The organism is Aeromonas sp. BIGb0405 (genome assembly GCF_024807335.1).
In the GTDB taxonomy this organism is placed as follows: Bacteria; Pseudomonadota; Gammaproteobacteria; order Enterobacterales; family Aeromonadaceae; genus Aeromonas; species Aeromonas rivuli.
Window position 1 is genome coordinate 113,089 of sequence record NZ_JANUEP010000005.1, and the last position, 57,671, is coordinate 170,759.

A 57,671-nucleotide genomic window follows, 5' to 3' on the forward strand; every position below is an offset into this window, starting at 1 on the left:
CCATCCGTTTGCCACCCGGATGCAGAAGGAGTCATTGTTGTCTTCCCTCTCCATCCCTTGCTATGCTCTGCGCCCTTTTAGTGCGCCGGAGCCCGGATTTGTCTCTCCCTATCGATATGCTTGTCTGGGCCCTGCTGGCTGCCAGCACAGGGCTCACCCTGGCCCGGCGGTGGCACGCGAGCGCTCTGCTGCTCGTACTTTGTCTGTTGGCCGCCCTGCTGATGGGGCGACTCAGCCCCCTCGCCCTCAGTCTGGTCGTGATGGGACTCGCCCTGGCGGGCAACCTGCATCGTCTGCCCGCCTCCTGTCGCCCCGCCGCCCGGGGGCTGGTGCTGCTCTGGGCATTGGCACTCATGCTCCACCAGCTCCCCGGCTTCGACAATTTGAAGATGCTGGACAAGGTGCAGGCGGGGCCGGCCAGCGTCCCCTTTAGCCTCTATCTGAATCTGGACAAGCCCCTGGCCCTGTTCGGCCTGCTGCTCGCCTGGCGAGATCTGCTGGGGCCGGGGGGCCTGATACGCTGGCGGCCGCTGCTCCTGCTCACCCTTCCCCTCGCGGGCTTGCTATTGGTGGCCTGGGGAGTGGGCGCCCTCAAACCCGAGGTAGGCCTGCCCAGCTGGTGGTGGCTGTTTGCCCTCAATAATCTGCTGCTCACTTGCGTCTCGGAAGAGGCGCTGTTTCGCGGCTGCCTGCAACAGCGGCTGAGTGAGCGCTTCACCCCCTTGACGGGCTTGCTGATCGCAAGCGGGCTCTTTGGCATGGCCCATCTGGCTGGCGGCCCGCTGCTGGTCGGCTTCGCCGCCCTGGCCGGGCTCTGCTATGGCTTGGCGTTTAACTGGAGTGGTCGCCTGAGCATCGCCATCGCAGTCCACTTTCTGTTCAACTTCGCCCACCTGGCCCTCTTTACCTACCCCCTGGCCAGTCGCTAAGCCATGAAAAAAGGGCCCCAACCGGCCCTATTCACCCCCTCCACTCCCTCAGGCCAGCGGGTAGCTGGCCGCCAGACCATTTTCACAATGCCAGTTGGCCCACAGCTTGCCATCGCTGCCCATCTGCAGGGTGGCGAAGTTGCGAGTGCGCAGGTAGACGGGGGCGCCGAACGGCTTGATAAGCTCGGTGCGGATCAGCCGACTCTCGTCGAGGTACTCGGGGTCGTCATTGGTCATGGCGAGGATCCCCATCCACTGGAACTGGGTCGGACAGGGATGCACTATGCCGGAGGAGACCAGTTGATGCACATTCATCACCCCCTTGCCCACCCGCCTGTCCTGGATGACCCCGAGACAACCCACGTGCACATCCCCGGACAGGATCAGGGTTCTGGAAGCCCCCTTGTCGGCCTTGCGCCGCTGCTGGGCGTTGTCCAGCAGTCGCATGATGAGGCGGGCCCGCTCCCCCTCGTGGGCCTTGGCGCGCCAGTGATCCTTGAGATCGTCGGTCAGTTCCTCCTCCCAGGGGGTGGCATCCAGCGCCGCCTCGGTGAAGGAGAAGTCCCGATAGACCACCGGCACCCCCGCCATCACCAGCAGGTGCCCCTCGCTGCAGGCGGCCAGGGCGCTATTGACCTGATCCCACTGCCCCCGGCTCATCACCTGGGTTTGAGTGCGGGTTGCCCTGTTGTCCAGCGCCAGGATCTGATAGCCCCTAAAGGTCAGACGCCAGGAGTGGTGACTCAGGGCCGCCGGATCCAGCAAGGAGCCATTGGCGCCGGAGCGCAGCTGGAACAGCCGGAAATACTTGGCGGCGGCGGCATAGATGGCGCGATAGACCTCGCAGCCCTGCAAGTCGGCGGGGTAGCTGCCCCAGCCATCGAAGATGTCGTGATCGTCCCACATCATGGCGCTCGGCACCCGGGCCAGCATGCGCGCCACCTCGGGGCGGCCCCACTGCTTGCAGTAGAGCTCGCAATAGAAGCGGTCGAGCTGCTCCTCCATGGTGCGGGTCGCCTTGCGTTTGACCTTCTCGGCCAGGTTCAGCTCGTTCCAGGCTTTCAGGGTCGGCACCTGGGTCCAGAGAGAGTCGGCATAGACCTGATCGCCGCCCATCAGCAGCAGGGAGAAGGGGTGCGCCTGATGTTCGGCGGCAAGCTTGTCCCACATGGCGTAGGGCTGGGGGGTGGAGGTGAGCAGCTTGAAGTCGGAGAAACCGTTGCAGGAGGCATAGCCAATCAGCACCTGATCTTTCAGGCCCGGCAGATGAAACTGCCATTGGCTGGCCCCGGCCAGATCCTGGGCGGGCACCCCATCCAGCAGGATCTCGTAGCCTATGGTGCTGGTCTTGGCCTTGGCGGGGGCCGACCAGAGCGCTCGCCAGAAGCCGCCTTTGGGAGTATCCGCCTGCTTGCTGGCGGCCAGCAGCTTGCCATTGACCCTGACGTCAGCCCCCTTGCACTCCGCCCCCGCCAGAAAACAGATGCTGTATTGTGTGTCGGATTCGAGCCCCAGCAAGGGGCCCATTACCAAAGTCGTCATCGCTTATCCCTCCATGATTTCACCCATGCAGCATAGCGAAACAGACCCCTTTTCATACTGACCAGCTGGGCCGCCCCACCTCAGACGGCGAAGGGGGCGCTCACGCCTTGCCCTTGAACTGCTTGACGCTACGTTTGTTGGCGGTGCGCCGATTCGCCTGCTTATCGCGGGGGGCGCGCTTGCCCTCCCCGCTCGCGGGCTGGTCGGTGACCGGGAAGCCTTCAAGCTCGGCCAGCGCCAGCTCACGACCGGTCAGGGTGCGGATGGCGGCGAGGGTCTCGGTCTCGCCGTGACAGACCAGGGAGATGGCGAGCCCCTTGCGCCCGGCGCGGGCGGTGCGGCCGATGCGATGCACATAGACGGGGGCGCTGGCGGGCAGGTCCAGGTTGATCACCACCGGCAGCGCCTCCACATGGATGCCGCGCGCCATCAGATCCGTGGCCACCAGCACCCGCACCTTGCCCGCCTTGAAATCGGCAAGCGCCTGCTCGCGCGCCCCTTGCTCCTTCTCCCCATGCAGGGCCGCCACAGCTATACCCGCCTTGGCGAGCTTTCTGGCCACGGCGTCGGCATCATCCCGCGCGCTGATAAACACCAGCACCTGAGGCCAATCCTGCTCTTTCAGCAAGCCGATCAGCGCCGGCACCTTGCCGCTCTTGTTGACCAGATAGAGCCGCTCCTCGATATCCTCCACCAGGCCGTTGCGCGGGTTCGCCTCGATGCGTACCGGCTCGCGCAGCAGACCGCTCGCCAGGCTCTCCAGCTCGGTTGGCAAGGTGGCGGAGAACAGCAGATTCTGACGCTCGGCGGGCATGGCATTCAGCAACCACTGGATATCGGGCCAGAAACCCATCTCCAGCAGGCGATCCGCCTCATCCAGCACCAGACATTGCAGGCTGCTCAATCCCAGCAGCCGCTGGGCCAGCAAGTCCCGCAGCCGCCCCGGGGTCGCCACCAGCAGTTGGGGCCCCAGGGCCAGCTCGGCCTGTTGCTGCTCCTGGGCCACCCCGCCACACAGGGTCAGGAGACGCAGCCCCAACGCCTCGGCACCGCCCTGCAACGCGGCGCTCACCTGGCTCGCCAGCTCCCGGGTCGGCACCAGCACCAGCCCCTGTACCCGGTCGCAGGTCGAGTCCAGCCCCTGCAACAGCGGCAGGCCGAATGCCAGGGTCTTGCCGCTGCCGGTCTGGGCCAGGGCCAGCAGATCTTGTCCCGCCAATGCCAGCGGAATGGCTAGTTGCTGGATGCGGGTCGGGGTGTGCAGTTCGGCAGGCAAGGCGGCCAGCAGGGCGGGATCGAGGTGGAGTTCGTCAAAGGTCATGGGGCTACGCGGCAGGAAGAAGTGGGAGGCGAAGTCTAGCCAGAGTGACCCCATAAGTAAAAGGATGGTGCCGACTCCGGCGCCGCCAGGGATCCTGGGGGCTGGATAACGACACGGGGACGAACTCCCCGCGCCAGAAATAAAAACGGCCTGCGCCTGTGTTGAAACAGGGCAGGCCGTCGGGCAATCAGTGTGCTTACGAGATTACAGCACGGCCAGGGCGGCGGCGTAGTTCGGCTCGTCGGCGACTTCGGCTACCAGCTCGCTGTGCAGCACCTTGTTCTGCTCGTCCAGCACCACGATGGCACGGGCAGCCAGGCCCACCAGCGGACCGGAGGAGAAGGCCACGCCGTAGTCTTGCAGGAAGGAGACACCACGCAGGGTGGAGAGGTTGACGACCTTGTCCAGGCCTTCGGCGCCGCAGAAGCGAGCCTGGGCGAACGGCAGATCGGCGGAGATGCACAGCACCACGGCGTTGTTCAGGGAGCTGGCCTGCTCGTTGAACTTGCGCACGGAGGTGGCGCAGGTCGGGGTATCGACGCTCGGGAAGATGTTCAGGATCTTGCGCTGACCGGCGAAGGTCGCCAGGGTCGCATCGGACAGATCGCCAGCAACCAGGGAGAAGGGCTTGGCCTGCTCACCGGCAGCGGGGAATTGGCCGGAAACGGAGACTGGGTTGCCTTGCAGGGTGACGGTATTGCTCATTTTTTGAGTCCTTGATGATTGAGGGGGGATCCAGGGTCCCAGTATAGGCCCAGCGGCGGGGGACAAACACCCGCCAACCACAGGGATATAAATCTGGGTAGGCCAACCACCCCTCCGCCGATAAAAGGGGAAAAGGGGCTTGACCTTGGACTTAACACCAAGGTTTACACTGGGCTCAGACATAAGGGATCCCGCAGGGGCGGGATCCACTCAAGAGGGACTCATCATGAGCAAATCCTGCTGCAGCCATTCCCATGCCGCCCCCATCAAGGCCATCGGCAAGGCTGCACCCCATCAACACGAACACGGGCACGACAGCCACTGCTGCGACAATGCGGCCCCGGTCAGCTGCAGCGCCAGTACGCCCTCCCATGCCCATCAGGAGCAGGAGGTAAACGAATCACCGGGGGATGAAGAGCCCCCTAGAGGAAGTTGCCAGAGTCAGGGTTGCTGTGACTCGCAGCCAGCTCATGACCATAGCGACCATGCTGGTCATGATCATCAGTCGGTCGCCGACAGCCCCGAGCCCCTGGCTTCGCCGACTCAGAACAGCCGTCGCCATAGCTGGCAGGTGCTGGGGATGGACTGCCCCAGCTGCGCCCGCAAGATAGAGACCGCCGTCAGCCGGGTCGAGGGCGTGCAGCAAGCCCGGGTGCTGTTTGCCACCGAGAAGCTGGTGGTGGATCTCGCCCCCGGCCTCTCCCCCGACCCCGTCACCGCCGCCGTGCGGCAAGCTGGCTTCCGACTCAAGGGTGAGGCCAGAGCCAAGGTCGCCGCCGGCCAGCCGCGTGGCCCTCTGCTGACAGCATTGGGCAACTTGTTCAGCAAATATGGGCAACCCCTCTCCCTGGTCGCCCTGATGTTGGTGGCGGCCCTGCTGCCCCAGGCCGTGGGTCAGCCACTGTTCATCCTGGCCACCCTATGGGGGCTCTGGCCCGTCGCCCGCAAGGCCTGGGCATTGACCAGGAGCGGCTCTCCCTTCGCCATCGAGACCCTGATGACGGTGGCGGCGCTCGGCGCCCTCTTCCTCGGCGAGACCGCCGAGGCGGCCATGGTACTGCTGCTGTTCATGCTGGGGGAACACCTGGAGGCCTATGCCGCCGGTCGTGCCCGCGCCGGGGTCACCGCCCTGATGGCGCTGGTACCCGATCAGGCGCTGCGCATTCGTACCACCGCAGAAGGTGAAATACGGGAAGAGGTGGCCGCCGACGCGCTGCGTCCCGGTGACATCATCGAAATCGCCCCCGGCGCCCGCCTGCCCGCCGATGCCCGCCTGCTCGACCCCCTCGGCGCCTTTGACGAGAGCGCCCTGACCGGTGAATCCATTCCGATAGAGCGCCGCCAGGGGGACAAGGTGCCCGCCGGCAGTCTGGCGGCGGATCGGGTGCTGCGCCTCGAGGTAGTCTCAGAGCCCGGCAACAACGCCATCGACCGCATCTTGCACCTCATCGAGGAGGCCGAGAGCCAGCGCGCCCCTATCGAGCGTTTCATCGACCGCTTCAGCCGCTGGTACACCCCGGCCATGATGCTGGTCGCCCTGCTGGTGGTGATAGTGCCGCCCCTCGCCTTCGGCCAGAGCTGGGACGAGTGGATCTACCGCGGGTTGGCGCTGCTGCTCATCGGCTGCCCCTGCGCCCTGGTGATCTCCACCCCGGCGGCGGTCACCTCGGCCCTGGCGGCGGCGACCCGGCAAGGGGCGCTGATCAAGGGGGGCGCGGCACTGGAGCGACTGGCCCATGTCGATACCATCGCCTTCGACAAGACTGGCACCCTGACCCTGGGCAAGCCCCGGCTGACCGAGCTTGTCAGCCTCAATGGCCAAGCCGAGACAGAGTTGCTGGCCCTGGCCGCCGCCATCGAGCAGGGCTCCCATCACCCCCTGGCCCGCGCCGTGGTGGCTGCCGCCAGCGAGCAGGGGCTGACCCTGGCCAACGCCCAGGATCTGCGCGCCCTCCCCGGCATGGGGGTGGAGGGGCACATCGACGGCGCCCTCTGGCAGCTGCTGGCCCCGAGCCGGATCCCCGATCTCAGCGAGGCCATCAGCCAGCAGATCACCCGCCTGGAGGCGCAAGGCAAGACGGTGGTCGTCCTCAGTCAGTCAGATGCAGTGCCGGTTGCCCTGCTGGCGCTGCGGGACCAGATCCGACCAGACGCCGCGGCGGCTCTGCGTGAGCTGAGGGAGCTTGGGCTGCAAAGCATCATGCTGACCGGGGACAACCCGCGCGCCGCCGAGGCCATCGCCACCGAGCTCGCCATGGAGTGGCGCGCCAGCCTGTTGCCCGAGGGCAAGGTGGAGGAGATCGCCAAGCTGGCCGAGCACCGCAAGGTGGCCATGATCGGGGATGGGATCAACGACGCCCCCGCCATGAAGCGGGCCAGCATCGGCATCGCCATGGGGGGCGGCACCGACGTGGCGCTGGAGACCGCCGATGCGGCCCTGACCCACAACCAGCTCGGCGGCCTCGCCGCCATGATCCGGCTGTCGCGCTCGGCGCTCGCCAACATCCACCAGAACATCGCCCTGGCGCTGGGGCTCAAGGCCATCTTCCTGGTCACCAGCCTGCTCGGCATCACCGGGCTCTGGATAGCGGTGCTGGCCGATACCGGCGCCACCGCCCTGGTCACCGCCAACGCCCTGCGCCTGCTGCGCAAGCGCTAAGCAGCAATATCACCGGCCACGGCACTGCCCCGCAGATGCCGGACATGAAAAAGCCAGCCCGAGGGCTGGCTTTTATTTTCTGAGGTGGCAGGGCGCTACCGCCCTGCCCCCAGCTCATGGCACCTTGGCCTACCCCTTCTTGCCCAGCGGCAGACCCGCCCCCTGGGCACCGGCTTGCGGTTTGACGAAGACGGCGGCGGACCAGGCCCCCAGGGTGAGCTGACCGCTGCCAGCAGCCGCGCCATTGGCGATGCTGTTGCTACCGCGATGCTTGCCACTCAACACCATGCCGGACAGATCGATGGGTTGATCCTTGCCGTCACGCAAATCGCCGATGCTCTGGCTGGTGTTGGTGGCGTTGATCATCACCACCAGACCGTCGATGGCAGGATCGAGATCCGCCCCGGCACCCGCACCGTCATCCACCGACATCACGATGAGACCGGGGATCTGATCCGGCCCTGTGTTGCGAAAATCGACCCGCTTGATCACCTCGGCCCCGCTGCCAAGACGCAGCAGACGGGAGGATTGACGCAGCTCGGCCAGCTCCTGGTAGAAGCTCACCATCTGCTGCATCTCGGCCGAGCCCTGCGTGGCGTGCTGGCCGAGCACCTGCTCGATCAGCGCGTAGTTGGCCTCGTCCTTGTCCTTGCGCGGCAAGCCCTTGTCGAAGTTGTTGTCGCCCAGGGTGTAATCGACTCGGTTGTACCAGTCACCGGAGTCGTAGCTGTCGCGCTCCATGGACTTGGAACGCAACAGTTCGCTGCCAGCGTGGGTGAAGGGAATGCCCTGCCCCAGCATAGCGGTCGCCAGCGACACCCCCTGCATCCGTACCAGATCGGCACCTTGTGGCGCCTTGTAGACCAGGTTGTCGAACAGGGATTGGTTGTCATGCTTGGAGACGTAGTTCTGAACTTCGGTCGGATCCTGGGCATAACCCGCAGCCTGACCGTTGTAGTCGATCTCCGCCCCCTTCTTCACCACGCCATCCTTGTCGGTCAGCACGAACTCCTTGAGGTTGCCCGCCATGCCCAGACGCACCAGATCGGACTGATGCAGGGCGGTGGCAAGCTCAACCCCGTCCAGCTCGTTGGCAGCCACGAAGGCGCCATTGCCGAAGCCCTGGGCTTTGCGAATGCCTTCACCGCCGTCGAACGGGCTGCCGCCGCGCACCGCGTCCCGCAACCGGTCGGAGAAGGAGCCGATACCGGTCCCGGCCAGGTGTTGCTGGGTGGCCTGCACGAAGCGCTTGTCGTTCTCCACCTCGCCGAAGTTCCAGCCCTCGCCGTAGAAGTACATCTCGGGGTTGACCTTCTTCACCTCCGCCAGGGCCTGCACCATCTGATCCTTGGGATGGTGACCCATCAGGTCGAAGCGGAAGGCATCGATCTTGTAGTCCCGCGCCCAGGTCACCAGAGAGTCGTCGATCAGCTTGGCGAACATGGCGTGTTCCGGCGCCGTGTTGGAGCAGCAGGTGGAATTCTCCACCGAGCCGGTCTCGGGATTGAGGCGCTGGTAGTACCAGGGCACTATCTTGTCGAGCACGGATTTCGAGCCCAGCCCCGCCTCGTTGGTGTGGTTGTAGACCACGTCCATCACCACGTTCATGCCGATGTTCTGCTTGATGGCCTGCACCATCTCGCGGAACTCCTTGATCCGGGTCGAGCCCTCGGCGTTGGTGGCGTAGGAGCCTTCCGGGGTGGTGTAGTGGTAGGGGTCATAACCCCAGTTGAAGGAGTCCACCCCGCGCAGATAACCGTAAAGCTCCTGCACTACAGGATTCTCCTTGCTGTCGCTCATCTGCAGATCGCCAAGCACCGCCGCTATGGTCTGGCCGCCGCCGCAGTGGCTGGCAAACCTGGAGTTTTGCACCTCAGGGTTGACCTGACACAGCTTGCTGAAGTCATCCTGGAGGTTGGCGACCTTGGCCGGATCTTCGTCAATGGTGGCGATGTCGAACACCGGCAGCAGGTGCAGGTGGCTGACGCCGCTCTTGGCCAGGGACTTGAGGTGGGTGACGGGGACGCTGTCGCTGTCGGTCAGGCCGAGGAACTTGCCGCGGTGCTCGGCCGGAGTGGAGTCGTCGTTGCCGGTCAAGTCCCGGACATGGGCCTCATAGATGACGATGTCGGCCGGATTGGCCTGGCTGTGGGGGGCCTTCAGGCTATCCCAACCCACGGGTTTGAGGGCCGGATCGTCGAGATCCACCACCTGACTGAACTCGGAGTTCATGGCCAGGCTCAGGGAGTAGGGGTCGGTCACCTGATAGGATTCCAGCTTGCGGCTGACCGGATGATAGACCTCGATGGCATAGCGGTAGAACTTGCCTACCAGCTCGCTGCCACCCTGCAGGCTCCAGCTGCCGCTCGCCTCATCCAGCGTCATGGCGCGTTCGCCCAGAGGCTGGTGCTGCTCATCGAACAGCGCCAGCTTGACCGACTTGGCGGTCGGCGCCCAGAGCCGGAAGCTGACGTTGCCACCCTCAACCACGGCGCCGTAGGCCAGCTTGGTGGCGGCCTCGGCATAGACAGCATCCAGGGCGCCAGCGCTCTGTACCAGGGTCGCCGCTTGCAAGATCCCCTCCTGGTCGGTACCAATTGCCACCAACTCCCCCTTGAGCAAGGGTTTGAGGTCCTTACCGGCAGGCAAAGCGAACGCGGCGGCGTCCTTGAGGTGCGGATACTTGGCCTGCTGCGAGGCCGAGAGGCTGGTCGGGGTCAGCTTGAGGTAGGGGAAGTCAAACACCCCCTCGCCATTGGCGGTGATGGTGCCTGACTCTGTGTAGTAGAGACGCACATGGGGTTTGTCCTTGCCCCCTTGCCAGATCAGGGTATTGCCATCGATCAGATGGGCACTGGCCCCCGCCACCCCGAAGGCGGCGTTGAACGCCTCGGCCCGGCTGCCATAGACATCCCCCTTGCCTGCCAGGATGGCGACGGTGCGATCCGGGTGATCCTGGAAGATCACCTTCATGTCGCTGCCCGTCAGGTTGCCGAGGGAACCATCCCGGGCGATAAAGTTGATGCAGCCTTCCAGCTTGTCGAGGGGCACCACCCAGGCCGGGCCGACGCTGTCGGCACTGGCTGGCGTCTTGCTCCCATCATCCCAGCTCGCATTCAGGCCGCTGGCGGCGGTGGCGCTGCAGGCATCGTTGTTCCACAGGTGCAGGCTGTAACTGGCGAAGGGGCCATCCACCCCGCGCGCCGCGGCAGACTGGGTGTCTACCAGGGCGATCACCGCCTCATTCGGTCCCGCTACCAGCAACTCCTTGGGAGGATCCATCTTGGGCAGCCGGGCGACCGGATCGGTGCCACTACCACTGTCGTTATCGGAGCCGCTGCCATTGCAGCCGGACAATAGGGTCAACAGTGAGGCTGTTACCAGCGCCACCTTGGTCTTTTTCATATCCATGTTTTTTATTATTCCCGCTGTGTGAGTCCCGACGGTCGAGACGTTCAGGCCCGGTCAGTGCCGAGCAGAACCATATTAATCAGCGGCCTGGGATGCAAACGTGAGCGGTTTTGCATAAAAGTCATACACTTTCAACAAGATAACGTTTTCATAACAGAAGTTGGATCGGGCTCACAGACCCGGGGACTATTTAGCCTCACAACTGGGACAAGGCGACAAGATTCAGAAAAAACCAAATTAGGATCAAATAGATAGAGAGGGTATGTCATATGACAAGGATCGAGGAGCACGCCAGGCAGCTGGACAGGGAATATCAGGCCCTCAACCAGCTGTTTAACCAATTCTGCCAGCTGGCGGGGGCCCTGGCGGAGCAGTATCACTTCTTCAGCTGGCCCGATTATGAAGAGACACCACCCCTGTGCCGAGCCTTCACCCTGCTGGGAGAGCCCCGCGAGTTGCGGCTGCGCTGCCAGCCCACCAAGCACCCTGCCCTCGACGGCCTGCTCCAGATCCTGGATGAGACCGGCACAGTCCATGCCAGCCTGAGTTTTCGCGCCGATGGTCAGCTGCAACTGGAATCGGGCCACTTGCTGGACGATCCACCCAAGCTGTTCCTCAAGCTGCTGCTGGGCGCCGTCTGGCAGCACAGCGCCGTCGAGGAACACCATCCTCACCCCTAAGAGGGATCGCCAGGCAACGATGGACATCCCCTGCTCGCCGCTGCACAAGGGGCTGATGAGCCCCCTCCCCCATGAGATCGCCCAAGAGCAAGAGGAGAGCACCGCCCCAACCTGGAGCATCAGGCCTGTGCTATCTCGATGGTGAGATGCACCAGCTCCTCGTGGATGGCGAGTTGCTCGCGGATCTGCCGGGCCGGCACCGGATCCGCCATGGCCAGTGACAGCACCCCGGCATATTGCCCCTGACCGACTCGCCAGACGTGCAGATCGCGGATCTCGGCGCCGGGCAGGGTGGCGATAAGCTCGCGGATCTCCGCCACCACGGGGGCATCCATCTCGGCATCCAGCAGTACCAGCCCGGTGTCGCGCAGCAGGCCCTTTGCCCAGACGGCCACCAGCACGGCGCCCACAATGCCCATCAGAGGATCCAACCAGTCGGCGCCCCACAGCATGCCCCCCACCAGCGCGAAGATGGCCAGCACCGAAGTCGCCGCATCCGCCAGCACGTGCAGGTAAGCGGCACGCAGGTTCAGATCCTGATGGCCGTGATGATGGCCGTGATGATGATCCTGATGATGATCGTGATGATGATCGTGATGATCGTGATGATCGTGATGATCGTGATGATCGTGATGATCGTGGCCATGGTGACGGTCATGATGGCCGTGGTGATGATCCTCCTTGAGCAACCAGGCACAGGCCAGGTTCACCAACAGACCGAGCAAGGCGATGGCGATCGCCTGTTGGTAGTGAATGGGGCTGGGATCCAGCAGCCGAGCCACCGACTCGAATAGCATCAAGCCCGCCACTCCCACCAGCAGCAGGGCACTGGTAAAGCCCCCCAGCACTTCGATCTTCCAGGTGCCGAAGCTGAAACGATAATCCCGGGCATAATGGCGGGCGGCACGATAGGCCAGCACCGAGAGACCGAGTGCCAGCGCATGGGAGCTCATGTGCCAGCCATCGGCCAGCAGCGCCATGGAGTTGTAGAACCAGCCACCGCTGATCTCCGCCACCATCATGATGAGAGTCAGCAGCACGGCCCAGCGGGTCTTCTGTTCGGCCAGGGGATTACCCTGATGTAAGACGGGTTGATGGCAGTGATGGGTAGCGACGGATGACATGGATTTCTCCTGCGGGCTTTGATGCAATATACTATACCCCAGTATAGTTTTTTCGATCATCAGGATTTTCCATGTCACACACCATTCACGACAAGAAGAAGCTGCTGGCCCGGGTCAGACGCATCAAGGGGCAGACAGGTGCGCTGGAGAGCGCCCTGGAGCAGGGGACCGACTGCACTGCCATCTTGCAGCAGATTGCCGCCATCCGCGGCGCCGTCAACGGCCTGATGCTGGAGGTACTGGAGGGCCATATGCGCGAACACCTCGGCGCCGAAGAGGCTACCCCGGCCGAGCGGCTGGAGGATCTGGATCAGGTGGTGCGGGTACTGCGTTCCTATCTGAAATAACGAGCCTCTCCCTGGGATACGGCCAACTTGGCAGCAGCATGATTAACCGCCGGTTTCAGGCTTGAGCCCTCGTCCGCTTTACGCCATGATGGCTGCCGATCATTGATCTCCGAATTCTGGATGCAACTTCGCAAGGATCCCCCATGTTTGAACACGTCGATGCCTACGCTGGCGACCCCATACTGACCCTGGTCGAGACCTTTCACAAAGACACCCGCGAGCAGAAGGTGAACCTGGGGATCGGCCTCTATTACGACGAGCAGGGCCGCATTCCGCTGCTGGCTTCCGTGCAGCAGGCCGAAGCCCAGCGGGCCGCCGCGCCGGCGCCGCGCCCCTATCAGCCAATGGAGGGTGCCGCCAACTACCGCAGCGCCGTACAGCATCTGCTGTTTGGCGCCGAACACGCCGCCGTCAAGGCGGGTCGTATCGCCACCATCCAGACCATAGGTGGTTCGGGCGCGCTGAAGATCGGCGCCGATCTGCTCAAGCGCTATTTCCCTGCCTCAGAGGTGTGGGTCAGCAATCCGACCTGGGACAACCACAAGGCGATGTTCGAGGGAGCCGGCATCAAGGTGCACGACTACCCCTACTATGACGAAACCAGTGGCGGTCTGAACTTCGGCGCCATGATCGACTGTCTGAGCGCGCTGCCCGCCAGGAGCATAGTGCTGCTGCACCCTTGCTGTCATAACCCGACCGGCGTGGACCTCTCCCGCGCCCAATGGGATCAGGTGATCGCCCTCGTCGTGGATAAAGGGCTGATTCCCTTTATGGACATCGCCTATCAGGGTTTCGGTGACGGTCTGGAGGAAGATGCCTACGCCATCCGCGCCATGCTGAACGCAGGCGTCAGCTTCTTCGTCAGCAACTCGTTTTCCAAGAACCTCTCCTTCTACGGCGAGCGCTGTGGCGGCCTGTCCGTCATCTGCAAAGATGCGGAAGAGGCGAGTCGGGTACTGGGTCAGATGAAGGCGACCGTGCGTCGCAACTACTCCAGCCCGCCCACTCACGGCGGTCAAATCACCGCGGCGGTGATGAATCAGCCTGAGCTGCGCGCCCTCTGGCTCGATGAGGTGACCGAGATGCGCACCCGCATCAAGGCCATGCGCCAGAAGCTGTTCGAGGTGCTCAGCGCCAAACTGCCTGGCCGGGATCTCAGCTACTTCATCAGCCAGCGCGGCATGTTCAGCTATACCGGCCTGACCCCAAGCCAGGTCGATCGCCTGCGCGAGGAGTTCGCCGTCTATCTGGTGCGCTCGGGCCGCATGTGCGTGGCGGGGCTCAATAGCCGCAATGTGGAATACGTAGCCGACGCCTTCGCCGCCGTGCTCAAGGATTAAGAGCCCGCGTATTCATTGCCGCTGAAAATCCTCACGAAAGAGCCCCGCCATGGCGGGGCTCTTTCTATGGATGGCGGCCTCCGCGCTCACCGCTCAGGGCAGCATCGCCCACAAGGCATGAGCGCCCCCCAGCCAGCGCAGCAGGAAGAAGCCGCCCATGCCGATCACCACCACTGCCAGCGTCGGCAGCCGCAGCAGGGTCAGCAACGTCACCAGCACGGCGGCCAGCAGGTAATCCAGATCCCAGCTCAGCCCCGCCGCAGGCTCGTAGCTGAACACTATGGGCAACCAGATGGCCGTCAGCACCGACTGGGCGGAGAAGCTGAGGAAGGTGCCCATCTCTTCCCCCGGCTGATAGCGAGTCAGGCGGGAGAAAAAGGCAAAACGGTTGAAGAAGGTGATCATGGCCAGCAGGCCTATCATGAGCCAGCTCATCTCCGGCGCCCTCCCCATTGCCGCGCGGAATCCGGGGTTGAAGGTACAGAAACGCGGATCGCTGCCCCCTTTATCACGTTGTGCATCGTCAATCCCTCGCCCGTTGCAACAGATAGCCCACCAGCATGCCCGCCAGGGAGGAGATGATGATGTACACCTCGGCAAACCAGTGCTTGGTGATGACGGCCAGACCGCCGCTGACCAGGGTGGCGGCCACCATGGGCACACTCTTCATGGCCGGGATCGTCATGGCAATAAAGGTGGCGGCGATGGCAAAGTCGAGGCCGAGTTGTTCCAACCCCTGAATGTACTGGCCAGCGGCGATGCCGACCAGGGTCGCCAGGTTCCAGAACAGGTAGAAGACCACCCCGGCCACCAGGGCATAGGCGGGATTGAATACCCCCTGACGCTCCCTGTCTTTGAGGGCCACCGCAAACATCTCATCGGTGAGGAAGAAGGCGAGCCCGGCACGCCAGCGCAGCGGCAGCCCTATCACCTCGCGCCTGAAGGTAAAGCCATACAGGAAGTGCTGGGAGGTGATGACGAAGGTAGAGCCCAGGATAGGCAACAGAGGGGTTCCCGCCCCGATCAGGGTGCTGGCAGAGAGCTGGGCCGCCCCGGCGAATACCAGCAGTGACATCAGCTGTGCCTGCAGGGGGCTCAGCCCCACCTGCAGCGCCAGGGCGCCGCAGAGGATCCCCCAGGGCACCACGGACACCGAGAGCGGCAATATATCCAGACTGGCCCGCACCAGGAGCGGGCGGGAGAAGCGAGAGGCGCTGGCTGCGTGCTGCGCGGAATTGACGGCCATATCTGCATTCCACTGCATAAAAAGGAGCAAGCAAACTACCACAGTCAAGGGATGAACTCTAACCCGGCTGGCGTCATTCAAGCCATTGATACGCCACCCGGCTTAGCCCCTGGCAGCACAGCTGGTTAAGGCTGCTCGCGCACTGCGTTCACGGCGGTGACATATTCGCAAACACCCGGGCGCCATGGCAGATATCTAGGCCGCCAGCGATGGCGGTATAACGTCGCTTGATGCTGCTCCTATGAATAGGTGCGCCTGCCAGCGTTCATCAATCCGTCACCTTTGTGCACCATAAACAAGCGAGCACGCGCCCCGTGGCCATCTTTACAAACTCGTAAATAGCTTCTTTATTAATATTATGTAAAACAATATATTGATATTTAACGACCTTTTTCATCCATTACCCGAAAAAAGACAAGTGGTTAAGCCTGGGGACAGGTAAATAATTAAAGAATGCCCTCCTAAAAATTACCGATACTTGATGACCTAACCTCACTTCCATCATGAGAGCCTGATATGCAACAAGATACTAACCCCGAACTGGAACGCCGCTTGTTTAACAAGCTGCTGGATGTGCTTATCAAGGCTGGTCTGATCCTGGCGCTGGTCATCACCTGCTACGGTATTTTTTCCCCCTTCCTGACCCTGATGTTATGGGCCCTGATCCTGGCAGTCACCCTCTACCCCTTCCACCAGAAGCTGGCGGCGCGACTGGGTAACCGCCAGGGGCGGGCAGCCACCCTGCTGGTGCTGTGCGGCATAGTCCTGATCGTGGGGCCAACGGCGGTACTGACCAGCTCCCTGGCCGATACCATCACGGGTTTCGTCCATGACATGAAGGCCAACAGCCTGGTGATCCCCATGCCCGCTGAATCCGTGGGCACCTGGCCCATCGTCGGCAAAAAGGTCTACGCCGTCTGGCATCAGGCTGCGACCGATCTGCCCGCCTTTATTCAGAGCATGCAGCCCAAGATAGGTAACCTGGCCAAGACAGCCCTCGGCATGGTGGCCAGCATGGGCACCGGCATGCTCCAGTTTATCCTCTCCTTCGCGGTCGCTGGCATCATCATGGCCTACGGCTTGCCGGGTCAACGGAGCGCGCGCGCCATCTCGGCCCGCATCATGGGTGAGCATCGTGGTGACGAATTCGCCACCCTCTGCACCGCGACCATACGCGCCGTGGCACAAGGGGTCATCGGGGTCGCCTTCATCCAGGCCATCTTGCTCGGTCTCTCGGTCGCCATCGCCGGTATTCCAGCCCCTGGCGTGATTGCGCTGATTGCGCTGATCCTGGGCATTGCCCAGATCCCGGCCGCCGTCATCTTCATTCCCTGCGTCATTTATATCTGGAGCAGCGGCGACTACGCGACTGCCCCAGCCGTCGCCTACACCGTGCTGCTGGTGATCTCAGGTCTGGCCGACAACGTGCTCAAGCCTCTGCTGCTCGGTCGCGGCGTCGATGCGCCCATGCCGATCATTCTGTTGGGCGCCCTGGGTGGCATGGTGTCAAGCGGCATACTCGGCATGTTCGTCGGGGCTGCCCTGCTCGCCATCGGCTACCAGATCTTCATGACCTGGGTAGCAGGAGATCATCTCACTCCGCTGAGCAGCAACACCCAGGAGACAGAGCAGCAAGATGCCCCCTGAACCATCGTCAGCCAACACAGATAGCATCAGTTACCGCAGGGCGCCCTTAGGGGTCGCCCTGTTCGGTAGTCTATTGCTGAGTGCTTGTACCACCCTCGGGCCCGACTATGTCAGGCCCGAGGGTGGTCCCGTTAGCCAGTGGCAGGGAGGATCCCTCGGCCAGACCCAGGCCCAAAAATCAGCCGTAGCGCTTGATGAGTGGTGGACCCAGCTTCAGGATCCCGTGCTCAATAGCCTGGTACAGGAGGCCCTGACCAAGAACCCTAATGTGCGGATCGCAGGCCTGCGCATTCTGGAAGCCAGGGCACAACTTGGCATCGCCGATGCCAGTCGTTATCCCCAGCTGCAACAGGTGAGCGGCAGCGCCCTGCAGACAGGGCAGGTGCGGGACGGACCCGACAGTCACTTCATGAGCTATGGCCTGGGTGCCAATCTCGGCTGGGAGATCGACTTCTGGGGTAAATTCCAGCGCAGCATAGAAGCGGCCGACGCCAGCTACTTCTCGACCCTCGCGCAATATGATGATGTGCAGGTGTTGATGGCGGCCCAGGTAGCCAGCCTCTATGTCAACATTCGCACCCTGGAGTCGCGCCTGCAGATCTCCCGGGACAACGCCCAGTTGCAAAAGCGCAGCCTGGAGATCACCGAGAAGCTGTTCAAGAGCGGCAACAGCGATGAGCTGGACGTACAGCAGGCCAAAACCCAATACCTGAGTACGCTCTCCGGTATTCCCTCCCTTGAGGCCAGTCTGCGTCAGGGGCAAAACGCCCTGAGCACCCTGCTGGCCCGCGCCCCCGGTCCCCTGCCGGAGATGAGTGCCGACATTGGCATCATCCCTCATGCCAAGTTGACTCTGGCTGCTGACTTGCCAGCGGATCTTATCCGCCGCAGACCGGATGTGCGCAGTGCCGAGCGGCTGATGGCGGCACAATCCGCCCTGATAGGCGTGAGCGAGGCGGAGCTCTACCCCTCCCTCACCCTGCTCGGTTCGGTCGGCCTGTCGGCCACCTCCTTGTCAAGCAGCAGCTCTACCCTGGACTGGGGCATAGGTCCCAGTCTCAAGTGGAATGTGTTTGACCATGGCCTGCTCAGCAATGCGGTGCTGGTGCAAGATGCCCGCTTCCAGCAGCTCAAGGAGAGCTACCAGAATACCCTGCTCGGCGCCGCGCGCGAGATCGACGATGCCGCCATAGGGTTTGCCAAGAATGAAGAGCAGATAGCGCTGCTTGAGCAGACCGAGCAGGCTGCCCGCCGCTCCCTCGACATCGCCAACATCCGTTACCGGGAAGGCATGGCGGACTTCCAGCGGGTGCTCGACTCCCAGCGGGCCCTGTTCAGCCAGCAAGAGCGTCTGGTCAGCAGCCGCGGCAATGTGATGCTCAGCCTGATCTCCCTCTACAAGGCAATGGGGGGGGGTTGGCAGCAAGGGCGAAATAGTCCACTGCTCGATGCACAGAGCCAGCAAGAGATGCAATCGCGCAGTGATTGGGGTCCATTGTTGACCGATCCGCTGCCCACTGCCGATGCCCCCTAACAAGATGACGAGAAGACCATGAGCCAAGATACCCCCATGCCCCCCGCCAATCCGCCAGCGTCGCCGCCCAGCCCTCAGCCGGGCAAGGGGAGCCGTATCGGCACCTTGCTGCTGCTTGCCCTGATCGCCATCAGCCTGCTGTGGTACTTCACCGCCGATCGCCTGACCCCTTATAGCTCCCAGGCCAGGGTGCAGGCCTTCGTGGTACCCATCGCCGCTCAGGTCTCGGGTCAGGTGCAGCAGGTACTGGTACAGAACAACCAGGATGTCGCGCTGGGTCAGCCGCTGTTCGAGATAGATCCCAGCCAGTATCAGATTGCCCTGCAGAGGGCCAAATCCGACTACGATTCGGTGTCGCGCTCGGTCAATGCGGCGGGGGCCGGTGTCATTGCCGCCGAAGCCTCCTTGCAGGCCGCCAAGGCCAATCGTCTCAAGGCCGAGCAGGACGCCAATCGCCAGGAGCGGCTCTATGCCGAGGATCCCGGAGCCATCTCGGTACGTCGCCTCGAAGTAGCCCGCGCCACTCGGGTGCAGGCCCAGAGTCAGGTCAAGGCCGCCGAAGCCAGCCTGATCCAGGCCAAGGAAGCCGCCGGCAACAGTGGCGACAACAACTCCCAGCTCATCAGCGCTCGCTCCGCCATCGAAAAAGCAGAGCTGGATCTCAGTCACACCCGGGTACTGGCCCCCTCCCGAGGCCTGGTCACCGACCTGCGCACCGATGCCGGTCAGTTCACCTCGGCCGGCACCCCGGCCATGACGCTCATCGCCATCCATGACGTCTGGATCAGCGCCGACATGACGGAGAACAACCTGGGTAATCTGGCTCCCGGCAATGAGGTAGCCATAGTGCTGGACGTCATGCCGGGCCGGGTATTCAAGGGCAAGATCCGCAGTCTGGGCAACGGAGTCAGTTCGGGTTCGCAGAGTGCGGCTGGCAGTCTGCCCACGGTGGAAAACAACCGTGACTGGCTACGCCAGGCTCAGCGTTTCCCGGTCGCCATCGAGTTTGAAAAAGATGAGCTCAAGGATATTCAAGGGATCCGGGTCGGCGGCCAGGCCGAAGTGCTGGTATACAGCGGCGACAACTGGCTGATGAATGGCCTGGGGGTATGCTTCATCAAGTTGATGAGCCTGCTCTCCTACCTCTATTGAGCGGCGAGCGAATGCGATACGGAGCGACACCCTGATGCACAGGGCCGACAAAGCAGTACTGCGACTCACGTTGGGCATGGGCCTCAGTGTCATGGTGACCTACGGCCTGGCCCTGCCTCAGCCTCACTTGAGTTGTCTGGTGGTGATACTGCTGCTGTGCAAACCGGGCCCTCCTCTCCCCCTGCTCAAGGGGTTGCTGATGGGAGGGGTGCTCATGGTGCTGATGGCCAGCGGCGTGCTGATGGTTCCCCTGCTTGAACACTATGGGGTCAGCGCCCTGCTGCTGATTGCCCTGATACTGTTTGGCCTCTTCTTCCTCGGCCTCAAGAGTGGCAACCCCTTGCTGACGCTACTGGTCATCACCTTCACCCTGATCCCGGTAGCCGGGGTGGCGGATCAGGCCCTCGCCTTCATGGTGATCCAGGCGCTGGCAACCGGGGTCATGCTGGGGGCCTTCATCGGCACCGTCTCTCACAATCTGTTTCCCGATGAACCGAGCCAGGGTGCCAAGCCTGGCTACCTCAGCCCGGAGAACGCAGGCTGGGTCGCACTGCGGGCCGTCATCATAGTGCTGCCGGTCCTGGTGTTGGCGCTGCAAGACCCCTCCCACTATCTGGCGGCCATCATGAAGACGGTCGCCCTTAGCCAGCAGGCCTGTACCACCAATGCCCGCAATGCAGGCAAGGAGCTGATAGGCTCGACCCTGGTCGGCGCCCTGGTCGCCGCCATTGCCTGGTCCGGGCTCGCACTCTGGCCCAATCTGTGGATGCTGATGCTATGGATCATGGCCACCAGCCTCTGGCTCGGCGTGCGACTATTCAGGATAAAAATGAGCCGGGTTGCCCCCTCCTTCTGGAGCAACGCCTTGATGACCATGATGATACTGCTGGGCCCGGCCATTCAGGACAGCGCCAACGGCAAGGATGTACTGCAGGCATCCCTGTTCAGACTGGGCCTTTTCCTGCTCGTCGCCTGCTACGCCTGGGGAGCGGTCTGGGTACTTGAGCGCTGGCGCGCGAGCAGGCTATCCCCGCAGACACTCAACCACGAGACAATGCCATGATCTTGATGAACCTGCTGGTGGGCTTGCCCACCATGCTCATTTGCCTCTCGTTGCAAGCCACAGTGACCTTCTGGGCCGTGCGCTTCTATATCAACCAGGTTCACAACAACACCACTCCGGGTTGGCTGGGGCGTGGTGTCGGCCCCCTGCTGGTTGTCATGGTGTTGCTGATGCTGGGTAATTTCATCCAGATCACGCTCTGGGGCACCTTGTTCCTGACCCTGGGGGAATTTACCCAGCTCTATGACGCCATCTACCACTCCGGGGTCAACTTCACCTCTCTCGGCTATGGCGACATAGTGATGAGTCATCACTGGAAGATGCTGGGCCCGCTCGAAGCCGCCAATGGCGTGCTGATGTTTGGCATGACGGGGGCCGCGCTGATGGCCGTGCTGCAGGCGTTGATAAAGGCCCAGATAAGAGACAAGCTCAAACTGGATTGAGACGACCAGCACCCCAATAAAAACGGCAGGCCAATGGCCTGCCGTTTTTATTCATCCAGCCCCTCAGGGGTTGATGATAATGGGGGTGCCCGGTTCGATGGCGCTCCACACCTCATCCATGTCCTTGTTGAGCATGGCGATGCAACCATTGGTCCAGTTGGACGGCTGCAAGCTGGAGCCATTGCCGTTGCGCTGGCCGTGGATCATGATCATGCCACCCGGCCTGACGCCCAGCTCGTTGGCCGTCTTGATATCGTCCAGACTCGGGTAGTTGATGTGGATGGCACGATAGAAGTTCGAGTCACTCTTCTTGTAATCCAGGGTATAGCGCCCCTCGGGGGTACGCTGATCCCCTTCTCGCTGCTTGTGTCCCCTGGGGGCTGGTCCCAGGGCTATCCAGTAGCGTTTCAACTCCTTGCCATCCTTCATCAGGCTCAGGCTATAGGAGGACTTGTTCACGACGACCATGTCGGCATTCATGCCCATACTGGCAAAGCTCAACGCGGGCCACAGGCCCAGCACACATAATATTACGGCTCTCATTCCATCCCTCGACGAGCCTCTGTTGCGGGCTCTTGACAGTACATCATCTGAATACCAGCGCTGGCTGGCGTGCGTCATCATATTGGATCGCCATCAATACTCAATATACCCAGAGAAACATATCAGGCGCCATGATGAGTCCATTTCGCGCGTCAGATTGGAAACCATAATCAAATCAGATGAGTAGCCAGGAGATACCGCCAGTGGGTCCGGCGACCTACCCGCAGATGGATACAAGGCCGACCGGAGGAGCAAGGGTGCCAGTGGCCTGTGCACCTGAAGGTGTGCGGAGGATCCCAAGGGCGGGCATGGGCAGAGGAAGAGTCTGACAATACGGATGCATTGGTCGATCGGGTCAGATAAGAAACATGCACTTTGTTCCCTCCTTGGCGGCTGACCCCAGATGAAAGCGCTGTGCCCCCGAGGGACACAGCACTTTGGCTCAATCAAACACACCGTGACTGGCAATCCCTCGACCAGCAAGCCCTGAGGCAGCTTTTCATCCAGTGACAAGGCGACCTTGAGTGTCGCCTTCTCCCCCTCGAACGGGGCGGCCAGTTGAGCCGGCAACTTGTCGGCCAGCTCTACCGGTCTGGCAACCCTGGCTGCCAAACGCTCTCCGCTTGGCAACTTGACGATCGCCTTGTGGCCCGTCTCCATCGAGGAGAGACTGGGTAACACGATCCACCGCGCCTCCCAGCAGCGCAATCTGGCCGGGTTGTTCACTCATGATCATCATTGGGAAATACCCTCTTTACATTCGCTGGCATATTAGAGACCAAGTCCATAAACGGAACGACCTGTTGGCTGTCACCATCAAGGCCAGGGCAATACCGCTGGTATGGGTATTACCCTGCCCGGTGCAGCATCGGCAGGATTGTCAACGTTCTCGACAGATAGCATGAAACAGGCGGACGCACTGGAAGGGTTGAGAGCTAACGCCATTTTCATGTGCGGCTCAGCCATCTCGAGGACAAGAGATCTGAAGCTTTCCGAACCCGATTCACATCGGGGGTGGCGAGGTGGCCGATTTAGAGTCTGGCTGGGAATTAGTCAATGGGACGGGGCAATCCCCCTGCCATGACCCCGGATAGAGAGAGGGGGTTTATTTTCAGGATGAAGAAATTGCCCCTCGCCACAATACACTGCCATGGCTGGGGATATTGGAGTTGCCCTCTCAAAAATCATCCCATTGAACAAAAAATTTGTTATAACAATTAACAGCTTACAGAAAAAAAGCATTGCGACAGGAATAGCCGCAATGCCGATGTCAGCGCATGTCATCAAGGCCGGGCAGGTAGCGCAATGAGAAGAACCAGCGCTGGCTGCCGCAGCGAGTGGGGGCCGCCCAGAGTGCCCGTTGCTGTTGTTCAGGCAAAGGCGCGGCCTGAAAGGTACCGCTCTCACCTTGCTGGACAAACAGCTCATGAACCAGACCCGCCACTCGCCCCTCACAGGGTTCGAGGGCACTCAGGTAGAGCCCTCGCTCTGCGGGGCTCAAGACCCCGGTACCACTGCCATCCTGTACCATCAGATCCACCCCCTGGTCTGCCAGGCGAGTCAGCAGTTCCCGATAAGCTTGCGGACTCATCTTGCCCGTAAAGAAGCTGCTGATATAAACGGGGGCTGTGCTTAGTTCGCGCAACCCCTTGACCGAGCGAGCCAGATGCTGAGCCAGCAACTGCTGGCGCTGGGGGTCGCGCCAATTGAGATCATCCAACTCGGCCGGCAGATACCAGCCGGCGATGCGATCCTTGCCAAGGCGCTCTTGCCACACCTTGGCCAGGGCCAGATTGTGGCTCTCCTGCTGCCCGAGATAACCCGTGAGCAGACCGCCACTCTGATCCTGACGCTGGAAGAACTCAGGGTCCGAGTAGAGCCCCAGGATCAGGGTTAAACCTGCTGCCTGGGCACGCTGTAGCCGGGCCGCCAACCAGTCGCTCTGTTCAGGCTGCTCGAAGGCATCACCATAGCGGGTCCACTGCACCACCAGGGTATCGAAGCCATGCTGTTTCACCTTGGCCACTATCTGATCCCAACGGGCTTCGCTCAGAGCGGCATCCCGCAGCTGGGGCTGATAGAAAATGCCCTGGCTGGCCTGGGCTGGCAACACCATCCACATCAGGAGCAGCGTCATACCCTTTATCAATTGCCTCATTACCACCTCACTCCCATGGTCATCATCAGGGTGCCCTTGTCATACTCCTCGCCGGTCTCCAACTCTTTCAGGTCTTGATCACTCTTCAACCGCCGTTGGTACTCAAGCCCCAGACTCAGCTTGTGGGGCCAGGCGTCATATGTCGTCTCCCCAAACCAGTGATTCCAGCGCACGCCGACCCCGCCCATCAGCAGCTTGTAGTCATCAGAGCCCGAGGAGAACTCCTGGATACTGCCATCGTCATCTTTGACATAATCCTTGTCGGGACTCTTGTCATTCCAATACAGGCGCCCTTGCAGGTGAGCGTAAGGCTCGATGGTATCCCCCCACCGGATCTTGTGGTGATAGCTGAGCCGGTAGTCGGCCACCAGACTCGTCTGTTGTGAGCGCAGATAGCGGGCCCCATCCAGATAGAGATTCTGGGCCCACCAGCCGCTCTCCCCCAGATGCCATTCGTCGCTGTATTGACCCTCGTTGAGGAAGGAGGCACTGGCCCGGAGCAGGGTGTCATGCTCGCCCCCCTGGCTACGGTTGAGCGGCAGCAACTCTTCGGCCGCCAGGAAGAGGGTCTGGTCACCCAGCGGCTTCCAGCGCAGGCCCACCCCCAGAGTGGGATCCCGGAAGTCGAGCGGATTACTATTGCTCTCCTCTACATAGGTAGCATTCTCCCCGCCATCCTCATCGGGGTGGTAGAGCCGCTGACTCTGGCTGCTGCCATAGAGACGGCCATAAACGGAAAGGGTCTTGCCATTGCGAATGGGCTCCTCGCCGAGCCGGTACTCCACCTCGGTCTGGGCATAGCTCTGGGCCACGCTGTTGGCGCCAATGCCGCTCACCGTGCCCTGACCGTTCCCCGTCCAGGCATCGAAACTCATGGTCCAGCGCCGGCCCAGATCCTCGTGCAACCGCCTCAGGTCATACCGCAGTTGCGCCGATTGCTCGCCGTCGATCGCCTTGGCCGCATAGTCCCGCGCCTTCTGGTTATGAGCCAGCGACTGGTTGATGTAGGTCAGCTGCTCGGCCAGTTCGGTGTCTCCCGGCCGGTAGAGCGGCTCCAGCCAGTCACTGGCTGCCTGCCGCTCATCGTTGTTGAACAAGGCATAGCCATAGGCGAGCTGGTATTCCCTGTTGTCTGGTTCGAGTCGATTGGCCGCCCGCAACGCATCACGGGCCTGGGGCCTGTGGCCGAGCCGCTGCTGATGTTGGGCCAGCTCGGCATAGTCTTGCGCCGCGGGCGCCAGGGCGATGGCTCGACCCAGGCTGGCAATGGCTTGCTCATCTTGCTGGGTACGGGCCAGGGCGCGCCAGTAATCGGCATCCTGGGGCAAACCAGCCTGCTGGTACTGGTTCAGCCATTGCCGTGCCTGAGGCAGATCCCCGGCCTCCAGCGCCGAGCGAATGGCGGCCATCTGCTCCTGCTCATCCCGGGCCAGTGTCACTTGCTGCCAAGCCTGCAGCGCCGCATCAAAGTGGCGGTTTTCATAGGCTTGATAGGCAAGCTGACGCCTGTCCTGGGGCAAACCGAAGCTGGCCGCCCGGGCGAAAGCATATTCGGCCAGCCCTGGTTTACTCTGGCGATAACAACTGCCGAGGGCACGCCAGCTGTCGGCATCATAATCAGCGCTGAGATCCCCCAGCACCCGCACCACCCCATCGCACTGACCCGACTGGGCGAGCAGAGTCGCTTGCAGGCTGCGCAAGGCCGGGGTCGGCAGCGGGTCTGACAGGCGTGCGGGCAGTGCAGGCGCCCCAGCCTGCCCCTGCAGCAGGGTCAGGCGCCTGATCAGGGTCTCTCGCCCGGCCTGGCTGGCGCCCCTATAGGGCCAGTAATCGATGAGCAGGGCACGACTCGCCGCCAGTTGCCCCCTCTGTTGCAGCTGGTAGCTCACCCGCTCCAGGGCGGCCATGGGCTGGCGCGACTCACGCACCAGTTTGCGCCCATCTCGCGCCAATTTATCCCACTGCCGCTGATGCAGGGCCAGCTCAAATTCAAGTTCGGAGCTGGCTTGCCCTGGCGACTTGGCGAGCAGATGTTCCATCTCCTGCCAACGCCCCTCACGTCGCAGGACCGGCAGCATCAAGCCGATATAAAAATCCTGATTTTCAGTAAATTGCAGAGTCTGATCGCTCTTGAGGGTGCCGTTGTTGGCGGCCAACTGCAGCCATTCACGCTCCTGGGCTGCACGCGCAAAATTCGGCGTGCGGGCCTGCTGATAATGGATCAGCGCCTCTTTATTGCCCCCCTTGCCAAGGGCCAGGGCGATGGCAAGGTCGAGTTCGCCATCCTGTATGGGCAGCCGGCGACGCAGGGCGACGGCCTGCTCTACCTTCCCCTCGGTCAGCAGCATGGTGACCCACTGCTTCTGCTCACCCTGACCCAGCTTGCCTGCCCGATCGAGCCAGGCAAACTGCTCTGCGGCCAGAGGCCACTCTTGCTCCCCCAAGGCGCGTTGCAACAAGTCATGACGCAGACTCAACCCCTGGGGACTGTTGGCCAGTTCCGCCTCTTGCAGCGCAGCCGCCAATCCGTTCAAGTCATCGCCGAGCAAGGATCGCTCGGCACGGGCCACCTTGCATTCGAGCAGGCCACAGGCCGGATCCAGTGGATCCTTGCGCTGCAACCCCTCGGCGAAGGCGAGCAACTCGCTATCTTGCGGGGTGATGGCCAGCTGCTGCGCTATCACTGCCGCGGCTTGTTTATCCTGACCAAATTTCTCGTAGGCTCGCGCCAGGTAGAGGGCAATCACGGGATTCTTGGGCTGCAGCTTGCGGGCTTGCTCGAACTCGGCGATAGCACTGTCACGATGGCCCCGCGCCAGGGCAGAGAAGCCCTTCTGCAGATGGGGATAGAGCACGAAGCGCTGATAGCTGCTGACATCGGGCCCCAGTTCGTAGTCGACCTGGGCCGCCAAGGCCCCCTGACCCAGCAAGATGCCACATAAGGCAAAGACAACAGGGCGCATCAGACAACTTCCTTCTGGTAGTGGCACAGTAACTGATCGTCGATGCCAGCCTCTCGCAGCAGCTCAGCCAGATCGTGCTGATACACCTGTTGCAAGGCCTGAGCCTGGCTCAACACCGACTCACTGATCACCTCTTGTTCGACCAGGAAATGGGCCAGGGTAGCCTCACTGCGCTCATGCCGCAGCAACAGAGAGCGCAGCGCAGCCTCATCGATGTGACCGAGGGAGATAAGGATCTCGGGCAGCATGACCTGGCTCGCCAGATAGCGGGTCCAGATTTCGCCAAGCTGAGCGTCGTCAAGCAAGCCATCGGCCAGCACTTTTTGCAGCAACCGCTTAGGATCCTGACGCTGGCCACGCACATACCAGCGCCGCAGCCCCACCGTCACCTCACCCTTGCAGGCGATCACATAGGAAACCGGAGACTTGAGCTTGCGGGACAGGGCGCCGAGGGAAACCGGGTCGAGATAGGTCTCGCAGGCGAGGATCAAGACACCGTGCTCGATGCGCAGCGGCAAGACACTGTAGTGCACAGCAACGTTGGGGGAGACCTTCTGCAGCAAGCTTTTGGGCAGGGCATAGGCATCCACATGCTCCCAGGCCACCCCGCTCTGCTCGGCAACCCCGGCCGCCAGCTGCTCGCTGTCGATCCAGCCTTGATGTACCAGGCTGCTGCCCAGACGCAGGCCGGGTTCGCGGTTCAACAGCGCCTGTTCCAGCTGGGCTCGGCTCAAGACCCCCTGGCTCACCAGTATCTGACCCAGGGGACGACGGGCGCGGTTCTCCTCTCCCAGGCTTGGGAAATCATGGGTGGTCTTGTCCCAGGCCACCCGGCGTGGGTCCCCCTGGGCGATAATCTGGGAGAGGGCACGCCAGTTCGCCATGAAGTTGATGATGTTGCCCCAAAACAGCCGGGGTAAGGACATCAGCCCCTGCATCAATCCGTAGTAACGGGTCACGAAGATCAGGCGCTGCAACATGCGATTCAGCATCAGGAACATATTGATCCAGAGCAGGGTCACCAGCCAGCTGCCGCCCTCGAAGATCGAGAGGAAATAATAGGGATCGGGCGCCAGCCACTGATACAGGATCAGCGCCAGCAGTTGCAGCAGGATCAGGCTGGCGGAGAAGCTGAGGAAGTTGGTCAGCGCCCCCTTGCGATCCCGCCACAGGAAGTAGTTGAGCCGCCAGTTGCTGCTCCACTTGTGGGTTTTGAACCCCTGATAGACGATGCCGATGATCCAGCGAGACTTCTGGCGCACCGCCGTCTGGAAGGTATCGGGAAAATATTCGCGCACGCAGATGACATTGGTGTCCCGCTCGTGCATCCCGAATCGCCACCGCTGATTCGGGGTGCTCCTGGCTTCCCGGATCACCGGGAAGCGGACGAACACCTCCTCCATTCCCTTCTCCTTGAGGCGAAAGCCGATGTCATAATCTTCGGTCAGGCTCTGCACATCGAAGGCGATACCGTCACCATCTTCCAGCAGGGCTATGATGGCGCGGCGGCTGAAGCAGGTGCCGACCCCCGCGCTCGGCACCTGCCCCGAGACGGCCTCACGCACCGGCACATCCTTGCTGTGCAGTTCCGCGAACTCGTCCAGATAGTGGAGGCTGGTGAAGTTGTACCAGGGACGCTCGAAGGGGTAGACGGGGATCTGGATCAGATCCTTGCGCTCCACCAGATAATTGAACAGCCGCAACTCCATGTCGGAGATGACATCCTCGGCATCGTGCAGGATAAAACCGGCAAACGACAGGTTGGCCTTGCGCTCAAACTGGAAGATGGCATCGAGCACATTGTTGAGGCAATCCGCCTTGCTGGTCGGGCCGGGACGAGCACAGACCACCTTGTGCACGTTGGGGAAGCGGGCACAGACCTCATCCACGTCCTTCTGGGTATCGGGATCATTGGGATAGGTGCCGACGAAAATCTGGTAATTTTCGTAATCAAAGCGCGTCGCGGCCAGCTCAGCCATCTGGCCAATGACGCCGGTTTCGTGCCAGGCAGGCACCATGATGGCCAGCGGCTGCTCCTCCCGCTCGTAGAGTGCCTGATACTCCAGTCGATCGTGGCGACGATAGACAGTCAAGCGGCGCCAGCTGGTGCGCAGCCAGTAGATGATGTCGATGAAGAGATCATCCACCCCGCTTATCAACATGGCGACAGCCACCACTATGGCAATCAGTTTCAGAGCATAGAGATAGGTGGCAATGCCATCAACCAACCAAAATTCCGGCATCATCATTACCCCAGCAAGACGTCAGCCATGATGGCGACGATACGTGCACAGGCCTGACCATCCCCAAACGGATTCGCCATGGCACGGGGGGCAAAATCCCCGGCCTGCCACAACTCGGTCACCCGCTTGACGATCCGCTCCTCGTCCGTGCCCATCAGCTCGGCATAACCCGACTCCACGGCCTCGGGCCGCTCGGTCTCTTCGCGCAATACCAGCAAGGGGACCCCGAAGGTGGGCGCCTCTTCCTGCAAGCCGCCAGAATCCGTCATCACCAGCCAGGCATCGGCAATGGCCTGCTGCATGGCCAGGTAATCGAGCGGCTCGGTCAGGGTGACATTGGGCAAGTGCCCGAGCAGGGGATAGACCACCTGCTTGATGACGGGATTGAGGTGCACGGGGAAGAGCACTTGCATCTCGGGATTGGCTTGGGCGAGACGCGCGATGGCACGGCAAATCCCGGCCACTTCATCACCCCAGTTTTCTCGCCTGTGCACCGTGACCAGCAGATGGCCGGGCTGAGGTTTGTGCCGGTTCAGGCCATGACGCTCTGCGGCCCACAGCTGGGCATCGATGACGGTGTTGCCGGTCACATGTACCCGCTCTGCCGGAACTTGCTCGGCCAACAGGCAGGCGCTGGCCCCCTCGGTCGGAGCCAGGTGCAGACTAGCGATGCGGCCAATCATCTGACGTAGCCCCTCTTCAGGGAAAGGCCTGTCGAGGCGGTAGGTGCGCAGTCCCGCCTCCACGTGGGCCACGGGAACCTGATGGTAGAAGCCGGTCAAGGCGCCGAGGAAGGCGCTCTCGGTATCCCCTTGTACTATCACCATGTCCCATTGCGCTTGCGCCATCAGGGCCTCAAGCTGACCACGGCAGCCTTGGCTGAATTCGAACAGGCTGGCCCCCTGGCGGGTCAAGCTCCAATCCGGCGTGATATCAAAGCAATCGAGGAGCTGAGTCGCCATGCTGTCGTGCTGGCCGGTGTGCACCCAGCGCACATCGGCCCAGGGTGCCTGCTTGAGCCCATGATAGAGGGGGGCCATCTTGATTATTTCCGGGCGAGTACCCGATACCATCATGATCTTTTTCATCGCAACGAACTCCGTTCATAGACTGACATCACAGCAGGAGTCTAGACGACCAACATGTCATTGGTTCGCACTCACTGCCGGATAATATCAATAGATTACAAGTCTCTAGGGAGGGTCAGCAAGTCAATGGGGCTTACTCATCCGACGGATGCTCGCCCGATAGATATCCAGATGCCATGAGTCAGGCGGGTACTTGTCTCTACAACAGCACCCTGTTCGCACGACCCTTGCGGAGTCGGCCATCATCATGAATGGATATGGAACGAGATATAGCGGCAGATCGTCGAACCCTCGTCACAGGCAGCCCAGCCATCTCGAGAGGGAGATCTGTGACTTTCCGAGCCCGGTTCACACCGAGGGTGGCGTTAATATGCTCTGTTTCTGAACAGAAAAAATCTACATTTAAAATGTAAAAAATCCAACAGACAGAATATAAACCGTACATTTAGTTTATTTTTGAATTTAATTCTAATTTTTAGCTATCGCCCAATACCTGTCATCACAAACGTCCTGTTTTGTTCAATGAGAAGCAATTGTGAAAATTCAGTTTACCTGTTGAAACTGAACCGGGACTGACTCAGGCCAGGTAAGCCTGGATAAAAATAGCCCAAATGACCCCAATCCCACATGATAGCCCCCATAAAAAGAGCCCCTTTCGGGGCTCTTTTAGCGGTTTCGCGATCACCTAAAGTGAGACGGGTTGCCCCTATCAAGCCGAGTCGGCCGCGGCACTCTGACTCTCGGTTTCCCGGCCACGGATCCAGGCAGCAAAATCGGTCAGCATCCGGGTTTCGGACTGGCTGTTATCCGCCACCAGTTTGTCCCCATGCACCACACGAATATGGGCATTGAGGGGGGCGCCTTCCCCGGCCGGTTGCCGCTCGCGGGCCGCGGCCATGCAAGCCTGGGCCTGCTGCCAGGCCTGGGCCACATCCAGATTGCAGGCATCGGCCAGGGGTCTGGCGCTAAAGCCCTCGCCGGTCAGGCTCTGCAAGGTCTGATCATGGCTCATGCCATTGCCCGGCCCCCAGTAGTGAGCGGCGAGATCCGGGCCTATACGCGGATTGTCGGTCAGATAACCGTCGCGTTTGAGGAAATAACTGCGGGTCTGCTCCACCGCCATCAGCGCCAGCAGATAACCATGATAGGCACAGGCCGACTCCTGATTGAGCAGATGGGGAATGGCGAGCAAGGGACGGGGACTCTCGACCCCCAGGATCTGCCGCTCCCATTGGCGAGCCAGGGTCAACACGGCCTCCGGGCTGCGCGCGTCATCCTCCATGGCATAGAGATCCCGCTCGAAATAGGCGACCAGGGCTATCTGGCGCTCGTTGAAGGCCCGAAACGGCTGGCGCGCCGCAATCATCTCCTCAATCAGCGCATCCGGGATGGCACGGCCTTGCTCATCCTTGGCATAGCGTTTCAGCCAGTCCGCATCCTCGAGCAGGCTGTCGCAGAACATGGATTGAGTCTCGGCATACGCCATGGAAGTGGGCGGGAACTCCTGGGAGAAGCAGGGGGCATTGCCGGTCACATTGGCAAAATGAGCCGCATGGCCACCTTCATGGAACAGGGTGTTGAGCCCGCTCCAGCCGCTGCCGACCTGACCCGGGTTGGCCAGGCTGGTGAAGTTGACCACGGCGGGCACCCACTGCCCCTCCTGCCAGAAGCTCGGCACCGGACCATGGCAAAAACCATTCTCGTACTTGCCGGGTCTGTCCAGCAGATCCAGGGTCAGCACCGCATCTCGGTATTGAATGCCGAGACGGCGGAAGCTCTGCACCCAGTCTTGCAAGGCGCGGGAGAAGGGCACATAGGGATCGAGCTGACGGGTCACGTCACCACTGACCGAGAAGCGCAGATTATGGGGCAGCAGCGCGGCCTCCCCCTTGGCCTGTTCAAGCTCGACCAGGCTCTGGCGGGTACGCGCCTCGGTGCGGGCGATGAAGTCATCCAGGATGACGAACAGCTGCTCTGGGCTCATCTGCTCGTTCTTGCGCACCTTGTATTCGAAATAGTCGCGATAACCCATGGTGCGGGCAAAGCGATTGCGCAATTGAACGATCTCCAGGAAGCCCGAGTCCAGGGCCCACTGCTCCAGGGTATGGAAGAGTGCCACGGCGCTGGCTCGCACCGCCTCGATCGGGCTCGCGACCAGGGAGGCGCTGGCGGCGGGCAAGCTGCCGGGAACTGTCCGGCCCTGCTCATCCAGCAGCTCGAGTTTGAGCTCCTTGCGACGGGCAAAGAGCGCGGCCTCGGCGGCCACCAGCTCGTCCATCAGGGCAGCGGCGGCCGGATCCTCGATGACGTTGCACTCGAAGAAGGCGAGCCACCCCGACAAGCCGCGCTTGAGACTCGTCTCCTCGGCCTGGCCCAGCATCTCCCTGAGCTCGGGCAACCGGGCCGGATTGGCACAGAACCCCTTGTAGGCCTGCTCGGCTGCGGTGAAGCCCGCCTGATCATCGCTGGTGCCCATATAAGTCGACCAGAACAGATCCTCCTTGCGCCTGTGCAGCGCCAGATAGTCCTGATTCAACCGGTTGAAGTAATTCCTGGCAATGGAATTCATAAGTTCCCTCTTGTTGTTATAGGGCCAATCCAGGTTGACCCCGTTGCTATGTGCGCTGGGATGCGCAGCTCCACGCTAGCAGAAGCCAACCCCTCTGTCAGCGCCCACCATCACCTCTGAACAGTGACTGTGATGTCACACCATGCGCGGCTATGGCCAGCATCCCTTCTGCCGCTGGCAAGCCACCCGTTGTCGCAAAAAGGTGGCTGGCAGCTCAGTTCAGTCCCTTTTTTGAAATTAATGTTAATTTTTTGTTCAAAATTAGCCATGATAAGTCGTCGAGTGAAACCGACACCCAGACACAGTCATTTGGCAAACCGGTCGAAAGGCCAGGACGCAAAGCCTCCGGTCCCGGGATCAAGCACGGGATAGCGGGGTTGCAGCAGGTGTTCGGGGGCTCCCCGCCAAGCTGACTGCCCAGACAGACTCAACACAAGGAATCTATGGCAGTGAATCAACCACTTCATCGTCTTGCCGTCATCACCGCCCTGTTGGCCAGTGGTGGCGCCCTTGCCCACGGCTACATCAGCAGCCCGGAAGCCCGCAACACCCTTTGCAAGAACGGAGGCAACATAGGCTGCGGCGCCATCCAGTGGGAACCCCAGAGCCTGGAAGCGCCGTCCGGCTTCCCGAACGGCGGGCCCGCCGATGGCGACATAGCCTCGGCTGGCCATGCCCAGTTCGCCGAGTTGAATGCCCAGACCAGCGATCGCTGGACCAAGCGCACAGTGAGTGCCGGTGCCATCGATATCAGCTGGACCTTTACCGCCAACCACGTCACCCGCAACTGGCGCTACTACCTCACCAGGCAAGATTGGGATCCCAATCAGCCCATCAGCCGCAGTAGCTTCGATCTGACCCCCTTCTGTGTCATCGACGGCGGCATGGTACAACCCCCCAAGCAGATGACCCACAGCTGTACCCTGCCAGCTCGCACCGGCTATCAGCTGATCTTGGGGGTCTGGGAGGTGGGGGATACCCCCAACAGCTTCTACAACCTGATCGATGCCCGCTTCCAGGATGGCGAGCTGCCGCCGCTGGCCTGGAGCCAGAGCGGTACCATCTACCCCTCGGTGGACCTCAAGGCCGGAGACAGAGCCATGACCCGGGTGTTCGATGCCAACGGCGAGCGCCCCGAGTTGCAGACTGTGCTCACCGTAGCCAGTGACGAGCAGGGGCTCAAAAATAACTGGGCCCAGGCGCTGGCCAGCAAGATAAACGCCGAGCAGAGCGAGATCCGTGCCGGCCAACCGGGTAGCGGTGACAGCTTCAACCCCGTCTATGGCCAGAACCCCGTCTACCTGAAGGCAGGCAGTGGCCTGGCCCGGGTCGAGATCCAGCTTGAGCAGCAACCTGCCCCCGTGGCCGACAGCCTGGTGGTGAGTGGTCTCGCCGATAGCTACCCGCTCGATGGCGGCAACCTCAAGCTCGACTTCACCCTGGCAGTGCAGGGGGACTTGAGTGTAACGGCCACCCTCTATGACCATGGCGGCGCCGCCAAGGGTCAGGTCAAGACCGACATCAAGGACGCCAGCCAGAGCCTGAGCCTGGCCCTGACCGGTCTCAGCGCCGGTCATCACCAGCTGGTGCTCGCAGGCACCCCCAAAGGAGGCGGCGCCCTGTTGCAACAGACCCATGACCTGATGCTTCAGGATCCTGTCAGTGGCGACTACCAGTATGTTTTCCCGGCCTCTCTCTCCTCTTACAAGGGGGGGGTCAAGGTGCTGCAGCCCAAAGATGGCAAGATTTACCAATGCAAACCCTTCCCCGCCGAAGGTTGGTGCAGCCAGTGGAGCAGCAACGCCACTCACTATGAGCCTGGGGTAGGCAGCCATTGGCAGGAGGCCTGGTTGTTGGTGCAGTGATGGCCTGATACGAGCATGAAGAAGGGGAGCCATGGCTCCCCTTCTTCATGAGGTGACTGGCGCCACCGATAACCTGAGCGCTCAGATCTGATAATCGATGAGCGGCTCACCATGGAGCGCCCGGGCCTGGATGTCGGCCAGCGCCAGCTCGGGGTTGCAGAGCTGGATGAACTGCCAGGCGAAGTTGTGTTGGAACTGCCCCTGCTTGAGGCCAATCCAGGCGGTGTGAGGGGCGAACAACCGGCTGCCGTCGAGCTGGTGGAGCCCCAGATCGCGCTGAGGATCGAACGCCATGTCCGCCAGGATGCCCACCCCCATCTCCAACTCCACATAGGTCTTGATGACGTCCGAATCCTGGGCGGTCAACAGGATCTGGGGCGAGATCCCCGCAGCGGCAAAGGCCTCATCGACCCTGGCCCGTCCGGTCAAACCCGCCTGATAGGTGATGATGGGCCACTGGGCCAGGGCCCCCAGACTCAGCTCGGCCTCCTCGCTGAGGGGGTGCCCCCTTGGTACCACTATGTTGTGATGCCAGCGGTAGTAAGGAAAAGCCACCACCCCTTCGCTGCGATCGAGCTGCTCGCTGCTGATGCCGATATCCACTTCACCGGTTTGCAGCAGCCGCACTATCTCCTCCGGCCCCCCCTGACGCAGCTCCAGCTGCACCTCGGGGAAGCGCTCACGGAACGCCTTTACCACCTTGGGCAGGGCGTAACGCGCCTGAGTATGGGTGGTCGCCACCAGCAGCCGCCCCGACTCGCGGTTGGCGAAGGCGCTGGCCAGCTTGCGGATATTGCCCGCATCATTGAGGATGCGCTCGGCGATCACCAATAGCTCCTTGCCCGGCTCCGTCATGCCAAGCAACCGCTTGCCGTAGCGCACGAACAGGGCGATGCCGAGTTCCTCCTCCAGCTCGCGGATATGGCGACTGACCCCGGACTGAGAGGTGAACAGGGCGTTCGCCACCTCGGTCAGGTTGTAGTCGCGCCGAGCCGCCTCCCTGATGATCCGTAACTGCTGAAAATTCACCCTCGCCTCCTCCATGCCAAGGGTTGCCCCTTATCCGTGATGAAACCGTTACGGTTCCCATGTTTGTGTTTGCCTTGCCCAACCTGGAGGGACGCCACATTCAGGAGTCAGCCATCGCTCCCTCAGATCTGATAATCCGGGTAGAGCTGAGCCTGTCTGGCCACCAGCCGCACCGTCTGCCCGGCGCTGAATTGGCTAGCCTCGGCACGGCTCAATTCGGCTTCGGGCTTCGAAACAGCGCCCCATTTGCGATGCCAAGGTCAGATCTGATAATCCGGGTAGAGCTGAGCCTGTCTAGCCACCAGCCGCACCGTCTGACCGGCCCTGAAGTGGCTGGCCTCGGCACGGCTCAACTCGGCTTCGACACAGCGCCCCATTTGCGATGCCAAGGTCAGATCTGATAATCCGGGTAGAGCTGGGCCTGTCTGGCCACTAACCGAACTCGCTGACCGGCACTGAAGTGGCTGGCCTCGGCACGGCTCAATTCGGCTTCGAATAGTGCCCCATTTGTCTCCCCGCCGCCACGCAGTTCGACCCGGATGCGCGGCCCCATCGGCAGCAATCGGCTGATGGTGGCCTCCACCCCGCCCTGGGTTTCGAGGGGATGCAGTTCCAATTCGTGGGGACGCACATAGGCGATGGCCGCACTGCCCTGACTGAGATCGGCACGGCCACCGGCAAGCAACTGCTCGCCGACCCCAAACCCCTGAGCCGCCACCCGGCCATGAAACAGATTCACGCTGCCGAGGAAACTGTGCACGAACGCACTGGCTGGCTTGTCATAGACCTCGGACGGGGTGCCTATCTGCTCCACCTTGCCGGCATTCATCAGCACCACCCGATCCGCCACTTCCAGCGCTTCCTCCTGATCGTGAGTGACAAACAGGCTGGTGACGTGCAACTCGTTGTGCAACTCCCGCAGCCAGCGACGCAACTCCTTGCGCACCTGGGCATCGAGGGCGCCGAAGGGCTCGTCAAGCAGTAACACCTTGGGTTGCACCGCCAGGGCGCGCGCCAGGGCAACTCGCTGGCGCTGACCACCGGAGAGTTGCGTCGGATGTCTATCCGCCACATGGCTGAGCTGTACCAGATCTAGCAGCTCCCTGACCCGGGCACGGATGACCGGCTCGCCGGGGCGCTCGGCTCTGGGCTTCACCCTCAAGCCGAAGGCCACGTTCTCGAACACCGTCATATGGCGAAACAGGGCGTAGTGCTGGAACACAAAACCCACATTGCGCTCACGCACATGGAGGGCGCCTGCGTCCTCGCCCCGGATCACTATGCGGCCCGAATCCGCCTGCTCCAAGCCGGCGATGATGCGCAGCAAGGTGGTCTTGCCACAGCCGGAGGGGCCGAGCAGCGCCACCAGTTCACCATCCTTGAAGTCGAGGTTGATGTCACTGAGCGCCGCATATTGGTTGAAGCTCTTGGTTAACTGTTGCACCTGTATGCTCATGACGGCCTCTTACGACGCGCTATGGGATGATGGAGTCCGGCTACGCAGCCGGTTCAGCAGGGTTTCCCCCACCAGGGTGAAGATGCCAAACAGGGCGAGCAGGCTGGCCACCGCGAAGGCGGCACCGGTCTGATACTCGTTGTAGAGGATCTCGATATGGAGCGGCAGGGTGTTGGTCTGGCCGCGAATGTGACCCGAAACCACTGAGACGGCGCCAAACTCCCCCACGGCCCGGGCGGTACAGAGCAGGACGCCATACATCAGGCTCCAGCGAATGCCCGGCAGGGTGACGCGCCAGAACATCTGCAGGCCGCTTGCCCCCAGCATGATGGCGGCTTCCTCCTCTTCCGGGCCTCGCGCCTCCATCTGCGGCAACAGCTCGCGCACCACGAAGGGCACAGTGATGAAGGTGGTCGCCAATATGATGCCGGGGGTGGCGAAGATGACCTTGATGTCATGTTCGCTCAGCCAGTCGCCAAACCAGCCCCGGCTGCCAAACAGCAGCACCAGCATCAGGCCCGCTATCACCGGCGACACCGAGAAGGGCAAGTCGATGAGGGTGATGAGCCACTGGCGCCCCGGGAAGCGAAAGCGTGCGATGGCCCAGGCCGCAGCCAGGCCGAACAGCACATTGAGCGGCACCGAGCACAGGGTCACCAGCGCGGTGAGTCCCAAGGAGCTCAAGGCGTCGGGATCACTGATCGCCTGCCAGAAGAAGGCCAACCCCGGGCGCAGCGCCTGGATAAAGATGGTGGCCAGGGGCAACAGCAGCAGGACGCTGAACCAGCCCAGTCCCAGGCTTATGAGCAGCCACTTGACCCAGCGCGGATCCCGGGTGGGTGACTGGGACGGGTCGGCGACCATGGGGGCATGGGTGGTCGCATTCACTGCGATGGCGGATGAGTTCATGCTCGGCTTCCTCCTATGCGGGCCCAGCTCCAGGCTTGCAGCTGGTTAATCAGCAACAGCATGACGAAAGAGATGAGCAGCATGACCAGGGCGATGGCGCTGGCCCCTGCATAGTCGTACTCCTCCAGGTGACTCATGATCATCAAGGGGGCTATCTCGGAGACCATGGGCAGGTTGCCGGCGATGAAGATGACGGAGCCGTATTCGCCGACCCCACGGGCAAAGGCCAGGGCAAAGCCGGTGATCAGCGCCGGGACCAGGGTCGGCAGCAGCACCCGCAGGAAGGTCTGCCAGCGGTCGGCCCCCAGACTGGCCGCGGCCTCCTCCTGCTCTGCTTCGGCCTCGCGCAGCACGGGTTGCAGGGTGCGCACCACGAAGGGCAGGCCAATGAAGGTCAGGGCTATCACCACCCCGGCCGGGTTGTAGGCGAGGGTGATATCGAGGGGGGCCAGGAGCTGGCCTATCCAGCCGTTGGGCGCGAAGATGGCGCACAGGGCGATGCCGGAGACGGCCGTCGGCATGGCGAAGGGCAGGTCGATCAGGGCATCCACCAGACGGCGACCCGGGAAGCGGTAGCGCACCAGTACCCAGGCCAGGATCAGGCCAAAGAGCGTGTTGAGCAGGGCCGCGACCAAGGCGGCAACGAAGCTCAATCTGAAGGAGGCGAGCACCCGGGGGGAACTGATCACCTGCCAGAACTCAGCGGCGCTCATATGGTTGACCGCAAACAGCAGCAGCGCGGCGATGGGCAAGAGGACCAGTAGGCCCAGATAGAGCAGGCTGAACCCCAGGGTGGTGCCCAGACCGGGCAGGACGGAGTAAGAACTAAAACGCATAACGAGTCCGTTTGTTATAAGTCGCTTTCGATAAGACGATTCTGCGCACTCCAGACCCCACAACAAACTGCCAATAACGGCTTTGCTAAGCACTTTTTTGGCTAAGCGACCCCCGTCCATAAAAAAGACCCGCATCGTCCAGATGCGGGTCAGAAAGGAGCTTGCCAAGCACTATCAAAAATCGCCTGCCAGCGGGCTATCCATGCCCACCGCTTTATCTCTCCTCTGCCGATAGCAACGACCACCACCATGATCAACGCCCTTCAAAAGGGGGGATCCCGGCTCTCAAACCGTGTCGGCGACCAGCTCGGCCCGGCGATAGAGCTCGCCGAGCAGTTGCAGACCGCAAGCCCACTCCCCATGCCCGGATTGGGCATTGAGATGACCCGCCTCACCGGCATCATGGAGGGGAAGCTGCCACTGTTGACGCCAATATTTTGCTCGCTCGAAGCTCATCCAGGGGTCGCTGCGGCTCGCTACCAGCTGGGCGCAGACCCCGAGGGGCCCGGCCAGCAACTCATCTGCAATCCCGAAGCAGGCGGGATCGGCGGGCGCGACCAGGAAGAGCGAGGCGACCTTGTCCGGTTGCAACTGGCTGGCGCGGATAGCCGCCAGGGCGCCGAAGGAGTGAGCCACCAGATGGGCCTTGCCGCGCCGACTCCTGAGCTTGCCCGCCAGCTTGGCACTCCACACCGTCAGATCCGGTTTATCCCAGGGCAGCCCCACCATGCGTTGCCAGTGGGGAAAGTCGTGATGCCAGCGGCTCTGCCAGTGATCCGGGCCGCTGTCGTGCAGGCCGGGAACCAGTAGGATCTTGTTCATCATGTCGCTCCTCTGCTTGCTCGCCCCAGGGTATCAAGGCACCAGCGGCTGCTGCTCAGCGGCCCGGCTGGTAGATCTGGTCGAACAGCCCGCCCTGGGCAAAGTGTCTCTTCTGCGCCTTCTCCCAATCCCCTTCCAGCTCCTTGACGGTGAACAGGGTCAACTGGGGGAACTGGGCCGCCGTCTCCTGCTGAACCTTCGGCTGGCTTGGGCGGTAGTGATACTTGGCGATGAGGCGCTGCCCTTCGTCGGAATAGAGGTACTCGAGATACGCCTTGGCCACCGCCTCTGTGCCATGTTTCCTGGCGACCTTGTCGACCACGGCCACCGGCGGTTCGGCCAGGATGGAGACCGACGGCACCACCAGCTCGAACTTGTCGCCGTTACCGGGCTGATCCAGCACCAGCAGCGCCTCGTTCTCCCAGGCGAGCAGCACATCCCCCAGCCCCCGCTCCGTGAAGCTGGTGGTGGCGCCCCGGGCACCGGAATCGAGCACCTTGACGTTCTTGAACAGCTCGCCGACGAACTGCTTGGCCCCCTCCTCGCTCCCCGTGCTCTTCAGGGCATAACCCCAGGCGGCGAGGTAGTTCCAGCGCGCCCCTCCCGAGGTCTTGGGATTGGGGGTCACTATGCCGACATCGGGGCGAACCAGATCGTCCCAGTCCTTGATCTGCTTGGGATTGCCCTTGCGCACCAGGAAGACGATGGTGGAGGTGTAAGGCGCGGCGTTATTGGCCAGCCGACTCTGCCAGTCGGTGGCAATCAACCCCTCCTTGGCAATGGCATTGACGTCGTAGGCCAGGGCCAGGGAGACCACATCGGCCTCCAGCCCCTCCGTCACGGCGCGGGCCTGCTTGCCGGATCCGCCATGAGACTGGCTCACCACCACCTGGTCCCCGGTCTTGGCCAGCCACTGCTTGGCGAAGGCGGCGTTGTACTCATGGAACAGCTCCCGGGTCGGATCGTAGGAGACGTTGAGCAGCCGGATCTCGGCGGCCTGGGCCTGACTCAGGGTCAGCAAAGAGAAGAGGGTGAAGGCGGTCTTGGTTAATGTCATGGCGATACTCCTTTATCTGGGATGTATTCAGCATGCCCATGATTTGTTATGCCCAGAACCAAGAAATTACGCTTTGCTTATCTCATTTACTCATATCAAGTCCGCTCCCTCGCCCTCTCTCCGGACTCTGTGAGACAGCGCCCAGGCCCCGGCATCAGCTTGTGCCATCCTCAGCACAGGGCGATGGCACAAGCGGCCATGAGGGTCAGACGATCAGGAGGAGAACCCCATGTGGATCGAGGCGGAACCCGTCTACGGCGCTCTGGTGTCACTGGCCATAGGGCTCATCATAGGACTGGAGCGCGGCTGGCAGGTGCGCCAGCTGGGGGACAACCAGCGCATCGCCGGGATGCGGACCTATGGTCTCATCGGCCTGCTCGGCGGCGTCTGCGCCCTGCTGCTGCCGACCCTGGGATCCTGGTTGGCCCTGCTCGGCCTGCTGGCTGTGGCGGCTGGCTGCGGCCTCTCGGTCTGGCTGGCCCAGCGCTGGCAGGGGGAATTTGGCCTCACCAGTTCGGTGGCCATGGTGCTCACCTACCTGCTGGGGCTGATGTCTGTGCTGCAAAGCCCGAGCGAGGCGGTGGCCTGCGCCGTGCTGGCGGCGCTCTTGATGGGGCTCAAGGGCCAGATCCAGCAGGGCATGCTGTTTCTGAGCGAGACGGAATTTCACGCCACCCTGCGCTTCCTGCTCATCTCTCTGGTGCTGCTGCCGGTGCTGCCCGACGTCGAGATGGGCCCCCTCAACGCCTTCAACCCCTTCAAGATCTGGCTGATGGTGGTGGTGATCGCCGGCATCTCCTTCTCTGGCCACTTCGCGGTGCGCCTGCTCGGCACCCGCGCCGGCCTGGTGCTCACCAGCATGCTGGCGGGGCTCGCCTCCTCCACCGCCCTCACCCTGCAGTTTGCCCGCCTCAACAAGGAGCAGCCCGGGCTGGAGCGGCTGCTGGCCACCGGCATACTGCTGGCGGGCGCCACCATGTGGTTGCGACTGCTGGTGCTGGTGCTGCTCATTCACAACGAGCTGGCCATGCGCCTGACCCTCCCCCTGCTGCTGCTGGCGGCCATCGTCTATGGCTTCGCCTTCTGGTTCTGGCGCCAGCGCGAGGAAATGACCGACAACCCGGTGCAGCCCGAAACCCGCAATCCGCTGGATCTCGCCACCGCCATCAAGTTCGGCCTGCTGCTGGCGCTGATCGGCTTCATGGCCACACTGCTGCAGAGCAAGGTGGGCAACTCCGGGGTCTATCTGCTGGCGCTGGTCTCCGGCATCACGGACGTGGACGCCATCACCTTGTCTCTCTCCCAGCTCGCCCACAAGGAGCTGGCGCTGGAGGTGGCGGCCCGGGCCATTCTGCTGGCCGGGCTGGTCAACTCCCTGGTGAAGGGGCTGCTGGCCCTGGTGATCGGCGGCCGCCGGCTGGGGCTGAGGGTGATGCTGCCCTACCTCCTCTCAGTGCTGCTGATCCTGCCCCTGCTCTGGCTGGGCTGACCTGGTCATCAGGGATCCCCTGACGCCGCACTGCCCGTCACGTATACTGGCGCCTCTTGGCACATGAGAGGAGGTGAGCATGGCAAGCGACTGGGACAAGGTACTGGCGGGCGGCGCCCTGAACAGCCAGAGCGAGGAGATAGCGAACGACCGCATTCGCGGCCAGGCCCTGCTGGCGAGACTCAACGCCACACCGGCGGGGGATCACCAGGGGCGCCAGCGCCTGTGCGCCGAGCTGTTCGGCCACTGCCCCGACTCCTGCTGGATAAGCTCCCCCTTCATCTGCGAATTTGGCCGCAACATCCATCTGGGGGAGAAGACCTTCTTCAACTTCAACGTCACCATACTGGACGTGGGCGAGGTGCACATCGGCAGCCATGTGCTGCTGGCCCCCAACGTGCAGATCTACACCGCCACCCACAGCATGGACTATCTGGAGCGCCGCAACTGGACCGCCTACAACAAGCCGGTGCGCATCGGCGATGACTGCTGGATTGGCGGCGGCGCCATCATCTGCCCCGGCGTCACCATAGGGCCGCGCTCCATCATAGGCGCAGGCGCCGTGGTGACCCGCGACATACCAGCGGACTCACTGGCGGTGGGCAACCCGGCCCGGGTGATCCGCACCCTCAGCCCGGACGAGCCCCGGGATCCGGCGCTGCTGTCATGATGGGGCTGGCCCTGATCCCGCTTGGCTGGGCCAGCTGGCTTGGCGTGCAGAGCGGCCTCTGGTGGCCCCTTGGCCTGATAGTGCTGATGAGCCTGCTGACCCTGGCCGCCTACGCCTGGGACAAGCGCCAGGCGGTGCGCGGCGGCTGGCGCATCCCGGAATCCCGCCTGCACCTGCTGGAGCTGCTCGGCGGCTGGCCCGGCGCCCTGGTGGCCCGCCACTGGCTGCGCCACAAGACCCAGAAGGGGAGCTACCGGCTCCGATTCTGGGCCATCGTCTGGGGCCAGTTGTTCTTGCTCGGGCTCTGGCTCAGCCGCCCCTTCTGGCTAGCCTGACCCATCACTTGCACCAAAAAGAGAGGGCCCCACCAGCGGTGGGGCCCTCTCTTTTTTTCAGACCTTTCCATGGGGCGGATCACACCGCCAATCCCCGCCATCCCGGCCTTGAGATGGCCTGAGCGACGAGCACACTGGCCCCGGCGTACATCACTCTGATCCTGAGGCGCTTACACCGCCAGCGCCGCCGACATCTCGGTCTTGATGTTGTCGGATCGGGTGCCGAAGATGGCCTGCAGGTTGTTGCCCACCACCAGTACGTCGATGGCGCCAAGGGCCTTGATGCGGGCAATATCGGCCAGCTTGATGTCATGCAGAGTGACCCTTAGCCGGGTGATGCAGGCATCCAGGTGCTCTATGTTTGCCGCCCCCCCCATGGCCTCGACCAGATCCAGCGCCAACTCGTCTTGCTCCTTGATGTCCACCGCCTGCAGCGGCTGGCTCTCCCGCCCCGGGGTCTTGAGGTTGAACTTCAGGATGAAGAAGCGGAACAGGAAGAAGTAGAGCAGCGCCCAGAGCGGCCCGATGATCAGGAACCACCAGGTGTTGTGGGTCTGGGGCAGATTCAGGTAGAGGAAGAACTGCAGTGCGCCATGGGCAAAGTCGGTGCTGTGCACTATACCCAGGTAGTTGGTCAGTGCGAAGGCGACCCCGGTCAGCAGGGTGTGAACCACATAGAGCATCGGCGCCACGAACAGGAAGGCGAACTCCACCGGCTCGGTGATCCCGGTCAGCCAGGAGGTGAAGGCCGCCGACAGCATCAGGCCGCCCACCAGCTTGCGTTTCTCGGGCTTGGCGCAGCTATAGATGGCCAGGGCCGCGGCAGGCAGGGCCCACATGGAGTACATGTAGCCACCGGCCAGACCACCGGCATTGGGATCCCCCTTGAAGAAGCGCACCAGCTCCCCCGTTACCACTTCCTCGGTCTGCGGGTTGGTCCAGCTGCCCAGCTCGTTGAAGAAGAAGGCGTTCCAGATGTGGTGCAAACCGGTCGGGATCAGGGCGCGCTCGACCAGACCATAGATGCCGAAGGTGATCGATTTGTTCAAGGTGCCCAGGTAGGCGGTGAACTCGAAGATGGCGGAGCCAACCACGGGCCAGATGAAGCCAAGCATGACCCCGAGGAAGATGCCGCTAAAGCCGGTAATGATGGGCACGAAGCGCTTGCCGGCGAAGAAGCCCAGGTATTCGGGCAGCTTCAAGGTGTGGAAGCGGTTGAAGAAATAGGCCGCCAGGGATCCCATCAAGATGCTGCCGAGGATCCCCATGTTGAGGGTGGGAATGCTCATCACCTCTGTGTTGGTCTCAAGGCCGCGCAACACCACCGTCTTGCCGAGGGCCGCGTTCATGGTGATGAAGCCCACCACGGCGGCCAGGGCGGCCGTGCCGTCATTGTTGCGGGCAAGGCCGATGGCGATGCCGATCAGAAACAGCAGCGGCATGTTGCCGAAGATCCAGTCCCCCGACACCATCAGCACGCTCCAGAAGGACTCCGGCAGGAAGAGGTGCCCCTGGGCACCAAAGTTGCCTATGCCCAGCATCAGGCCGGCGGCGGGCAGGGTCGCCACGGGTAGCATCAGACTGCGGCCGACCCGCTGCGCCTGGGAGAAAAACGATCCGGACATGGCTCAATTCCTTTTTGATGGTTGTCCGGAAGATGTTACCGGGTCGGCGCGGCCCGCGAGTATCAATAGGCTATCGGATTGTAATGAAACGGTTACAAAGCCGACATGTTCACCCCTTGGCGGAGGCCGTGCGTGCCACGGCGCCGAGGCGGCGGATCACCCCCTCCCTGTCGAGATCGGGCTGATTGAAGAAGCGATAGAGCTCGCTCTCGACCGCCTTCTGATAGAGGGGATGCAACGCCATGGAATCCGCCACGCTCGGCATCAGATTGCCGGCGGCCTCGGCCCTGTCGTAGTCGATGCGCGACAACTGGGCACAGGGATTGAAATCGGCCAAGGAGAGATCCCGGCGCACCGGGATCGAGCCCTTGGCGCGGTTGAAGGCGAGCTGGAAATCCGGGCTGGCCAGCGCCCTGGCAATCCCGAGATGGTCTTTGGGCAGGTTGGCGTTGAACATCACGAAGCTGTCCATGTTGTAGACATAGAGCCCCTGGGTGCCAGGTGCCGGCAGGCACTGGATCTGCTCGGGCACGGCCACACCTCGGGCCAGCAGATCTCCCAGAACCCAGTCCCCCATCAACTGGAAGGCGGCCTTGCCCTCGGCAAGATCGGCGGTGGCCTGATCCCAGCTCTGCTGGCTCAGGGTCGGCAACACCAGCTCGCTCAACTCGCGAAAGCGGTCCAGGATCTGGCGACTGGTATCACTGCCGAGCGCCACCGGGTCCAGCTCGACGAAGGCCTTCTGGTAATACTCCTTGCCCCCCATCCCCAGCGCCAGGCTCTCGAACAGCAGGGCCACCTGCCAGGGGTCGTTGCCGAGCGCCAGCGGTTTGATGCCCTTGGCCTTGAGGGCCCGCAGCGCATCGAGAAAGCCGGGCCAGTCGGTGGGCGGCGCAATGTCGAGCCGGGCCAGCAGGGCGCGGTTGACCCACATCCAGTTGAGGCGATGCACGTTGACCGGTATCCCCATGTAGTGGCCCTTTATCTTGTTTACTTGGGGAGCGACCCCCAGCAGTTGCTGATCCCAGTGCTGTTCGACTGCCACCTCATCCTGGGGCTGGATGAAACCGAGCAGGGTCCAGGAGGCGATGGCCTGCCCCTCAAGCTGGGCCAGGGCCGGGGGATTGCCCGCGATGGCTCTGGCCTGCAGCACATCCATGGCGCTGTTGCCTCCGCCGCCAAGGATGGCGGCATTCTTGAGCTCCACTCCGGCCCCTTGCAACTGGGTCGTCACCACGGCGAAGGCAGCCTGCTCCCCCGGGGAAGTCCACCAGTGCAACATCTCCACCTCGCCGGCCAGGGCGTCATGGAGCGGCAGGGCCAGCAACCAGGCCAGGGCCCGCAGGGAATTAGTCAAGGTTGAGCTCCAGTACCAGGGTCAGACCATGGGGTTGATGATTGTGAAGATGAATGTCGCCGCCGTGGATGCGGGCGAGGGTGAGCTGCCGGGCAGGGCCCGCAGGGAATCAGTCAAGATTGAGCTCCAGTACCAGGGTCAGACCATGGGGTTGATGATTGTGAAGATGAATGTCGCCGCCGTGGATGCGGGCGATGGTGAGCTGCCGGGCAGGGCCCGCAGGGAATCAGTCAAGGTTGAGCTCCAGTACCAGGGTCAGACCATGGGGTTGATGATTGTGAAGATGAATGTCGCCACCGTGGATGCGGGCGATGGTGAGCTGCCGGGCAGGGCCCGCAGGGAATTAGTCAAGGTTGAGCTCCAGTACCAGGGTCAAACCATGGGGTTGATGATTGTGAAGATGAATGTCGCCGCCGTGGATGCGGGCGATGTGGCGGGCTATGGTGAGGCCGAGCCCGCTGCCGGGCAGGGCCCGGGTCGAGGCCACCCTGAAGTAGGGATCAAACACCCGCTCCATCAGCGCCGGACTGATGCCCGGCCCTTGGTCACTGAATGCGATCCTCACCTTGTCCCCCTGGCGCGCCACCTGCACCGAAAGGCGCTCTCCATACTTGATGCCGTTGTCTATGATGTTTTGCAGGCAGCGCTTGATGGCCAGCGGCTTGCCGACCAGCATCAGGCTGGAGGGCCCTTGCAGCGTCATCCTCAGCTCATCGTGGTTATGGAGCTCGCCACAGCGGCGCAGCATGCCCATCAGATCCAGCGCCTCTATCTCCTCGTGGATATGGGTCTCTTTCATGCACTGCAAGGCACCCTTCACCATCAGCTCCATCTCGTCCAGATGGGCTGCGAACTTGTCCCGCACCTCGGCATCATCCAGCATCTCGGTACGCAGCTTGAGGCAGGCCAGCGGGGTTTTTAGATCATGGGACATGGCGCTGAACAGCAGATCACGCTCATGCAGGTGGCTGCTGATGCGCCGCTGCATCTTGTTGAAGGCGTGGATGGCGGCGCGGGTCTCGCTGCTCCCCTCCTCCTGCACCTCGGGCACCTCCCGCTTGCTGTCGAGCAGGGTGGCGGCCCGCGCCAGGTTGCGGATGGGCCTTATCTCCTTGCGCACCACCCACCAGGTGGCGATCAGTATGATGAGCGCCGAGCCCAGCATGAAGCCGAGCTGATTCAGGGTGAAGAAGCGGGGATCAAGGCTGTCATAAGGGGCGGGCAGCGCAGCCGCCAGATAGAACCAGGCGGTGGGCGACACGGCGATCTGTATCACCAGAATGGGCGGATTGAGCTCCCCCAGTGCCAGGCTGTAGTGGGCCCAGTTCAGGGGCAAGTCGTCGATGGGGAGCTCGGTGTTGAACACCCGCAGATCGGCGCGATTGGTAAACTCGACCCGGGTGGTCACCTCGCTGCCCAGCTCCTGCTGCAGCACGCGCCGCACCTCGGTCACCATGTGCTCGCGGCGGGACGAACCCGAGATGGGGGTCACCGGCAGCGGGTGATTGTTGAGGGAGACGAAGAAGCGGGTGCCCCCCATGTTGCGCAGCTGCTCCAGCACCAGATGGCGGTAATCCTGGGGCAGCTTGCGAAAGAAGGCGATGGTGGAGGAGGCGCTCAGGGCCATGCTGCGCACAGTGCTGATCAAGCCCTGCTCCTGAGCCTGATTGCTGTGGCGATACCAGAAATAACCGGCGCACAGCTCGGCGGCCAGGATGACGCACAGCAGGAACAGGCTGGTGCGGCTGGCCAGGGAGCGGGGCCCCCAGCCACGGCTAGGCCTCATAGACGGTCTCGGTCGCCAGCATGTAGCCCTTGTTGCGCACCGTCATGATCAGGGTGCGATCCTTGTCATCCAGGGCCTGGCGCAGCCGGGAGACCTGTACGTCTATGCCCCGCTCGAACGGGTCGCTCTCCCTCCCCCAGATCTCATGGGAGATGAGATCCCGGCTGAGCAGCTCATTGGGGTGGCGAATGAAGAGGCCGAGCAGGGTGTAGTCGGCCCCCGATAGCTGACGCGGCGCCTCTCCCGCACGGGAGAGCTGACGGGTCACGCTGTCCAGGGTCCAGGGGCCGAAGCTGATGCGCCGGGCAGTCGCCGCCTGCTGGGTGAGACGGCTGCGCCGCAGCAGCGCCTTGATCCGGGCCAGCAGCTCCCGGGGATTGAAACTCTTGGTGAGGTAATCATCCGCCCCTATCTCGAGCCCGGCGATACGATCGGCATCCTCGGTCACGGCGGTCAGCATCATGATGGGCACGTTGGAGAGGCGGCGCAGCTGAGAGCAGAGGGTGAAGCCGTCATCCCCGGGCAGCATCACGTCCAGGATCACCAGATCCGGCATGCCCTGGCGCACCTGCTGCCACATGGCCTCGCCATCACAGGCGGTGCGTACCTCGAAACCGGCGCGGCCCAGATATTCGGTGAGGGTATCGGTCAGCGCCTGGCTGTCATCGACGATGAGAATGACTTTACTGTCCATGGCATTATCAATCTGGCTACGAAGATCGGCCTAACTTACCAGCACTGGCGCGCCAGGGTCGAGGCAATTGGCAGGCTTTTTGTAACCAAACTCTTACAAATCAGCCAAGATGGGATCCCCCGCTGGGCAAGACGGGGCGGGGCTGTCAAAATGGCCGGACTAACCCCGACCGGGGTCCTGCTGCCAGGGAGGCAAACATGAGTCTGTGGACCGCCATCGTCCTTATTGTTCTGATCAGCATGCTGTTCGGCTATCTCGGCAAGCGCGCCCGCTACCAGCTGGGGGATGCCCGCATCACGGATCGCCTCGGCAAGCAGGACATGCTCATCGCCGAGCTGCGGGAGCGGATCGCCAACCTGGAGGCCATCGTCATCGAGGAAGAGAAGCGCCGGCCATTCAGAGATCTCTGAGCCGGGCACCCAGTCTCCGTTATCCAGAGAGGAAACAATGAACATTCGACGATTCAACATCGGGGATGAAGCCGCGTTATTTAAGGTTTTTTTATCGGCAGTGCATGAAGTTGCATCGGCAGAGTACACAGCGGAGCAGATTCAAGCATGGGCACCCGAGGATATTTCCCAGACGCTGTGGGCTGACCATATCAGGACATTACGCCCCTTTGTCGCTGACATTGATGGTGACATCGCCGGGTATGCTGACGTTCAACCCAATGGCTATATCGACCACTTTTTCGTGGCTGGCTCTCATGCACGACAAGGGGTCGGCACCCGCTTGATGATGCGCCTTCATGAAGAGGCCAGGTTATTGGGTATCGACGAACTGACAGCCGATGTGAGCAAGTCGGCGGAACCCTTCTTCGCACTGCATGGCTTTCATGTGGAGGAGCGAAGGTATCCCGTCCGCCGCGGCGTCATGATCCCCAATGCATTGATGCGCAAGGTATTGTAGTCCAGGCAGCCAGCCCCATGGCTGGTCTCGAAATGGACGCTATGGCGCCAGCCGCTTGGCCAATGATGCTCTGAACGGACGCACCATCAACAACGGCAACCCATGGGTTGCCGTTTTGCTATCTATCCACATAGCGGAATGTATCGCTATCGCGGCGAGAGTGGTGACTCTTGCATCGCCTCCGCCAGCGCCGTCTGGCCCTTGGCCTGCAAAGCATCGACGGCCCCCAGCCGGTCGCCCTCCTCCTTGTTCTGACTCAGCTTGAACTTGCCCACCAGCTGGCTGACCTCGATCTCTATGCCCACCACGGCCTGTACCATGGCTTCGATATAGTCTCTCGGCGCGTCCGCCATCTTCCAGGGAGCGGGCTCGGCAGCCTCCTGGGTGCGGGTCAGGCCCGCCAGCAGGCGGCGCACGAAGCGGGCATCGTCCCGCACCCGAATGCGACCATGGGCGTGCACCACCGCATAGTTCCAGGTGGGCACCTGCTGATGATGTGCCTGCTTGCTCGGATACCAGCTGGGGGAGATGTAGCCCTCGGCGGCCCTGAAGATCACCAGAACCTCCTGCCCTTCCTTCACCTCCTGCCAGAGCGGGTTGTTGCGCGCCACATGGGCGCGCAGGATCCCATGTTCCCCCTCCCCGGCATCGAACTCGAACGGCAGGTGGTTGGCATCCAGCCCTGCCGGGCCATGAACCACCAGAGCCGCCAAGGGATGGGCCTGCATCAGCTCGTGGATCACTTGGCTGTTGGGGGCTTCGAAGTGAGGGGGTAGATACATGACAACTCCTTGAATGATGACAGGCCTGAATGCCATTCAGACGAAAAACCTTATCCTCTCCCACATCGGCACGGTGGGCCAGGCAGGATCGTGGATCAGTGTCCATGTTCGGCGCCCGACTGACACGCCGGTGAACAATAGAAAACGGCAACCCCGAGGTTGCCGTCTTGTGCGCATTGGAATCAAACCGCAGCGGTTCGGTTAACCGGCGCGCTTGGCCAGCCAAGCCTCGGCGGCGGTGAGGGCCGCATCCACCAGCTCGCGGGCGACGCCACCTTTGGCGACCCGCTTGGCCAGGGTCGCCTCCAGCTCCAGGTTCGGATACACATCTTCGCCTACGACAGGGCTGAAGCGCTGGAACTCAGGCAAAGAGAGCTCTTCCAGCGGCTTCTTCACCTGGATCGCGTAGACCACAGTTTCGCCGACTATATGGTGCGCTTCACGGAACGGAATCCCCTTGGCCACCAGATAGTCCGCCAGTTCGGTGGCGTTGGCGTAGCCGCCCTGGGCTGCCGCCTTGGTGCGCTCGCCATTCACTTTCAGATCGATCAGCACCAGGGCCGCCATGTCGAGGCAGTCGTGCCAGGTGTCGAGGGCGTCGAACAGCCCTTCCTTGTCTTCCTGCATGTCCTTGTTGTAGGCCAGCGGCAGCGCCTTGAGGCTCATCAGCATGCCCATCTGGGCGCCGACCACCCGGCCAGTCTTGCCACGGATGAGCTCCAGCGCGTCCGGGTTCTTCTTCTGGGGCATCAGGGAGGAGCCCGAGGTGACCGCATCGGAGAGCTCGACGAAGCCCGCCTCGCCGGTGTTGTAGAAGATCAGGTCTTCGGCGAAGCGCGACAGGTGCGCCATGGAGAGGGACGCCACGTGCATCAGCTCCACCACATGATCCCTGTCGGAGACCGAGTCCAGGCTGTTGCGGGTCGCACCGCTAAAGCCCATGTCCAGCGCCAGCGCCTCACGGTCGATGGCATAGGCGGTGCCCGCCAGGGCGCCGCAGCCGAGCGGACTGGTGTCGAGCCGTTTCAGGGCATCCTGCAGACGGGAATGGTCCCGCTCCAGCATCTCCACATAGGCCAGCGCCCAGTGGGCGAAGGTGACCGGCTGGGCCCGCTGCAAATGGGTGTAACCGGGCAGCACGGCAGCCTGGTTGGCGCGCGCCGAATCAACCAGCCCCTGTTGCAGGGCAGTGATGGAGCCGAGCAGCAGCTCGCCCTGGGCCTTGCACCAGAGTTTCAGGTCGGTGGCGACCTGATCGTTGCGCGAGCGGCCGGTGTGCAGCTTCTTGCCGAGATCGCCGACGGCGGCGATGAGCTGGCTCTCGACCCAGGAGTGGATATCTTCGGCATCCGAACTCAGGATCTGCTGGGGATCCTGCTGCACCGAGGCGAGCAGCACCTCCATCGCCTGTTGCAGTTTGCCCTGCTCATCGGCGGTCAACACGCCCACCTTGACCAGCGCTTTGGCCCAGGCCATGGAGCCCTGAATATCCTGCTCCGCCAAGCGGTAATCGAAGCGCAAGGAGTCATTGAACTGCTTGAACCTGCTATCTGCCCCCTGACTGAAGCGTCCACCCCAAAGTGCCATACTGCTCTCCTTGAATCTGTTATCGGTGGCGCCACTTGCGCCCGCCGCTCGTTATCTCGATGAAGGGTTATCTCATAAAAAGGGGCGCGCTGGCGCCCCATTCGTCACGCTTGAGGGTCGGTCTGCCGACTCTCCCACCCCGATGGCTAAGGGCTGACCCTTAGCCATCACGGCGTCTTGATAAATGAGGGGGCCAGGCCCCCTCGCTTATCTGGTCATGAAGGTGACGATCAACCGTGGGTATGGTCGCCGCCCACCGCCAGATTCTGCTCTTTCAGGGCACGAATGCGGCTGGCCAGGGTGTAGAGGCGGATAAAGCCTTCGGCATGGCTCTGGTCGTACACCTCGTCGGCGCCGAAGGTGGCGAAATCTTCGGAGTAGAGGCTGTTGGCGGAACGCTTCTGGGTCGCGCTCACCTGGCCCTTGTACATCTTCAGCACCACTTCACCGTCCAGATCCTCGGCGATGGCATTGGCAGAGGCCAGTACCGCCTTGCACAGCGGGGTAAACCAGCGGCCGTCATAGACCAGATGGGAGAACTCGGCGCCGAGCTTCTCACGCCAGGAGCGGGTCGGCTTGTCCAGCACCAGCTCTTCGATGGCACGCAGGGCCGCCATCATGACGGTGCCGCCCGGGGTCTCGTAGCAACCACGGGACTTCATGCCCACAAGACGGTTCTCGGTGATGTCGATACGACCGACGCCGTGCTTGCCTGCGCGCTCGTTCAGGGTCACCAGCACCTGGTAGGGGCTCAGGGCCTGGTCATCGACCGCGACGATTTCACCCTGCTTGACGGTCAGCTTGACGTATTCCGGCTCGTTCGGTGCCTGCTCCGGGGAGACGGTCCACTGCCAGACGGCGTCGGACGGCTCGTTCCAGGTGCTCTCCAGCTCGCCACCCTCGGTGGAGATGTGCCAGGCGTTGGCATCGCGGCTGTAGAGCTTCTTCAGGGTCGCCTTGCAAGGGATGTTGCGCGCTTCCAGATAGGCAAGCAGCTCTTCCCGGGAACGCATGTCCCAGATGCGCCAGGGGGCGATCACTTTGAGCTGGGGTGCCAGGGAAGCCACGGCCCCTTCGAAACGCACCTGATCGTTGCCCTTGCCGGTGCAACCGTGGGCGATGGCATCGGCCCCTTCGGCCTTGGCCACTTCCACCATGGCCTTGGCGATCACCGGACGGGCCATGGAGGTGCCCAGCAGGTAAGTGCCTTCGTAGATGGCGCCCGTCTTCAGGGTCGGATAGACGTACTCCTTGACGAACTCTTCCTTCAGGTCATAGACGATGCACTTGGTGGCACCGGAAGCCAGGGCCTTCTCTTCCACCCCTTCCAGATCATCTTCACCCTGACCGACATCGGCCACGAAGGCGATGATCTCGGCGTTGTAGTGCTCTTTGAGCCAGGGAATGATGGCCGAGGTATCCAGTCCGCCCGAGTAAGCCAGTACTATCTTGTTGATTCCGCTCATTTACTTCTCTCCATGATCAATCTTGAAAACATTAAAAACAGGGTCGGTCGCTCAGTTGTGGCCCATCAGGGTCAGCAAGATGGCGTTCTGGATATGCATCCGATTTTCTGCCTCGTCCAAAATGAGGGAGGCGGGGCCATCCATCACTTCCGAGGTGATCTCCAGCTCCCGATGGGCCGGTTGGCAGTGCAGCACATGCGCGATGCCGGTCCGGTCGAGCAGGGCCTGGTTGATCTGATAAGGCATGAAGATCTCTTTTACCTGCTCCATTGGGGTGTTGTCACCCATGGAGACCCAGGTATCGGTGTAGACAACATCGAAGCCCTCGATGTCGGCCACGTCGTCACTGATGTGAATGTGCGCGCCAGATTGAGCCGCCAGCGCCTCGGCCTGCTTGAAGATCTGGGTATCGGGACCATGGCCTTTCGGGCAGATCAGGGTCACGTCCGTGCCGAGCGTCGCCCCCAGCAGCATCAGGGAGTGACTGACGTTGTTGCCATCGCCGAGGTAGGCGAGCTTGACCTTGGACAGGTCGTCATAGTGCTCGGCGATGGTCATGAAATCCGCCAGCCCCTGACAAGGGTGGTAGAGGTTGCACAGGCTGTTGACCACGGGCACGGTCGCGTACTTCTGCAGATCGACCAGGGTCTGATGATCGAATACCCGGGCGACGATGGCATCACACCAACGGGACAGGTTGGCAGCGAAATCCTGCACGGATTCGCGCTTGCCGAGCGCCCCGTTCTGCTGATCCAGATAGACGCTGTGGCCACCCAGCTTGGCGATGCCGATGTCGAAGGTGACCCGGGTGCGCAGGGATGGCTTCTCGAACAGGGTCACCACTGCCTTGCCCGCCAGGGCCTGACGGTACTTTTTCGGGTCTGCCTTGACCTGTTTGCCCAGGGCAATCAGGGCCAGGATCTGGGCCTTGTCGAGGTCGCTGTCTTTGAGCAGGTGTTGCATCGAATCGTCCTTTTGTCGCGCTTAGAGGGTAACCTGGGTGCCGATGGCGGCGCCGCCGAGCAGCTTGAGCAGCTGATCCGGGTAGCGCCAGCTGGCGACGCAGACCGGCTGGCCCAGGGTCTCGGCGGCGTGCAACGCGGCCTTCACCTTGACGGCCATGCCATCGGTGATGACACCCTTCTCCATCAGATCCTGAGCGGTGGCCTTGTCCAGCTGGGGAACCAGCTTGCCCTTGCCATCCAGGATGCCGCTCACGTCCGACAGCATCACCAGATCCGCGCCGAGCGCCTCGGCAATGGCGGTGGCCGCCTGGTCTGCATTGACGTTCATCAGCTGACCCTCGCTGGTGATGCCGATGGAGCTGATGACCGGCAGGAACTGCTGGGAGAGGATCCCTTGCACCAGGGCCGGGTTGCCCGGTGAGCAGTCGCCGACCGCGCCGAGATCCGGGTCCAGCTGCACCACCTGGCACAGACCGCCATCGGCCAGACACAGACCCACAGCCGGGATGCCACAGGCGATGGCCTTGGCCATCATCTGCTTGTTGGCGGTACCGGCCAGGGCGCCTGCGATAAAGGGGATCTGGTCAAAGGGGGTCACCCGCAGGCCGTTCTTCTTGCTGGAGGTGAGTCCCAGCCCTTTGAGCAGGTCATCGACCAGGCAGCCACCGCCGTGCACCAGCACCAGCGGCCTGTGCTGCTCATCCAGGAAGCTCTTCAGGGTCGCGAACAGGGCGGTCAGGGCCTCATCATTCTCGATCAGCGCCCCACCCAATTTGATGACTAATGTCGGTTTGTCCATCTTCTCGATCCTTCCTTAAATCAGGCCGGTGGCCGGTTTAAAACCAAATTTGATGTTCACGCACTGGATGGCCTGGGAGGCCGCGCCCTTGAGCAGGTTGTCGATGGCGGACACCACCACCAGCATGTTGCCCTGCTGCTGCCAGGCCAGATCGCAATAAGGGGTGCTCGCCACGCCACGGATGGAAGGCATCTGGCCGGTGAGACGCACCAGCGGCTTGCCTTCGTAGGCGGCGAGGTAGGCTCTGTCCACCTGCTCCGGGGTCACCCCTTCGGCCAGTTGCACATAGATGGTGGCCAGGATGCCGCGCACATAGTTGCCAAGGTGGGGCTGGAACAGCACGCCCTTGCCGAGGTGATGGCTGATCTCCGGCTGATGCCTGTGGCTGAAGGTGCCATAAGGGCTCAGGCTCACTTCGCAGAAGCTGGTGTTGACCGATGCCTTGCGGCCCGCGCCGGAGACACCGGACACCGCATTGATGATGGGTTGCCAATCCGCCTTGATGAGGCCCGCCTGCTGCAATGGCTTGAGGGCACAGAGGGAGGCGGTCGGGTAGCAACCGGGTACGGCAATGAGCTGGGCGGCGGCGATGGCGTCGCTGTTCCACTCGGCCAGACCGTAGGCCGCCTGAGCGAGCCACTGTTCATTGGCGTGGGTGAAGCCGTAGTAATCCTGATAGAACTGCTGATCCCGCACCCGGAAGGCGCCGGAGAGATCGAATACCGGCAGCCCCTTGGCCAGGAACTTGGGCGCCAATTCGGCACTCACCTCGTGGGCGGTGGCCAGCAGCACCAGATCGGCCTGGGTCAGGATCCGGGTCATGCCATCCTCATCCAGGGGCAGCAGCGGCTGATCCAGCTCGCCGACCCACTGGGGATGAAGAGAGGAGAAACGCTTGTGGGCATCCTGGCTGCCGGCGGAGACATAGAGGCCGAACAGCTTGAGGTCAGGGTGGTTCTGCACCAGGGCGGCCAGCTCTGCTCCCGCGTAGCCACTGGCACCGACGATAACGGTGTTAAGCATTGATCAATTCCAAAATATGAGGTCTGGGTTCACAGCATGATGCTGCATAAGGATTAAGAGGCCGTGAATCGCCTCTCCATTCTTGCGTAGCAAGGGTGCAACGAGCGGGTCAGCTCATGCGGAGGCAATTCAGGCGGGGTTGCGTCGTCGGTGATAGATCAGGTGACAGAACATTGACTTTCCCTTACAACTAGAGCCTTATCGGTGAGCGCAAGAACAGAATATTCATTCACTCAGTTTGCATTTGTATTTTCTAACAGAAACCTTCCGAGGGTGCAAGGAGGAGCTAGTGGCCAATCAGGATTTTTTTTCACTTTATAAGAATATTATTGCAATACCCTCTATCAGCAGCACGGATCCCAAGTGGGATCAGAGCAACGAAGGAGTGATCCGGTTGCTGGCCGACTGGTTCGGCCAACTCGGGTTTCGCTGTGAGGTGACGCCACTGGCGGAGCTGCCCGGCAAGTTCAATCTGGTCGCCACCTATGGTCAGGGAGAAGGCGGTCTGCTGCTGGCAGGCCATACCGATACGGTGCCGTTTGACCAGGGTGCTTGGCGCAAGGATCCCTTCAAGGTGACCGAAGAGGGCAATCGCCTCTATGGTCTGGGCACCATCGACATGAAGGGCTTCTTCGCCTTTATCGTCGAGGCGCTCAAGGAGATCGATCTCAAGACCCTCAACAAGCCCCTCCGCATCCTGGCCACCGCCGACGAGGAGACCACCATGGCAGGGGCTCGCGCCATCGCTGCGGCCGCCGAGCTCAAACCCGACTATGCGGTGATAGGCGAACCCACCGGCCTGGTGCCCGTGGTCGCCCACAAGGGCCATATGTCGGAAGCCATCCGCATCACGGGCAAGAGCGGTCACAGCTCGGATCCCGCCAACGGCATCAACGCCATGGAGATCATGCATCAGGCCATGGGTCAGGTATTGGCGCTGCAACGCAGCCTCAAGGATAAGTATGCAGATCACCGCTTCAAAGTACCGCAACCTACCCTGAATCTGGGGTACATCCAGGGGGGCGATAGCCCGAATCGCATCTGCGGTTGTTGCGAGTTGCACATCGACATGCGCCCCACTCCCCAGGTCGGTCCCGACGAGCTGCTGGGCTTGCTCAAAGAGGCGCTCGCCCCCATCGAAATCCACCAGCCGGGCTGCCTGCACCTGCAACACCTGCACGAACCCATCCCTGCCTACGCCTGCGACGATGCCTCCTTGCTGGTGCGCGAAGCCGAGTTGGCGAGCGGCAAGCGCGCCGAATCGGTCAACTACTGCACCGAGGCGCCCTTCATCCAGCAGCTCGGCTGTCAGACCATAGTGATGGGCCCTGGTCACATCGCCCAGGCACACCAGCCGGACGAGTACCTGGATCTCTCCTTCGTCGAGCCCACCAAGGCGGTGCTGCAACATCTGGTCCGCCGCTTCTGCGTCTAGCCCTGACCGGCACCCATGGCAAAGTGTGCATGGCAGCCAGGCATCCTTGCTGATGCGGCTAGCGATTC

The 57,671-nt window shown here is 62.2% G+C and carries 46 protein-coding genes, 1 pseudogene and 1 riboswitch; of the genes and pseudogenes, 17 read left to right on the forward strand and 30 right to left on the reverse strand.

Translation table 11 applies throughout. The features are described from left to right. Window positions 1-62 precede the first annotated feature (62 nt). Window positions 63-929, forward strand: a complete 867-nt coding sequence (locus M2366_RS13520; protein WP_259269950.1) for a CPBP family intramembrane glutamic endopeptidase — start codon at window positions 63-65, stop codon at window positions 927-929. 48 nt (window positions 930-977) lie between these two features. On the opposite strand, the gene M2366_RS13525 is transcribed toward M2366_RS13520, so the two are convergent. The 3 genes from M2366_RS13525 to tpx form a co-directional block, all read right to left on the reverse strand. Continuing rightward, a complete protein-coding gene (locus M2366_RS13525) occupies window positions 978-2,471 on the reverse strand; it encodes an alkaline phosphatase D family protein (protein ID WP_259269951.1) in 1,494 nt (497 codons plus the stop codon). Between the two features lie 100 nt (window positions 2,472-2,571). Continuing rightward, window positions 2,572-3,792, reverse strand: coding sequence for a DEAD/DEAH box helicase (locus tag M2366_RS13530; RefSeq protein WP_259270044.1), 1,221 nt, complete (start codon window positions 3,790-3,792; stop codon window positions 2,572-2,574). Window positions 3,793-3,996: 204 nt separating this feature from the next. Next, the gene (tpx, locus tag M2366_RS13535) at window positions 3,997-4,497 is read right to left on the reverse strand and encodes a thiol peroxidase (RefSeq protein ID WP_259269952.1); all 501 of its coding nucleotides are present in this window, start codon (window positions 4,495-4,497) and stop codon (window positions 3,997-3,999) included. A gap of 226 nt (window positions 4,498-4,723) precedes the next feature. Here tpx and M2366_RS13540 point away from each other — a divergent pair, with 226 nt between their 5' ends. Beyond that, window positions 4,724-7,156: a zinc/cadmium/mercury/lead-transporting ATPase gene (locus M2366_RS13540; RefSeq protein ID WP_259269953.1), complete on the forward strand. Its 2,433-nt coding sequence runs from the start codon at window positions 4,724-4,726 to the stop codon at window positions 7,154-7,156. Between the two features lie 135 nt (window positions 7,157-7,291). Here the strand turns inward: M2366_RS13540 and pulA are convergent. Further along, a pseudogene (pulA, locus tag M2366_RS13545) lies at window positions 7,292-10,567 on the reverse strand (pullulanase-type alpha-1,6-glucosidase); the annotation flags it as partial. Window positions 10,568-10,836: 269 nt separating this feature from the next. On the opposite strand from pulA, the gene M2366_RS13550 reads away from it, so the two are divergent. Next, window positions 10,837-11,247 carry a hypothetical protein gene (locus tag M2366_RS13550; protein WP_042044241.1) on the forward strand — a complete coding sequence of 137 codons (411 nt, stop codon included), beginning with the start codon at window positions 10,837-10,839 and terminating at the stop codon, window positions 11,245-11,247. Between the two features lie 119 nt (window positions 11,248-11,366). Here the strand turns inward: M2366_RS13550 and dmeF are convergent, their stop codons facing one another. Beyond that, on the reverse strand, window positions 11,367-12,371 hold the full coding sequence (gene dmeF / locus M2366_RS13555) for a CDF family Co(II)/Ni(II) efflux transporter DmeF (RefSeq protein WP_259269955.1): 1,005 nt from the start codon (window positions 12,369-12,371) through the stop codon (window positions 11,367-11,369). A 71-nt stretch (window positions 12,372-12,442) separates the two neighbouring features. On the opposite strand from dmeF, the gene M2366_RS13560 reads away from it, so the two are divergent. Beyond that, entirely contained in the window at window positions 12,443-12,718 is a 276-nt protein-coding gene (locus M2366_RS13560) for a metal/formaldehyde-sensitive transcriptional repressor (RefSeq protein ID WP_224431334.1), read from the forward strand. A gap of 143 nt (window positions 12,719-12,861) precedes the next feature. Continuing rightward, the gene (locus M2366_RS13565) at window positions 12,862-14,058 is read left to right on the forward strand and encodes an amino acid aminotransferase (RefSeq protein ID WP_259269956.1); all 1,197 of its coding nucleotides are present in this window, start codon (window positions 12,862-12,864) and stop codon (window positions 14,056-14,058) included. A 93-nt stretch (window positions 14,059-14,151) separates the two neighbouring features. Here M2366_RS13565 and M2366_RS13570 read toward each other — a convergent pair whose 3' ends face one another. Both M2366_RS13570 and M2366_RS13575 read right to left on the reverse strand, forming a co-directional pair. Further along, window positions 14,152-14,493 (reverse strand): AzlD domain-containing protein, encoded by a 342-nt coding sequence (locus M2366_RS13570; protein ID WP_042044246.1) that lies wholly within the window; start codon window positions 14,491-14,493, stop codon window positions 14,152-14,154. Between the two features lie 88 nt (window positions 14,494-14,581). Continuing rightward, window positions 14,582-15,304 carry an AzlC family ABC transporter permease gene (locus tag M2366_RS13575; RefSeq protein ID WP_259269957.1) on the reverse strand — a complete coding sequence of 241 codons (723 nt, stop codon included), beginning with the start codon at window positions 15,302-15,304 and terminating at the stop codon, window positions 14,582-14,584. 516 nt (window positions 15,305-15,820) lie between these two features. On the opposite strand from M2366_RS13575, the gene M2366_RS13580 reads away from it, so the two are divergent. Genes M2366_RS13580 through M2366_RS13600 form a run of 5 tightly spaced genes read left to right on the forward strand, consistent with a single transcriptional unit; the run spans window position 15,821 to window position 21,143 of the window. Beyond that, on the forward strand, window positions 15,821-16,951 hold the full coding sequence (locus M2366_RS13580) for an AI-2E family transporter (protein WP_259236982.1): 1,131 nt from the start codon (window positions 15,821-15,823) through the stop codon (window positions 16,949-16,951). Beyond that, a complete protein-coding gene (locus M2366_RS13585; protein ID WP_259269958.1) occupies window positions 16,941-18,485 on the forward strand; it encodes an efflux transporter outer membrane subunit in 1,545 nt (514 codons plus the stop codon). Before M2366_RS13580 ends, M2366_RS13585 begins: the two co-directional genes overlap by 11 nt. A gap of 18 nt (window positions 18,486-18,503) precedes the next feature. After that, window positions 18,504-19,637, forward strand: a complete 1,134-nt coding sequence (locus tag M2366_RS13590; RefSeq protein ID WP_224431336.1) for an HlyD family secretion protein — start codon at window positions 18,504-18,506, stop codon at window positions 19,635-19,637. 34 nt (window positions 19,638-19,671) lie between these two features. Then, window positions 19,672-20,700, forward strand: coding sequence for a DUF2955 domain-containing protein (locus M2366_RS13595; RefSeq protein ID WP_259269959.1), 1,029 nt, complete (start codon window positions 19,672-19,674; stop codon window positions 20,698-20,700). Continuing rightward, a complete protein-coding gene (locus M2366_RS13600; RefSeq protein ID WP_259236978.1) occupies window positions 20,697-21,143 on the forward strand; it encodes a potassium channel family protein in 447 nt (148 codons plus the stop codon). Before M2366_RS13595 ends, M2366_RS13600 begins: the two co-directional genes overlap by 4 nt. A 63-nt stretch (window positions 21,144-21,206) precedes the next feature. Here the strand turns inward: M2366_RS13600 and M2366_RS13605 are convergent, their stop codons facing one another. The 6 genes from M2366_RS13605 to M2366_RS13630 form a co-directional block, all read right to left on the reverse strand. After that, complete coding sequence (locus M2366_RS13605; protein ID WP_259269960.1) at window positions 21,207-21,686, reverse strand: murein L,D-transpeptidase family protein; 480 nt, start codon at window positions 21,684-21,686, stop codon at window positions 21,207-21,209. A 1,270-nt stretch (window positions 21,687-22,956) separates the two neighbouring features. Then, window positions 22,957-23,823: a DUF4434 domain-containing protein gene (locus M2366_RS13610; RefSeq protein ID WP_259269961.1), complete on the reverse strand. Its 867-nt coding sequence runs from the start codon at window positions 23,821-23,823 to the stop codon at window positions 22,957-22,959. 20 nt (window positions 23,824-23,843) lie between these two features. Further along, the gene (locus M2366_RS13615) at window positions 23,844-26,807 is read right to left on the reverse strand and encodes an NfrA family protein (RefSeq protein ID WP_259269962.1); all 2,964 of its coding nucleotides are present in this window, start codon (window positions 26,805-26,807) and stop codon (window positions 23,844-23,846) included. Beyond that, on the reverse strand, window positions 26,807-29,053 hold the full coding sequence (gene nrfB / locus M2366_RS13620; protein ID WP_310508873.1) for a cyclic di-3',5'-guanylate-activated glycosyltransferase NrfB: 2,247 nt from the start codon (window positions 29,051-29,053) through the stop codon (window positions 26,807-26,809). Before nrfB ends, M2366_RS13615 begins: the two co-directional genes overlap by 1 nt. Window positions 29,054-29,055: 2 nt before the next feature. Further along, window positions 29,056-30,138 (reverse strand): non-hydrolyzing UDP-N-acetylglucosamine 2-epimerase, encoded by a 1,083-nt coding sequence (wecB, locus tag M2366_RS13625; RefSeq protein WP_259269963.1) that lies wholly within the window; start codon window positions 30,136-30,138, stop codon window positions 29,056-29,058. A gap of 709 nt (window positions 30,139-30,847) precedes the next feature. Beyond that, window positions 30,848-32,707 carry a M3 family metallopeptidase gene (locus M2366_RS13630; protein ID WP_259269964.1) on the reverse strand — a complete coding sequence of 620 codons (1,860 nt, stop codon included), beginning with the start codon at window positions 32,705-32,707 and terminating at the stop codon, window positions 30,848-30,850. Between the two features lie 301 nt (window positions 32,708-33,008). Further along, window positions 33,009-33,092: riboswitch (cyclic di-GMP riboswitch) on the forward strand. Window positions 33,093-33,150: 58 nt separating this feature from the next. On the opposite strand from M2366_RS13630, the gene gbpA reads away from it, so the two are divergent. After that, complete coding sequence (gene gbpA / locus M2366_RS13635; protein WP_042044258.1) at window positions 33,151-34,572, forward strand: N-acetylglucosamine-binding protein GbpA; 1,422 nt, start codon at window positions 33,151-33,153, stop codon at window positions 34,570-34,572. Between the two features lie 81 nt (window positions 34,573-34,653). On the opposite strand, the gene cbl is transcribed toward gbpA, so the two are convergent. The 7 genes from cbl to M2366_RS13670 all read right to left on the reverse strand — a co-directional run bounded on the left by cbl (window position 34,654) and on the right by M2366_RS13670 (window position 40,681). Further along, the gene (gene cbl / locus M2366_RS13640; protein ID WP_042044418.1) at window positions 34,654-35,601 is read right to left on the reverse strand and encodes an HTH-type transcriptional regulator Cbl; all 948 of its coding nucleotides are present in this window, start codon (window positions 35,599-35,601) and stop codon (window positions 34,654-34,656) included. Window positions 35,602-35,861: 260 nt separating this feature from the next. Next, on the reverse strand, window positions 35,862-35,990 hold the full coding sequence (locus tag M2366_RS13645; protein ID WP_259236970.1) for a hypothetical protein: 129 nt from the start codon (window positions 35,988-35,990) through the stop codon (window positions 35,862-35,864). A gap of 2 nt (window positions 35,991-35,992) precedes the next feature. Then, window positions 35,993-37,057 carry a sulfate/molybdate ABC transporter ATP-binding protein gene (locus M2366_RS13650; RefSeq protein ID WP_259269965.1) on the reverse strand — a complete coding sequence of 355 codons (1,065 nt, stop codon included), beginning with the start codon at window positions 37,055-37,057 and terminating at the stop codon, window positions 35,993-35,995. A gap of 9 nt (window positions 37,058-37,066) precedes the next feature. Further along, window positions 37,067-37,921 (reverse strand): sulfate ABC transporter permease subunit CysW, encoded by an 855-nt coding sequence (cysW, locus tag M2366_RS13655; protein WP_310508875.1) that lies wholly within the window; start codon window positions 37,919-37,921, stop codon window positions 37,067-37,069. A gap of 41 nt (window positions 37,922-37,962) precedes the next feature. Next, window positions 37,963-38,802: a sulfate ABC transporter permease subunit CysT gene (gene cysT / locus M2366_RS13660; protein WP_042044262.1), complete on the reverse strand. Its 840-nt coding sequence runs from the start codon at window positions 38,800-38,802 to the stop codon at window positions 37,963-37,965. 285 nt (window positions 38,803-39,087) lie between these two features. Then, window positions 39,088-39,624 (reverse strand): alpha/beta hydrolase, encoded by a 537-nt coding sequence (locus tag M2366_RS13665; RefSeq protein WP_259269967.1) that lies wholly within the window; start codon window positions 39,622-39,624, stop codon window positions 39,088-39,090. Window positions 39,625-39,679: 55 nt separating this feature from the next. Next, window positions 39,680-40,681, reverse strand: coding sequence for a sulfate ABC transporter substrate-binding protein (locus M2366_RS13670; RefSeq protein WP_042044264.1), 1,002 nt, complete (start codon window positions 40,679-40,681; stop codon window positions 39,680-39,682). Between the two features lie 229 nt (window positions 40,682-40,910). Here M2366_RS13670 and M2366_RS13675 point away from each other — a divergent pair, with 229 nt between their 5' ends. The 3 genes from M2366_RS13675 to M2366_RS13685 all read left to right on the forward strand — a co-directional run bounded on the left by M2366_RS13675 (window position 40,911) and on the right by M2366_RS13685 (window position 43,175). Then, window positions 40,911-42,170, forward strand: coding sequence for an MgtC/SapB family protein (locus tag M2366_RS13675; RefSeq protein ID WP_259269968.1), 1,260 nt, complete (start codon window positions 40,911-40,913; stop codon window positions 42,168-42,170). Window positions 42,171-42,249: 79 nt separating this feature from the next. Further along, the gene (locus M2366_RS13680) at window positions 42,250-42,840 is read left to right on the forward strand and encodes a sugar O-acetyltransferase (RefSeq protein ID WP_259236966.1); all 591 of its coding nucleotides are present in this window, start codon (window positions 42,250-42,252) and stop codon (window positions 42,838-42,840) included. Next, the gene (locus M2366_RS13685) at window positions 42,837-43,175 is read left to right on the forward strand and encodes a DUF1294 domain-containing protein (RefSeq protein WP_042044266.1); all 339 of its coding nucleotides are present in this window, start codon (window positions 42,837-42,839) and stop codon (window positions 43,173-43,175) included. The genes M2366_RS13680 and M2366_RS13685 overlap by 4 nt, the downstream gene beginning before the upstream one ends. A gap of 170 nt (window positions 43,176-43,345) precedes the next feature. Here the strand turns inward: M2366_RS13685 and ptsG are convergent, their stop codons facing one another. The 4 genes from ptsG to M2366_RS13705 all read right to left on the reverse strand — a co-directional run bounded on the left by ptsG (window position 43,346) and on the right by M2366_RS13705 (window position 48,637). Next, window positions 43,346-44,800 (reverse strand): glucose-specific PTS transporter subunit IIBC, encoded by a 1,455-nt coding sequence (gene ptsG / locus M2366_RS13690; protein WP_259269969.1) that lies wholly within the window; start codon window positions 44,798-44,800, stop codon window positions 43,346-43,348. 109 nt (window positions 44,801-44,909) lie between these two features. Beyond that, entirely contained in the window at window positions 44,910-46,157 is a 1,248-nt protein-coding gene (locus tag M2366_RS13695) for an ABC transporter substrate-binding protein (protein WP_052448277.1), read from the reverse strand. Between the two features lie 343 nt (window positions 46,158-46,500). Next, window positions 46,501-47,943, reverse strand: a complete 1,443-nt coding sequence (locus M2366_RS13700; protein ID WP_042044268.1) for a HAMP domain-containing sensor histidine kinase — start codon at window positions 47,941-47,943, stop codon at window positions 46,501-46,503. After that, entirely contained in the window at window positions 47,933-48,637 is a 705-nt protein-coding gene (locus M2366_RS13705; protein WP_259269970.1) for a response regulator, read from the reverse strand. The genes M2366_RS13700 and M2366_RS13705 overlap by 11 nt, the downstream gene beginning before the upstream one ends. A gap of 197 nt (window positions 48,638-48,834) precedes the next feature. Between M2366_RS13705 and M2366_RS13710 the strand changes: the two genes are divergently transcribed. Together M2366_RS13710 and M2366_RS13715 are read left to right on the forward strand one after the other, a co-directional pair. Further along, window positions 48,835-49,047, forward strand: a complete 213-nt coding sequence (locus M2366_RS13710) for a hypothetical protein (protein ID WP_259269971.1) — start codon at window positions 48,835-48,837, stop codon at window positions 49,045-49,047. 37 nt (window positions 49,048-49,084) lie between these two features. Next, window positions 49,085-49,546 (forward strand): GNAT family N-acetyltransferase, encoded by a 462-nt coding sequence (locus M2366_RS13715; protein ID WP_259269972.1) that lies wholly within the window; start codon window positions 49,085-49,087, stop codon window positions 49,544-49,546. Window positions 49,547-49,692: 146 nt separating this feature from the next. Here M2366_RS13715 and M2366_RS13720 read toward each other — a convergent pair whose 3' ends face one another. The 6 genes from M2366_RS13720 to argC form a co-directional block, all read right to left on the reverse strand. Continuing rightward, window positions 49,693-50,328 (reverse strand): FMN-binding negative transcriptional regulator, encoded by a 636-nt coding sequence (locus tag M2366_RS13720; protein WP_259269973.1) that lies wholly within the window; start codon window positions 50,326-50,328, stop codon window positions 49,693-49,695. Between the two features lie 201 nt (window positions 50,329-50,529). Further along, a complete protein-coding gene (argH, locus tag M2366_RS13725; RefSeq protein WP_259269974.1) occupies window positions 50,530-51,915 on the reverse strand; it encodes an argininosuccinate lyase in 1,386 nt (461 codons plus the stop codon). A gap of 230 nt (window positions 51,916-52,145) precedes the next feature. After that, entirely contained in the window at window positions 52,146-53,381 is a 1,236-nt protein-coding gene (locus tag M2366_RS13730) for an argininosuccinate synthase (RefSeq protein WP_042044275.1), read from the reverse strand. Between the two features lie 51 nt (window positions 53,382-53,432). Then, entirely contained in the window at window positions 53,433-54,344 is a 912-nt protein-coding gene (locus M2366_RS13735; protein WP_042044276.1) for an ornithine carbamoyltransferase, read from the reverse strand. A 21-nt stretch (window positions 54,345-54,365) separates the two neighbouring features. Then, complete coding sequence (argB, locus tag M2366_RS13740; protein WP_259269975.1) at window positions 54,366-55,145, reverse strand: acetylglutamate kinase; 780 nt, start codon at window positions 55,143-55,145, stop codon at window positions 54,366-54,368. A 15-nt stretch (window positions 55,146-55,160) separates the two neighbouring features. Continuing rightward, on the reverse strand, window positions 55,161-56,168 hold the full coding sequence (gene argC, locus M2366_RS13745) for an N-acetyl-gamma-glutamyl-phosphate reductase (RefSeq protein ID WP_259269976.1): 1,008 nt from the start codon (window positions 56,166-56,168) through the stop codon (window positions 55,161-55,163). 289 nt (window positions 56,169-56,457) lie between these two features. Between argC and argE the strand changes: the two genes are divergently transcribed. Then, entirely contained in the window at window positions 56,458-57,603 is a 1,146-nt protein-coding gene (argE, locus tag M2366_RS13750) for an acetylornithine deacetylase (protein WP_042044279.1), read from the forward strand. Window positions 57,604-57,671 lie beyond the last annotated feature (68 nt).

Bases quoted from the DNA above. Each gene is read 5' to 3' on its own strand.
- M2366_RS13570 (WP_042044246.1), bottom strand. From the start codon at position 14,493: ATGAGCTGGCTCATGATAGGCCTGCTGGCCATGATCACCTTCTTCAAC.
- M2366_RS13730 (WP_042044275.1), bottom strand. From the start codon at position 53,381: ATGAGCGGAATCAACAAGATAGTACTGGCTTACTCGGGCGGACTGGAT.
- M2366_RS13530 (WP_259270044.1), bottom strand. From the start codon at position 3,792: ATGACCTTTGACGAACTCCACCTCGATCCCGCCCTGCTGGCCGCCTTG.
- M2366_RS13675 (WP_259269968.1), top strand. From the start codon at position 40,911: ATGTGGATCGAGGCGGAACCCGTCTACGGCGCTCTGGTGTCACTGGCC.
- M2366_RS13615 (WP_259269962.1), bottom strand. From the start codon at position 26,807: ATGCGCCCTGTTGTCTTTGCCTTATGTGGCATCTTGCTGGGTCAGGGG.
- M2366_RS13685 (WP_042044266.1), top strand. From the start codon at position 42,837: ATGATGGGGCTGGCCCTGATCCCGCTTGGCTGGGCCAGCTGGCTTGGC.
- M2366_RS13560 (WP_224431334.1), top strand. From the start codon at position 12,443: ATGTCACACACCATTCACGACAAGAAGAAGCTGCTGGCCCGGGTCAGA.
- M2366_RS13610 (WP_259269961.1), bottom strand. From the start codon at position 23,823: ATGACGCTGCTCCTGATGTGGATGGTGTTGCCAGCCCAGGCCAGCCAG.
- M2366_RS13585 (WP_259269958.1), top strand. From the start codon at position 16,941: ATGCCCCCTGAACCATCGTCAGCCAACACAGATAGCATCAGTTACCGC.
- cysW (WP_310508875.1), bottom strand. From the start codon at position 37,921: ATGGTCGCCGACCCGTCCCAGTCACCCACCCGGGATCCGCGCTGGGTC.
- M2366_RS13715 (WP_259269972.1), top strand. From the start codon at position 49,085: ATGAACATTCGACGATTCAACATCGGGGATGAAGCCGCGTTATTTAAG.
- cysT (WP_042044262.1), bottom strand. From the start codon at position 38,802: ATGCGTTTTAGTTCTTACTCCGTCCTGCCCGGTCTGGGCACCACCCTG.
- M2366_RS13600 (WP_259236978.1), top strand. From the start codon at position 20,697: ATGATCTTGATGAACCTGCTGGTGGGCTTGCCCACCATGCTCATTTGC.
- M2366_RS13670 (WP_042044264.1), bottom strand. From the start codon at position 40,681: ATGACATTAACCAAGACCGCCTTCACCCTCTTCTCTTTGCTGACCCTG.
- M2366_RS13595 (WP_259269959.1), top strand. From the start codon at position 19,672: ATGCACAGGGCCGACAAAGCAGTACTGCGACTCACGTTGGGCATGGGC.
- M2366_RS13525 (WP_259269951.1), bottom strand. From the start codon at position 2,471: ATGACGACTTTGGTAATGGGCCCCTTGCTGGGGCTCGAATCCGACACA.
- M2366_RS13680 (WP_259236966.1), top strand. From the start codon at position 42,250: ATGGCAAGCGACTGGGACAAGGTACTGGCGGGCGGCGCCCTGAACAGC.
- M2366_RS13735 (WP_042044276.1), bottom strand. From the start codon at position 54,344: ATGCAACACCTGCTCAAAGACAGCGACCTCGACAAGGCCCAGATCCTG.
- M2366_RS13720 (WP_259269973.1), bottom strand. From the start codon at position 50,328: ATGTATCTACCCCCTCACTTCGAAGCCCCCAACAGCCAAGTGATCCAC.
- gbpA (WP_042044258.1), top strand. From the start codon at position 33,151: ATGGCAGTGAATCAACCACTTCATCGTCTTGCCGTCATCACCGCCCTG.
- M2366_RS13575 (WP_259269957.1), bottom strand. From the start codon at position 15,304: ATGGCCGTCAATTCCGCGCAGCACGCAGCCAGCGCCTCTCGCTTCTCC.
- M2366_RS13580 (WP_259236982.1), top strand. From the start codon at position 15,821: ATGCAACAAGATACTAACCCCGAACTGGAACGCCGCTTGTTTAACAAG.
- M2366_RS13630 (WP_259269964.1), bottom strand. From the start codon at position 32,707: ATGAATTCCATTGCCAGGAATTACTTCAACCGGTTGAATCAGGACTAT.
- M2366_RS13565 (WP_259269956.1), top strand. From the start codon at position 12,862: ATGTTTGAACACGTCGATGCCTACGCTGGCGACCCCATACTGACCCTG.
- ptsG (WP_259269969.1), bottom strand. From the start codon at position 44,800: ATGTCCGGATCGTTTTTCTCCCAGGCGCAGCGGGTCGGCCGCAGTCTG.
- M2366_RS13550 (WP_042044241.1), top strand. From the start codon at position 10,837: ATGACAAGGATCGAGGAGCACGCCAGGCAGCTGGACAGGGAATATCAG.
- argB (WP_259269975.1), bottom strand. From the start codon at position 55,145: ATGGACAAACCGACATTAGTCATCAAATTGGGTGGGGCGCTGATCGAG.
- tpx (WP_259269952.1), bottom strand. From the start codon at position 4,497: ATGAGCAATACCGTCACCCTGCAAGGCAACCCAGTCTCCGTTTCCGGC.
- M2366_RS13710 (WP_259269971.1), top strand. From the start codon at position 48,835: ATGAGTCTGTGGACCGCCATCGTCCTTATTGTTCTGATCAGCATGCTG.
- argH (WP_259269974.1), bottom strand. From the start codon at position 51,915: ATGGCACTTTGGGGTGGACGCTTCAGTCAGGGGGCAGATAGCAGGTTC.
- M2366_RS13520 (WP_259269950.1), top strand. From the start codon at position 63: ATGCTCTGCGCCCTTTTAGTGCGCCGGAGCCCGGATTTGTCTCTCCCT.
- M2366_RS13590 (WP_224431336.1), top strand. From the start codon at position 18,504: ATGAGCCAAGATACCCCCATGCCCCCCGCCAATCCGCCAGCGTCGCCG.
- M2366_RS13700 (WP_042044268.1), bottom strand. From the start codon at position 47,943: ATGAGGCCTAGCCGTGGCTGGGGGCCCCGCTCCCTGGCCAGCCGCACC.
- M2366_RS13605 (WP_259269960.1), bottom strand. From the start codon at position 21,686: ATGAGAGCCGTAATATTATGTGTGCTGGGCCTGTGGCCCGCGTTGAGC.
- wecB (WP_259269963.1), bottom strand. From the start codon at position 30,138: ATGAAAAAGATCATGATGGTATCGGGTACTCGCCCGGAAATAATCAAG.
- dmeF (WP_259269955.1), bottom strand. From the start codon at position 12,371: ATGTCATCCGTCGCTACCCATCACTGCCATCAACCCGTCTTACATCAG.
- M2366_RS13665 (WP_259269967.1), bottom strand. From the start codon at position 39,624: ATGAACAAGATCCTACTGGTTCCCGGCCTGCACGACAGCGGCCCGGAT.
- M2366_RS13705 (WP_259269970.1), bottom strand. From the start codon at position 48,637: ATGGACAGTAAAGTCATTCTCATCGTCGATGACAGCCAGGCGCTGACC.
- argC (WP_259269976.1), bottom strand. From the start codon at position 56,168: ATGCTTAACACCGTTATCGTCGGTGCCAGTGGCTACGCGGGAGCAGAG.
- M2366_RS13650 (WP_259269965.1), bottom strand. From the start codon at position 37,057: ATGAGCATACAGGTGCAACAGTTAACCAAGAGCTTCAACCAATATGCG.
- nrfB (WP_310508873.1), bottom strand. From the start codon at position 29,053: ATGATGCCGGAATTTTGGTTGGTTGATGGCATTGCCACCTATCTCTAT.
- M2366_RS13540 (WP_259269953.1), top strand. From the start codon at position 4,724: ATGAGCAAATCCTGCTGCAGCCATTCCCATGCCGCCCCCATCAAGGCC.